Origin of the sequence: Bradyrhizobium sp. 141 (assembly GCF_023074055.1) — a bacterium.
In the GTDB taxonomy this organism is placed as follows: domain Bacteria; phylum Pseudomonadota; class Alphaproteobacteria; order Rhizobiales; family Xanthobacteraceae; genus Bradyrhizobium.
On record NZ_JADPKR010000114.1, the window covers coordinates 1 to 54,131 of the forward strand.

Here is a 54,131-nt window from a genome sequence, read left to right on the forward strand (position 1 = left end):
GGGGGGGGTATGGCCGGGGCCGCTCCGCCAGCTCGGCAGCGAGCCAGCACCAAACCAAATCCGTCGCGCCAGCCGCAGTTCCCGAGTTGATGAGATTCTTGCGAGGGCAAAAAGCGCACAGGGCATGAGAAAGGGGCTATCTCGCGATAGCCCCTTGCCGGTTGAAATAGTTGTTGGGATCAAATGCCAGCCCCGGCCTGCGCAGTTCTACCTAGATGGCGTAGAATGTGGAGTCCGGGAAACTGCGGTTTCCGCTAGAGGAACGCTCAGCGTCCTGCTCTGCCTGAGGAAGCGGCATCAGCGCCCCAGCTTGCGCTCCACCTTCTTGCGGCTGCTGCCGACCTTCTTGACCGCCTTCTTCACGGCGGAGGCCGAGCGCCTCGTCTTCTTTGCCTCGTAGCTAACCTCGTATTTCTGTCCGCCCGCCACGCGTGCGCGGTCTTGCTTCCGACCGCGAGCGGTCTGCTTCTTTGCCTTAGCCATACTGCACCTCCATGCGCTGCAAAAACGCATGGCGATTCAGTTGGTTCCTTTTCCACTCCACCTACGCGGCAGGGCCGGAACGAATCCGCGCAGAAAGATTCGAATCAAAGAGTTTGTTGCGTGGAGTTGTTTGGTGGCGTTTCAGCGTCAGCGGAAGTCCCCGGCGATCGGCGTCAAGGCGCCTTTGCCGGGCTTCATCGACCCGGCCTTGGCATCCTCCGTCGAGCGGGTGCCGTCCGGGGAGAGGTGGATTCACGAGATCAAGTTCGACGGCTATCGCGTTCAAGTGCACTTCGCCAATGACGCCGTCACCATCTACACCCGGCGCGGCCACGACTGGACCAAGCGCTTCAAGAAAGTCGCCGAGGACGCATGGCACATCAAGGCGGGCTCGGCGATCATCGATGGCGAGGTTGTCGTCCCGGCCGCCGACGGCACGACTGACTTCTCGGTGCTGCAGAACGAGCTGAAGGGCAAGTCGTCCAAGATCGTGCTGGTGGCGTTCGACCTGCTGTATCTCAACGGCCGGGACATTCGCGGCCTGCCGCTGCTTCAGCGCAAGGCCGAGCTGAAGAAGGTCATTTCCGGCACCGACGTGCAGTTCAGCGAAAGCTTCGAGATGGATGGCCGCGAGATGTTCGCGCATGCCTGCAAGGTCGGGCTTGAGGGTGTCGTCTCCAAGGTTCGCGACAGCGCCTATAACAGCGGCCGGGGCAATAGCTGGGTCAAGACAACCTGCGCGCAACGAGAGACCCTCACCATCGCCGGCTTCGCTCTCGACCAGGGCAAGTGGGACGGCGTGTATCTCGGCCGCCGCAAAGGCGATGATCTGATCTATGCCGGCAAGGTAGACCATGGGTTCGACAAGACATCAGCGGCCGAACTGCGGAAGCGCCTGGAGCCGCTGCGGCGAAGGACGCAGCCCTATGCCAAGCGCATTGCGCATAAGGGCCTCTGGGTCGAGCCCAAGTTGCTCGCGGAGATCGAGTACCGCGCCAAGTCTGCGGAGGGAAAGGTGCGGCATCCATTCTTCAAAGGCTTGAGAGAGGACCTTTAGATGCACTTTTGCGCGCGCTGCGGCAGATGGGTGTGTGAAAACTATCCGGACAGGCCGGCTTTCGGACCGCGCGCTTGAGCATCTGATGCCGTCCGTTTTCCACACCCACGACAAGCAGTAGCTGACCGCACGACCGGCCTACTAGGAATCGACAATTTGCCAACTCTGTTGGCTCATGCCCTTGATGATCCGATGTCCACGAAGTCGCGCCAATACCTGTATGGCACTCAGATCAAGATGTCAGCCGAGCGTGCCAGGGAGGCTCGCAAGGAGGCCGACAAGTTGGCTTGCGAGGCGTGGAATTATCGTATGCTTGGTTACAAAGGCCCCGCCCAGCCATCGCCGACGATTGGTGATGCCATCAACGCCGGCTTCTTGTACCTTGAGGTACGATGCCTTGGATGCGACACCAATCAGACCGTGGCACTCGACATCATTCGACGGGCCAAGACAACGCCCGTACATGAACTAGAACGCTACATGCGCTGCAAGGATTGTTCGCAAGTGCGTGGTTACGCGTACAAACGCAGCGAATTGGTGGCGCTGAGACCGACGAAGATTTCCGCTGAACATCCGGCTTCATATTGGTGGCCCGGCGAGCGCTAGGATATTTCTTCCGATGTGCAATCTCTATTCGATCACGACCAATCAGGCCGCCATCGCCGAACTCTTCCGCGTCGTGCGCCGCTACGAAGGCAACTTGCCGCCGATGCCCGGCGTGTTTCCGGATTTCCCCGCACCTGTCATCCGCGATGCGGACGGCGGCGAGCGCGAGCTGGTGATGATGCGCTGGGGCATGCCGCCACCACTCCGCACTGGCGGCCCGCCTGTGACAAATATTCGCAACACCTCGTCGCCGCACTGGCGTGGCTGGCTCAAGCCGGAGCACCGCTGCCTCGTGCCCGTCAACAGCTTTGCCGAATACGCACCGGAGCCGAACCCGGAGACGAAAAAGAAGGACATCGTTTGGTTCGCGCTGACCGAAGAGCGGCCGCTGTTCGCATTCGCCGGCATCTGGACGACGTTCAAGGGCGATCGTGGGACGAAGTCGAAGCCCATTCCGGGGCCGCACCAGGTTTACGGTTTTCTCACCACCGCGCCGAATGCGATTGTCGAACCGATTCATCCCAAGGCTATGCCTGTGCTTCTAACTACGGCCGAAGAATGGGACGTGTGGATGCGCGCGCCTTGGGACGAAGCGAAGGCGCTGCAGCGACCATTGTCAGATAACGAGCTTCAAATTGTCGCGCGTGGCGCCAACAAAGAAGACGTGGCTTCTTAGCTGCTCGCGCTGCGCTGCAGTGCGAAGCTCCTTCGGGCTGATCGTCAGCCCACGTCGACGCCCGGCTCCTCCTCCATCGGAGGCGGCTCCATCGTCTTGCGTCCCAGGAATGTATCGGGTGGCGGCTGCTTCAAAAGCTCGCGGGCTTCGCGAACGAGTTGGCGCATGTATTCTGTCTGATCATGGTCGACAGGCGTCGGCCGATACACCGGCATCGGTGTGCTCCCCTGGCTTGGCAGGCGGGAGCACAATGGTCTCTCAGCCACCGACGCCTACGGACAGAGCCTCGGCCGGTGATAATGGTAAACTACCACAGGTCGCCTCGGTTCCACAGGGAAATGTTCATCAACCTGCGCGCGCCATGAGTAAGCGGCTCAAACCGCTCAACTTGTGCCGCACACCAACGAAGATTCTTCCGGCAAACGTATCAAAAGATACAGACTCGCCGCCACGGCAGGCCTAGCTTTCATGCATCATCGCAAGGCTCTTGGTATCGATCGGTGATGAGAACGCCAGTTGCGCTCCCGCCTCCTCCAACGAGGGAGCACGCCATGCTGAAGCGGCGTCGTTTCAAACAGACCACGACACTCAACGAGAGACTCGCCGACGAAGCCATACGCTGTCGCGAGGAAGCGCGCCGGCTTTCGCCGGGGCGCCGCCGCGAGATGCTGCTGCGCCGGGCGCGGCAGGACGAGGCGGCCATGCAGATCGATGCCTGGCTGCGCTCGCCCGGACTGAGGGCGCCGACATGAGCCAGCAATATCGCGCCTATCTCGTCGGCGAGAACGGCGTCTTCCGCTCCGCCGAGGCATTCGAGGCCCCGTCCGACGAGTCCGCCCTCACCTTTGCGCAGCAGTTCACGCGGCACGGCAAGGTGGAGGTGTGGCAGCTCGGCCGCAAGATCGCCGTGCTGGATTCGGAGCAATCTCGGCCGCCGCCGCCCGCGCGATCCCGGCCGACACTGACTCGTCAATGATCGCGCGCGTCAATGATCGCGTGCGTGCGATCGCGATGTGAGACTTTCGATCTCGAAGTAGAACTTCACCTGCATGATTGGTCCGTTGGCGTCGCGAACGTCGATCGCCATCTCTTGCCTGCCGCCGGCGGGCGACGCGGAAAGGACGGCGTCGCGCGCCATGTCGGCAATCGATTTCGCGGCCTCGGCCTGAACCGCGCGCGGGCTGGACAATTCCAGCCCCTCCTCGTCCAGCGCAATCCCCGTGTCGTCGCGAAGGTCGAAGTAATATCGTGGCATGTCCGTATCCTTTGCCCTATTAGGCGCGGGGCGGATAAAGGTTTCCAGCGGGGCTGAAAAAATCTCCCGGAATCCAACGGGTTCCGGGAACGCAACTCCGGCCCGCTTCGGCCCCGGATTGCGCAGCCTACTCCTCAGCAAGCTTGCGCTCGATATAGGCGTCCACCGTCTCGGCGAACGAGCGCTGCACGCCGACCGCCACATCATGCTGGTCCAGTGCGTCGCGCTGGAGCACGCGCAGGCCGCGGCCGCGGGCGCTGAGTGGCGCCGTGTTCAGGAACTGGTCGATCGCGCCCTTGGCGAGCGGGATGGCCTTGGGATCGCCCCGGGCGATCAGGAGCCGCAACAGGCTCTGGCATTCGGCCAAACCGGGCATGGCTTTAAGCCTCTCACCGTTGCTGCGATGTCGGCTTCGGCCGCTTCACCGGCTGGGTATGGGTGCCGAACAGCGCCAGCAGAAACGCGACTTCTTCCTTCGAACCGATCTGGATCATGATGATCTCCTTTTCGCTTGGTTGGTCGAGGCCCGGGCTCGCGGAGTTCAGGGCAATCGGGTTTCAGCACTGTTTCGGGCGTGTTTCGTCGGGCTGCAATGCCCGCTCGCCGGTTGGGGAACGCGGCAAGCCCGTGTTCACGTCCCGGGAAACCTGAACGGCCAGGCGCAAAGACCTTCACGTCGCATTCATCACCTCGCTCCTAAACCCTAGGCCGACGAAACGGCATGTAGGCAGGACCAATGTCCTTTGACCCGATGGCCGCTGCGGCCGATTGGTTTGATGCCTACCGCGCCGGTGATATCGATTCAGTTCTCGCAATGTATGCGGACGAGGCCGTGATCCATTGCGGCTGCGGCGGCATGAAGACGAGCTCGGGCAAGGACGGCCGACGCGCCTATTGGCTCGACCGCCTCGCCAGATATCCCGCGTCCGGCCTCGACGATCTGCAGCCGTCAGGAGAGACGGCGGTGGTCTCGTATGTCGCGCGCGGCGGCATCGTCACCGCGAGCCTGACCTTCAATGCCTTCGGAAAGATCGCCTCGCACGTCTGCGGTCCGCAAAACTAGGGCGTGTGCTCAGCTTTGTCTTCGCGACAGGCCGTGGCCGCTTCGCCTGAGCGTTCAGCTAAGGGCCGTTGCAGAAGTCTCGATCTTCCCTCTTCGTCTAGTACCGGGAAGAACTGGAAACTTTCCGGAAAGCCTTGAGTTGGCAGGGACTGGTTTTCGGTCCCGGAGAGTGAGCATGGTCGACGAAGCCGTCTTGAAGAACGCCACGGAGATCGCATGGACGGTGTACCGCGCGCGGCATGCTGACGTCGATGCACAGGACAGCCGGCGCTGCCTGCTCGAACGCCACCTGCACAGGAGATGGGAAGAGCGCACGAGCGATACCGAAGAACTCGCCAGCTTCGGGATGGCGTACCTGCATCGGCTTCCCCGAGACGAATGTTGACGACCATGAAAATGCTCGTCGAGCGCGTAGCCCGCGCAAGCACGAGGCCGAGTTGGACGCTGCTCGCGATTTCGTTTCTCCTCTCCGCGATCATCGTGATCGGCTTGCGCATCGCGTTGGGGAACTAGTGCGATGCGGATCGCCCAGCTTGCCCCGTTGGCCGAGAGCGTTCCTCCGAAGCTTTACGGCGGCACGGAGCGGGTGATTGCCTGGCTTGTGGACGAAATGGTCGCGCTCGGACATGAGGTCACCCTGTTCGCGACCGGGGACTCGAAAACCAAAGGAAACCTCCAGGCGGTGTGGCCCCGCGCCCTCCGGCTGGGGCGGAGGGGCGTCGATCCGAACGCCGCCTGCGCGTTGCTGATCGAGGCCATCGCCGAGCGCGCACGCGACTTCGACGTGATCCACTGCCATGTCGACTGGTTGGCCCTGCCGGTCCTGAGTCGGACCGGAGTGCCGTTTCTAACGACAATGCACGGCCGGCTCGACCTTCCGGGGCTTTCCAGCGTGATCGGAGCTTTCCCGGACGCTCCCTTCGTCTCAATATCCGACAACCAGCGCCGTGCGCTTCCGGACGCAAACTGGATCGCGACGATTCCGCACGGATTGCCCAAGGACCTGTTTCGACCATCCGTCGCGGGTGGTTCGTATTTGGCTTTTCTCGGGCGGCTCACGGCGGAGAAGGGGCCGGAAGATGCCATACGCATCGCACGCGCCGTCGGGATGCCGCTGCAAATCGCGGCCAAGATACCCCGCGCGGAGACCGCCTACTTCAAGAAGAAGCTCGAACCCGAGATCGACGGCGAAGAGATCAAACTCGTCGGCGAGGTGGACGAAGCCCGCAAGCAGCCGTTCCTCGCCGGTGCCGCCGCCCTGCTGTTTCCGATCGACTGGCCGGAGCCTTTCGGCCTCGTCATGATCGAGGCGATGGCGTGCGGCACGCCCGTGATCGCCTACCGCTCTGGATCGGTACCGGAAGTCGTGGAAGACGGCGTCACCGGCTTCATCGTGGACGGCCGGGAGCAGGCGATCGAAGCGGTCAAGGAAGTAGGTCGACTGGACCGAAGCAGGATCCGCGCCCGTTTCGAGGAGCGTTTCGCCGCGAGCCGGATGGCGAGGCAGTACGAGGACCGGTACCGCAAACTGGTCGATCGAGGATGGCGCCATGCGTAAGCATATTCAGTACGCGTAGGATGGGTTGCGCCCTCGCGAAACCCGGCATGCCTTGTCGTCGGCGGACGGATCGATGGGTTTCTACGTTCGCTCGACCCATCCTACGAGCTAGGGCGCGTGCGGCGCCTCTTCAGGCGCCGGTAGCCCACCAACGCGCGCCACTCGAATACGCTGATTAAGATGCCGACCAGTGCAGTCCCGACCCCGCACATTATCAAAATCATTTGGAGCATCGAATCACCACGTGTCGATGCTCCCGAGCGTACCAAAGTGAAGAGTCGTTCCGAAGGCTTATTTGGGCGGCTGCAGTCCGGGCGAGGTCAGCCAGTCGCTGAGATGTGAGCCGGTCTCGACGATCCTGGCTCGCTTGAGTAAGACCTCACGTTCCGCACCAGCCGGTAAATGGCTCGCCCGTTCTTTGAGTATATTGGCCTGCTCGGCCATTCGTTCTTCAAGCGAGCGGGTCTGCACGATTCTGCGGCGCTCTCCCATGGCGCGCTCCTCAACTGCTGACTACGATTCCAAACCGCAAAAGTAAGTTCACTTCCGGTCGCAAAACCAGGACGCTCCCGGATTCACAACTCAGCTCCGGGCCGCTGTTAGAAAAATGGCCCCAGCTCGTGGGATATTGGCGGGCATTAGAGCTGGGGCCTATCGGGGTTTGCCCTTGGGGAAGGGCACCGGGAAAACTCGGCAATTGCAGGAATGTTCCTGTCCTAATTTTCAGATTGCGGCGCTGCCTCGTCGCCGGACGGATTGATGGGTTCGCTTTCGTTACGAGCTACGAGCTGGGACGTGTGCTCCGGTCTGTCTTCGGGACCGGACATGGCCGGTGCGCTCTAGCGCGGGTCAGCTAAGGGGCCAAGAGGAGCCGTCCTGAAAAGCAAGAGGCCGCCACTGAGGCGGCCTTAATTCATCTTGCGCCGTAGCTGCTTGATGATCTCCCGAAGATCGGCCGCGTACTCCTCGATGACCCGGCGAGCCTCCTCCAAGCGCGACGACTTGGTTTCGCTAGCCTCAGTCCGTTTGTCAGGAGCCGGCATAGCCTAACGATCTTCCCGGGCAGACCGAGAGGTTTGATCCAGCTCAACCAGGCTGAGGCGGACTTTACTCCGCTGCGTCCTGCACGGTGCGGATGTGTTCGGCGCGACGGGCCAGCTCATCATAGGTCTTGGCGACCTTGCGCAAGCTTTCCTTCGTCTGGTGATGCTCGCAATTGTCGGCCTTGGTGCGAAACTCCTCCGCTCGCAGGCGCCAGTACTTTGGCGGGTGCATACGCTCGATACCCATGACGCCAATCCCCTGAATTGGTCCGTTCATGCCGATCAATGGACCTTCAGTCCAAGTGTTCCAGCAAACTACTAAAGTAGCAGATTGGACTCAGCGCGTAGGATGGATTGAGCATTTGCGAAACCCATTTGCTTCGTCAGCCGGGCTTTGATGGATTTCGCTTTCGACCCATGCCGCACTCAGCCTGTAGACGCAAACGGCAGGCCGAGCTCGATGCAAGGTGAAGGCGAAGCGGGCAAACGGGATATCGTGGCAATCGTTCCTCGCGCCCTCACTTGCGCGAGCCCGATCGAAGCTTGGCCGTGCTGCGGCACTCGGCAGCTTCGAACCCGAGCAACCAATTCGAATCTCGCTTGTTGTCGCCGGCACAATCACTTGCAGGAGACAACAACATGACACGTCTAACTCTACTCGCCGCAACCTTGTTGCTGCTCGCCTCGGTGCCGGCGGGCGCCCAGTCGCAGCCTGCGCAAAGCGGACCGGGCAACAACGCCGTCAACAGCTCGGACCAGAACAACTCGAACAAGCCGGTCGAGGGCCGCAACAGCTTCACCGAGGGACAGGCGAAGTCGCGGATCGAGGGCGCCGGATATTCCAACGTCTCCGGCCTGCAGAAGGATGACCAGGGCGTCTGGCGCGGCAAGGCCGACAAGGCCGGCACCAAGACCGACGTCAGCCTGGACTTCCAGGGCAACGTGAACCCCACCAAGTAAGGACTCCCAGACATGACCATCACCATCTCCCGCCTCTACGACAATTATTCCGACGCCGAGCGCGCGGTGACGCGGCTCGAGGGGGCCGGCGTACCGCACGCCGACATCAGCATCGTCGCCAATAATTCGGACAATTGGTACGGCTCCTCGCGCGGCAAGGTCGATCGTGACCGCGACGGCACCGACGATCGTGCCGAAGGCGCCGGCACGGGTGCCGGCATCGGCGCCGGCCTCGGCGGCGCGGCAGGCCTTCTCGCCGGTCTCGGCCTGCTCGCCATCCCCGGCCTCGGGCCGGTCGTGGCCGCAGGATGGCTGGCCTCGACCGCAGCCGGCGCAGCCGCCGGTGCGGCCACGGGCGGCATCGTCGGCGCCCTGACGCAGGCCGGCGTCTCCAAGGAAGATGCATCGCGCTATGCCGAGGGCGTTCGCCGCGGCGGCACGCTGGTGTCCGCGAGGGTGCCCGACCAGGACCGCGCGCGGCTCGATGCCCTGCTCCACGAGAGATCCGTGAACCTTGGGGATCGCAGCGCGGCCTGGCAGAAGGCCGGCTGGACCGACTTCGATGCCGCAAGCCCGCCGCTGTCTCCGGAGGACATCGGCCGCGAGCGCGAGCTCTACGGCGCGGGCACGCGGCGATAGCTCCGGTCAGACATGACAAGAAAAGGCCCCGCGGGTGCGGGGCCTTTTTTGACGTGAGCGCGATACGCCTGGCCGCACCGGGAAAAACAGGCATTTAGCTCCGAATTTAGCCAAATCCGCCGCATCGGATTCGGCGGAATGAAAGCTCTTCGCGCCATGCTGAAGCATGTCGCCTGCTCTCCTTGCGCGGACGCAATCGGGAGAGCTTCGGAGAGATCGCCCATGTATTACGTCGCCGCTGCATTGCTGGTGCTGTCGGGACTGTTCTATTCCGCGAGCCATCACGAGATCGGCTCGCTCGGCGTCACCATGTGCACCTATGGCAGCCGGTTCTGCGACAACCCGCTGATCGTCTTTTCCGGCGCGGCGCTGGCCGCCGCCTGGGGCATGTTCGTCAGCGTCAAGTAGCGCGGCGGCACCAGACTTCCATCGCTCGCTCAAGACCGCGCCTGGACGCGAGGCCCGCGCCGGGCGACCGGAGGTGTTCGAGAATTCTTGCGATGATGGCACTCTACAGGTGTTTTGCCCGACAGGTCAAGCCGAATTAGACTTATCCGAAACTACGATCTCCGGCATGGTAGGAACATTCGTTCTCTCATTAGCATTTGCTAGTGAGAACACCGCCCCCGATCGAGGTCTTCCCTTCCATGAGCGACAGCGCCGTCACCCCGACGAAATCCTCGCCGACGCTGCTGCAACGGCTGGGGCCGGGCCTGATCACGGGAGCTGCCGACGACGATCCGTCGGGCATCGCCACCTATTCGCAGGCCGGCGCGCAATTCGGCTATGGGCTGCTCTGGACGGTGTTTCTGACCACGCCGTTCATGATCGCCATCCAGCTCGTCAGCGCGCAGATCGGCCGCGTCACCGGCAAGGGGCTCGCCGCCAACGTCATGCAGGTCGCGCCGCGCTGGGCGGTGCTCAGCCTCGTCGCCATGCTCGTTGCCGCGAACACATTCAACATCGCCGCCGACATCGCCGCGATGGCCGAGGCGCTCTCGCTCGTCATCGGCGGGCTCAACCACGAGCACGCCTTGATCTTCGCGGCGGGCTCGACCTTGCTGCAGGTGTTCCTGCCCTATCGCCGCTATTCGCCGGTGCTGAAATTCCTCACCTTGGCGCTGTTCGCCTATGTCGCGACCGCCTTCACGGTCAAGATCCCGTGGAGCACGGCGCTGCTCGCCGCGGTCTGGCCCAAGGCCAATGTCAGCGCTGACTATCTCTTGATGGTGGTGGCCGTGCTCGGCACCACGATCAGCCCGTATTTGTTCTTCTGGCAGGCCTCGCAGGAGATCGAGGAGATGAACCAGGGCGAACGCGACAAGCCGCTGCGCGAGCTCAAGCGCGGCGGCACCCACGAACTCGACCGCATCAAGACCGACACCATCTCGGGCATGCTGCTCTCCAACGGCATCGCCTTCTTCATCATTCTCACCACCGCGTCGGTGCTGCACGCCAACGGCGTCACCAGGATCAACTCGGCGACAGAGGCGGCCGAAGCGCTGCGGCCGCTCGCCGGGGACTTCACCTTCGCGCTGTTCGCGATCGGCATCATCGGCACGGGGCTGCTCGCGATCCCGGTGCTGGCGGGCTCGGCCGCTTATGGCGTCGCGGAGATCTTCGGCTGGCGCGCCACGCTGGAGGCCAAGCCCGACGAGGCGGTCGGCTTCTACACCATCATCGCAGCGGCCACCATCATCGGCTTCGGCCTCGGCTTCACCGGAATAGACTCGATCCACATGCTGGTCTGGAGCGCGGTGCTCAACGGCATCGTCGCCGTCCCCATCATGGCAATGATGATGCTGATCGTCTCGAGTCGCGCGATCATGGGCCGCTTCAGGGCCCGGTCATGGCTGATCGCGCTCGGCTGGCTCGGCACCGCGCTGATGGCGCTGGCCGTCCTCGCCTTGCTCGGCTCGTCGGTGATGGGCTGAACAAGCTACGGCGTTACGGGATTGACGGTCGGCGACGTCTTGGGCCCAGGCCGCGCCGGCTCGATCGGCGACTTCGGTCTGGTCGGGAGCACCGCGGCGCCAGCGGCCCGTGCCGCTTCTCCAGTGGTCGCATACATCGCAACATGCGCCGGCTGGGTCTTGGCGCGATTCCAAGGGCCGTGGTCGACGATCAGCATTGCTGCAATCGTCACACCAGCCACGATGAGCGCGATCACGCCGGGATGGCGGAGGGCTGTGGAAATAGAGCTCGCGAAACGACCACTTGTCATCGAAGCATCCGTTATTGTCCTATCGGAGGTTAATTCAGAGGCGCCCCTCCCGGTTCCCCGCATCCCTCCAGCAGTTCCAGGCCAGCGTGGCGCTTCTGCGGCAGCAGAAGCGCCCGCGCCAAGGAACAGCCTTTCCGGCCGTCGCCCTTGCAGCGCACAAGCGCCGTCGGCCGATTCACTCGCCCGGAGCGATCGCGTTGCTCGGCGTCGGCCGGTCGGTGATCTGCTGGCCGAACAGGCTGCCGATCAACTCAACAGCAGTCCGCGCCGTCCGACCGCGTTCGTCCAGGAAGGGATTGAGTTCGACGATGTCGACCGATCCGACTGCGCCGGAATCGTGCAACAGCTCCATGATCAGGTGCGCCTCACGGTAGGTCGCGCCACCCGGCACCGTGGTGCCGACGCCCGGCGCCACGCAGGGGTCGAGGAAATCGACGTCGAAGCTGACATGCAGCACGCCGTTGCTCGCCTTGACCCGCTCGATGACCCGCCGGATCAACACGGCGACGCCGAACTCGTCGATCTGGCGCATGTCGACGACCCTGATCCGACGTGCGCGCATCAGCTCCTTTTCGAGCTTGTCGATCGAACGCGCGCCGAACAGATCGAGCCTGTCAGGGCCGATCGAAGCGCGCGGCTCGTCGCCGAGCAGGCCGTCGAGGCCGGGCTCGCCGCACAAGAACGCGGCCGACATGCCGTGCATGTTCGCGGTGATCGTCGTCTCCGGCGTGTTGTAGTCGGCATGGGCATCGAGCCACAGCACGAACAGTTCCCGTCCACGCTCCTGCCAATGGCGCGCCATGGCATTGACCGATCCCATGGACAGCGTGTGATCGCCGCCGAGGAAGATCGGCAGCGCGCCGGTTTTCGCGATCTCATGGCCTCGTTGGCTCAGAACGCGCGTCCAGCGCTGGATCTCGCGGTAGTGATTGGCTCTTTCCGGCGGCCTGTCGGGGAGGTCCCGGATCTCGCTTGCGGAAAGATCGCCGTAGTCGACGACCTCGAAATCCAGGCTTTCCAGCAGTGTCGCAAGGCCCGCAGTGCGCAGCGCCGCAGGACCCATCAAGGTGCCGCGCTGCGAGGCCCCCATGTCGATGGGAGCACCGAGCAAGGCGATGCGCCGGGTTCGATCCGTCATGGCCTGATCGGTCACGGCTGCCTCCTGCGTCAACAAGGTTGAGCAAGCCTAACAGAGATTCGCACCCGTCGTTTCCCGGGTACCTCCGCTGTCGGCGGATCACCTCGGAACAAAATCCCGTGCGCTGAATTGCCCATCCAAGGCCGGCACCCGCCGTCAATCACGGCGCCTGTCGCGGATAGCCAAAGGTCGTCAGACCCGCTGTTCTAAACGAGCGCTCGCGCGGATAGCCAAAGGTGCCGGCCTCCGCCATCAGGCTTGGAGGTCGCGCACTTGAGCACGGACTTACCGCAATCCCCCTCCCAACCCGGCGTGGCCGAGCGTGCCCTCGATGCGGCAGCCGATGTCTCCCGCACGATCGGTGAAGTCGCCGGTGGCCTGCACGCAGCAGTCGACCGTCTGACCTCTACAATCGAGGAATCGCGCAAGCCCGGCGGAGCCCTCGCGACGGTTGCCGCGATCACGCGCGAAGCGCCGCTTTCCAGCCTGTTCGTCGCCTTCCTCTTTGGCGTCGCGGTCGCGCGGCGACGATAGAAACGCGGCGACCCTGCTCAGGCAGCGCTGACCGCGACGAGCTCAGCCGCCAGGAATTGCTTTTCGAATGCCTCGGCGGGCATCGGACGGCCGAAGAAATATCCCTGCCCTTCCTCGCATCCCATGCTGACCAGGAAGTCGGCGGTTGCGCGGTTCTCAATGCCTTCAGCCACGACCGTGAGGCCAAGCTGCTTGCTGAGGCCGATGGTCGAGCCGACGATCGCGGCATCGTCGGAATTCGCGAGTAGGCCGAACACGAACGACCGGTCGATCTTGAGACCGTCGAGCGGAAACTTCTTGAGGTAGCTCAGGCTTGCATAGCCCGTGCCGAAATCATCGAACAGGACGCGGACACCCAGCTGCTGGATCCGCTTGAACATGTCGAGCACGCGAATTTCGTCATGGAGCAGGATGTCTTCGGTGACCTCGATCTCAAGCAGCGAGGGCGAGAGCTCCGTCGCATCGAGAAGCGCCGCAACCGCATGCGCGAGATCGCCGGACTGAAGCTGCGAGGGCGAGAGGTTGATCGCGACGCGCACGCCGTTGCCCGACACCTCCCAGGTACGCGCCTGACGGCAGGCGGTCTCCATCACCCAGTTCGCGATCCGCTCGGACAGGGCCGAAGTGTTGACCACCGGCATGAACTCCGCAGGCGAGACGTAGCCGCGCACGGGATGTCGCCAACGGATGAGCGCTTCGGCCCCGACAAGGCTGCCGTCGATCAGACGAACCTGGGGCTGGTAAAACAGCTCGAACTCGCCGCGATCTGCGGCAAGCGCCAACTCGCTCTCCAGCGTCAGCCGGTTCTCCAGCTCCTGCCTGATCGCAGCCTCGAAGAGCACGTGGCCGCCCCGCCGTGTCGCCTTGGCACGGCTCAGCGCGAGATGGCCGTTGCTCAGGAGATCGTCAGCGTTATGTCCGCCTTCTGGATAGACGGCAACTCCGATGCTGATCCTGACGCGGTGCTGCCGCGTGCCCGTTGCAAGCGGCGCTTCGAACGCCTGCGCGATCCGCTCGGCGAACGCCACGATCGGTTCGCCGGCCTCTGCACAATCAAGCGCGATGGCGAATTCGTCGCCGCTGAGGCGGGCCACAACCGCCTTGCCATCGGCCTCGATCCGGAGACGCTCAGCGACGGCGCGCAGCACGCGGTCACCGGCTGAATGCCCAAGCATGTTGTTGATTTGCTGGAAGCCGTCGAGCCCGATTACGAGCAACCCGACCTCGCGAGGCCGCCGCCTCACATCCGCAATCATGCCGGCGAGCCCGGCATGCAGCGTGTTGCGATTGGCAAGACCGGTCAGCGCGTCGTGTTCGGCAAGATATTTGACGCGTTCGACCTCGCGTTTGCGCACCGAGATGTCGCGAAGGATCGCGCCGTACTGAAAGCCATCCGTTCCCTGCCAGCCCGAGAAGCTTGCCTCGACGGGGAAGGTTTCGCCATTCTTGCGCCGGCCCTCGAACTCGACGACGACCGCCCCGCCCGGAACCAGGAGTGCCTGGCGCGCGGCATCGTGCATGGACGGCCTCGCCCCGACGTCCACCGGAACAGCGCACAGCGTTTCGAACGGGCGGCCGATCATCTCGGCCGGCGCGAAGCCGAAGATCGCACTCGCCCCCGGATTCCAAACCGTGATCCGGTGATCCTCGTCGGTGCAGACGAGACCGTCGCCAAGCGACATCGCAATGCGATGGAAGCGGCTCTCGGCGATGCGTCCCAAAAGACTACGGAAATCGATCTCGTCCAGCGCAATCGCAGTCAGATAGGCGATGATCGCGATGTGGAATAGCGATGTGTCGATGACGAGGGGCCATCTTGCCTGCACGAGGGCTGCGACCAGTTCGACGGCCGCCCCGGAGGCGATGAGGACAGTGACGCGAATTCCTGGCGCAATGCGGCGCCACGAATACATCATCAGCAGGCAGATCAAACCCAGGCCCAGGATCATGCCGATATCGGACGTCCAGCGCAGCATCCGGCCCTGAAGGACCGATTCGGCAGCCAGCGCCTGGAGGACCGGCCCCGAGACGATCCTGCCGTTGGGAACGCTGAACCGGTCACCAAGCTCGAGCGCCGTGGCGCCGACGATGATCTTCTTGTCTCTCAACTTGTCGAGAGTCGCGGTATCGCCGCGCAGCACGTCGATATAGGAGACGCTCGGAATGGAGGTTGCGCGAATACTGAAATCGATCAGAAAGGGCGGCCGCCGATTGACGTCCTGCCCAGCCAGCACGACGGCCATCGACGGCATCAACGCATCGCCAAGCCGTTCTCCGAACGGATAGCGGCGAACGAGTCCGTCGGATTCGACTGCGACATTCACGACGGCCGGCCAGGACTGGTTGCCGAACGGCTTCAGGGGGCGATTGACGTGCGCCGCGCCGCCATTCGGCGTCGGCTGCTTGAAGGACGGCAGGATCGTCGAGCCCCCGACCTCGCGAAGGGCCTTGACGAAGGCCTCGTCGGACGCCGGATCCGACGGCGTGCTGAAATCGACATCGAAGGCGATGTCCCTCGCTCCCGCGGCCTCGAGCCTGTGCAACAGCTCCGCGTGCAGCCGGCGCGGCCAGGGCCACACCCCGATCTGATCGATGGACGGTGCGTCGATCGCCACCACGACGACATTGCCGCTGGCGTCGCGCGATTGCCAGGCGAACCGCAGATCGGTGAGCGCGTTGCGAAGCGCACCATGCCATCCCGTGGACAGCACGATCGCAAGCGCGATCACGACGAGAATATGCGGCCGATAGCGTTTCACTCCGATCCTCCCCCGCACCCGCTCCTGCAGGTGCGCCCCACTCATCCCCTAGGAAACCGCTTCAGTGTCGGTTGTGGCCGTAGCCATGGCCATTGCTGCCATTGCCGCCGCCATTCCCGTTACCGTCGCCGTTGTTGCCCCTGCCGTTGCCAGTAGCACCATGGTTGCCGTGGTTTCCGTTATTGCCGTTGTTACCGTTTCCGTTGTTGCCGTTGCCACCGGAGTTTCCGTTGCTGGCTCCAGGGCTGTCGCTGGAAGCGCCCGCAGCCGCGGCGGCTATTGCCGCGCCTGCGCTCGACAAGTTGCCGGCCGACGACGCACTGCTTGTCGTCACGGCAGTCTGGACGGAGCTGTTGGGCGCTGTCGTGCTGGACTTGCCATCGCTCCAGACCGTCTCAGTACCGGCGTTGACGTTCGCGTTGCGCACCTGGCCGGGAGCAACGGCGCCGTGGGCGAGCCCGCGTGTCACCTGGTGGAAGTTCAGCTTGACTTCGCCGAGCGAGCTCGAGATGTGCACCACACCGGCCCTGGATGCATGACCTCCTGCCGCCTGATGAGACGGCTTCGGCGCGCCCGCCGCCTTGGTCCCCTTGTCGATCGGACCGAGCGCGTGGATCGCATGTCCGTTCGCGGCGTTGCGCGGCACCGACAGGCCTGATTTCGGTACTGGCACACGCTCGATCGCGGGAGCGCGCGGCTTGCCATGCTCGATCGGATTGAACGTCCCTGCACCGCTCAGGCTGAGACCGGGCTTGCCGTGCTCAAAGACGGTGGCCGCCTGTCCCGGCATAACCTGGGCAATCTGTCCCGTCCTGAAGTCGGAGACCTCGACTTGGCCGCGGAGCACGCCGACCTTGGTGCTGCCCGCCCCCACCGTGACGCTGAACTGCGTTCCCTTGACCACGGCGGCGAGATAGGGCGTCTCGACCTCGAAATGCTTGACGTTGCGCTTCTCGACTTCGAGCAGGATCGAACCCGCCTGCCGGATAATGGTGGTCGAGAGCCCGTCCTTCTTCTCGGCCGGCAAGCCGACCACGGAGTTGGGACGGATCAGAATCGTTTCCTCGCCGCGGACGAGCAGCACCCGGCCATTGCGTCCGGTGCGGATGGTATTGCCAGGCTTGAGCGTCTCTTCCTGATTCAGTGAGACCTGTTGCGCCCCGTCGGTCGCGATCCATACCTCACCGGTGGCCTTGCTGACCGACCAGACACCATCCTCCGCGGCGGATGCACCGGAAGCCATTCCCAGGATCAGTGCCGCCACGAAGGCGCACCGAATTCCAATTCTGCCGAGCATGACGTTCCTCAGTCCGCGTTACAGCCAGGCCTGGGGGGTATCCGAAATCACTCAAGAGAGAATTAGCGGGTAACGGTCAGCCAAGTGGCCGCCTTAACCAATCATTGACCATAAAAAACTATGAAAAATCATGCGGCTAACGAACTCTTACCGCCCCGCGGCAGTTTCTCCGTCAAACTACGGGGGAAGACTCGCTGCGTGCGTTGAGAGGCAGCATCTCCTTACCGCGCTGGTGCTACTGGTACCGATTTTTGCGGGAGTTTCCCAGGCGTTCGCACAACAGGCGAGCCAGCCGGGTTTCGATCCGCGCCAGCCCGAGAAATACTTTGAAAACCAAACCGAACGGGAAACACTGAACCGCCCGCCGGTCAGGCTGCCGACGGTCGGCCAGCCCAACACCGGCGGCGATACCAAGCCGCAATTTGTGCTGCGCGGCGTCAACGTCAGCGGCGCCCACGCCGTCCCCCCCGATCGCATTGCCGCGGTCTATCAGCCGTATCTCGGCAAGAAGGTCTCGCAGGCGGATCTCGCCGGCATCGCAGGTGCGATCAGCGATCTCTACCGCGCCGACGGCTTCCATCTGAGTCGGGCCATCGTGCCGCCGCAAGACATTGCGGACGGCCGGGTCCGGATCCAGGTGATCGAAGGCGCCATCGTGCAGGTCGAGCTGAAAGGCGGCGGTGCCGAGCAATTCGGCGTCAAGCCGATGCTCGGGCCGGTTCTGGCCGAACAGCCGTCGCGCCTGCCGACGCTCGAACGCCAGCTCTTCCTCATCAATGGCAGGCCGGGCGTTCGGATCGCGGATAGCGCGCTCGAGGAGATCGGCGGCGCATCCGGCCGCTTCCGTCTCACAATCTATTTGAAGACCTGGCACGTCTTCTCCTCGTTCGGCCTGGACAATCTCGGATCATCCTCGGTCGGCCCCTGGCAGACCTATGCCACCGGCGCGTTTAACTCCTACCTCACGGCCGGCGATACGCTGGCAGTCAACCTGTCGACCATTGCGAACGATCCGCGCCAGCTCGGCTTTGCGCGGCTGTCCTATGACGCGCCCGTCGGCGTCGACGGCATCCGCCTCGGTGCCTCCGTCCTCTACAGCGCGGTCCGGCCGGGCGATGCCCGCCGCCTCGACGGCGACATCACGACGACCGAGGCCTTCGAGCTGCGCGCCAGCGTCGTTCCGCTGCAATCGCAATTCTCCACGCTCACCCTGACTGCGGCAACGAGCTTCAGCAATGTGTCTGAGCACGACCTGTACGGCCCCTGGTACAACGACCACATCAGGACAGCGAGCCTGACCGCCGACTACAGGCTGCAGGATCACTTCGGCGGCACCAATTTCGCGACGCTGACCTACCGCCAGGGCCTCGACGTCTTCGGCGCTTCGCATTTCGACGACGCTCTGTTGTCGCGCGACGGCGCCTCGTCGAACTTCTCGGTGCTGAACCTCTGGTTCACACGCTACCAGACACTCAACGATGCCTGGTCGCTCAAGCTCTCCGCGGCGAGCCAGACAGCGTCGCGGCCGCTGTTCACCTCGCAGCAGTTCTATCTCGGCGGGGCAGCCTTCGGCCGGGGCTACGGCGCAGCCGAGATCAGCGGCGACAACGGCCTTGCCGGCTCGCTCGAACTGCGCTTCGACCAGAAGCTCAATTTCCGTTACTGGACCGGCTATGAGCTCTACGCCTTTGGCGACGCCGGCGCCGTCTGGAACGACGGTTACCGCCTGAGCGAGGGCCTGTCGCTCACATCGGCCGGAGCCGGTGTGCGATTCTTCCTGCCAGACGATCTCCAGGCTGATCTCGGCGTGGCGGTGCCCTTGAGCTACCGGGCACCGGAGAACGAGCGCCGCAAACCCCGTTTCCTGTTCACGCTGTCGAGCGCCTTCCGGCTCTGCCCTGAACGCGGCAAAACCGGCTGTCTCTAGCCGCCCGCCGTGTCCCCCGGATGCGGCCCTTTTGCGGCCTTGCCCACAGACTTGCCTAAATTTAATCCCGTAACCTGCTCACGATCGCTCGATCCGGGAGTTCCCAATGGCCATGTTCAGCCGAACGTGATTTGAGACGAAACCATGAAGAGGGTGTTTGCAATCCTGGCGTTTCTCTGCGTCCTCGGCGTCGGGGAGTATTTCCTCGTCAGCCGGTTCGCGATCCGCCATGAGGCTGTGGCGCTGTTCGACGCCTCGCGTCAGCGGCCGATCGCCGTCGAGGTGGCCGTGCGGCGTGACTACGAGACCAAGGCCAATCTCGGCCTCTGGAAGCTTCCCGTTGCCATCATCAGCAACGGCAACACCGTCAAGGCCACCGAATATTCGTTCCTCGCCAACGTGCTCGCCGCGCGCGGCTATCTGGTTGTCAGCATCCAGCAGGACCTGCCGAGCGATCCGCCGTTGATGACCCGTGTCGGTCAGCAATATGTCGGCCGGCGTGACGTCTATATCCGCTGTGAGGCCAACATTCTTTTCGTGTTGGGCGAACTGAAGAGGCGGCAGGAGAACGTCGACTACGACCACATCACCCTTGTTGGCCATTCCAACGGCGGCGATGTCTCGATGTACGTCGCCCACCAGCACCCGGAGTTGGTGTCGAAGGTGATTACCCTCGACAATCTGCGGGTGCCTTTCGTGCTCAGCGACGGCATGAAGATCCTGTCGTTCAGATCGAAAGATCCGCATTTCGTGACCGATCCCGGCGTGCTGCCGACGCCGGAAGAGGCCAAGGCGCGTGGTATCGACATCGTCCACACCGGCGCCCAGCACACGGAGATGAGCGATCGCGGCCCCAACTCGGTCAAGGAGAAGATCCAGGAAACGCTCGACCGCTTCCTGCGTGACAGCGCCAGCAGCGCGCTCGCGCCGGCTGACACGAAGAGCCCGATGATCATGAATCCGGGCGACTATTAGCCAGGAATGCTTTGCGGCAGATCAAGGCGGCTCCGGGGCGGCGGGATAGAAGAGCCGTATGGCCCCGGAGAGACACGTGTCGCAGTATATCGAAAGTCTTGATGCGAAAGGTCTGCCCGCCGCGAGGATGCCGGCACCCGTACGGCATTTCTATCGTTCGGTCCGCAAGCTGCTGCGATCGATCATCGCGCGCATTGATCTCTCGCAATTTCCGGGATCGTGCTGCGGATAAGCATGGCGGCGCGAACGAATGCATGAAGGTTACCCTATGCACCAGCATTTGAGACGAATCTGCCTGCTGCTTGCCGTAACCTCGAGCGTCGGCACGTCGTCCGCGCTCGCCGCCGATGCCAATCACGGTGCCGACCTTGCCAAGCGCTGGTGCGCCAGCTGCCATGTCGTCGCGGACGGCCAGACCCAGGCGAGTGCCGACGTCCCCTCCTTTGCCTCCGTTGCGGGCAGGCAGGACTTCAATCCGGAGAGGCTCGCCTTCTTCCTGCTCGATCCGCACCCGAAGATGCCGAATTTCCCCTTGAGCCGGACCGAAGCCGGCGACATCGCGGCCTACATCGCATCGCTGCGTTAGCGCATGATCCGCCCCGAAGGGCGTGTCAGCGCAAAGCGCGATGACGATCTATCCCACTCTCATCGCGCTTTGGCGGCGCGCCGAGCACCACATCTGCCACAAAATGCAAATCCCTGCCGGCGGACCGACAGGGATCAGCAGAAGGGATGCCAGACGGCGAATGAGGTCATTCGGTGGCCCGGCATGGATCCGCGCCAGCATCGAAGTGCGGATCGCCACACCATGCAAGTTCAATTTGTGGGCACGCTGTCCAGACGCCGAGAATCAGGACTTGCCTTTGCCCGGCTGCATGAGACTGCCGGTCATCTGGCGCATGTGATCTCCGGCGCTGGTGAACTGGCTGCGCAGGAAATCGGACTGGATTCGCATCGCTTCCTGGAGGTCGGTGGCATGAACCAGCTTGCGTGCGTGCTCGAAGGCCGACTTCATGTTCTGCTCGGTGAAAACCAGTGCCTGCTTCGACACCTCCGTCCCCGCGCCTGGAACGGATGACATCGATTTGGTGGCGGCTTCGAAAAACATGCCGAATGCTTTTTCCGCCTGGTCAATCGTCTGCTCGGCCAAGTCGCGCAGTTCGGCCGGAACTTCGAGCTTCGGTTCGATCATGGTCGCACTCCTCCCGTTTTCCCAACTGAATACCACACTTGGCGGATCGCCTTCCAGCGCCAGCCTCGGGGGAAACGTCGCCGGCAGTCCGGCTCCGGCAGGAAAACGTAGCGGGAAAACGAAGGAGACGGCGTAAGGCCGGCGCGCGGCCGGGCTCAGGACAAGGGGTGCTCGGGAAGAGCTTCTTCGGTGGCGAGGTCTTCGACCAGCTTGATGACCTCGAAACGCTGTCGAGGCGCGAGCTTCAGGAACGCACGGAGCAGGCGCAGACTTTCGACCGTACCGCTTGCGGGCACGCCGAGCTTGAGGTGCAGTTCAGCGGCGAAATTGAGGTTTTTCATCTCGCACCTATGACAAGCATCGGCCTTCGTGATCCACTCAAGAACCGAACGCCATGACAAGACGCCACAACAGGACCCTATCGCGACGAACTCTCGACCGGATAGCCCCGACCGGTTGGCACGCTGAACGACATGTCCCCAAACCACAGGCTCAACCAGAGGGTTGCAATTATGTCAAACAACAACCCGTCCGGCAAGTCCAACAATGGCTGCAGCGATGCTTCGTCTGCATCGCACCGTGGCAATTCCGGATAACAGGAATATCGACCGCCGTCACCCACCTGCGTCAAGAAGCGGCATCAATCACGCACACAGCCTCGGTCGCTGTCAATCGGCGCAACGTTTCGGCATGTTTCCGATATGAATGGACGCTGGCTGCGAATGAGCGGCTTTCCAGCGCTTACACGCAATTGTTGCGTCCGCCCACGGCGGTTGTAATCGCGGCAAAATGAAGGTTGATCTGGCAGCCGATCTCCAGCGTCCCCTGATCTCGGCGCGGCTGTCGCCTCGGGATTCATTGATCCGGAAATGTTTCCGCCCATGAACCGTTGTCCATGAGCGAACGACCAAGCCGTTGCGACACGGCCACGCAGACGACGGCGCCATGGCTGAAGACTCTTCGATTCGGGCGCGCGTCAGCACCAAAGGACGACGGCATGCTTTCTCGCTGCGATCTCATCAAGGGCGCCGCGGCTGCGCTTTTCACCCTCTCGATACAAGGCGCCTGGGCGCAGGAGACCAAGATGAACCTGTTCAAGATCATCACCGTCAAGGACGAGATCGTCGTCGGGTTATCGACAGAGGAACTCCAGGCGCTTGGCGGCAATGATGCCAGCGCGGTTGCGCACGCGCTGGCGCAGAAGGGCGATCTCACCGTCTGGCAATACAATGTGCACCGCGGCCCGAGCGGGGAATTGCAGCAGGCGCCGACCGCCAAGATCGGGCTTCTGGCAAATGCCTCGCTCCGCGTCGAGCCCTACACCACGCCTTACCAGATCGTACCGCATCCCTAGGCAACAGACTGACACGCCGGCAGCCGAGGCCGCCGGCGTGCCGTATTCATCTGCGCCGCTCTGCCCGTTGCGTCCCCGTTTCTGTCGCAAAGCCATAGAGCAGCGCCAGCCGGTCCAGACATTCGCGAAAACGCCGCGCAAAATAATCGTTCCAGCGCTGCGTCCGGACGGCGCGACGCTCCCCGATCTGATCCATGGTCAGGCCCAGTATCAGCACGTCGTGCACCAGCGCGGCGCCGTCGGTGCCGAGTTCGCGCTCGACCCGGTTCAGCCGCAACACCGCCTGGCGCTGGCTCTCGGTGACGGGCTCACGCGTGCGCGCGCCATCGACATATTCCCGGGTCGGGTCCATCGCCTGAGGACCCCGCTCCGCCCTCTCCCAATCGTTCTGGAAGGCACGCCCGCCGCGGTATTGCGCCTCGTCGATCTGGTGGTGTGCCTGCAGCCGGCCGAGGGGATCGCTACGGATCGACCGGATGGCCACGATCTTCTCACCGGAATCGAGCGCCAGCGGATTGTCGACCTCGACCTCCGCCACTTCGGCATTGAACGGCAGCTCGCGGGACCGCCGGTCGTAGATCTGCGTCAATTTGTAGGATTTATTGCGTCGGACACGAGCCACTCGGATACTCCTTGCGAAATCATCGATGGAACGACGGGCCACAAGCTCAGGCAGCCGAGACCAGCCTCAGCACAATCGGACCGGGCGCGCGGGCGGACGCAGCACCAGAGCGGCGCGTCAGGCGCGCATGCGGCGCGCAATAGCTGGAGCCCGGCTGGCGCGGATGGCCACAGAAGGTGATTTCCTCCCCGTCCTTGTCGCCGCCATAGGGATAGCGGCAGTCGCGGCGCGCGAGTTCGACCAGCGGAATCAGGCGAGGCTGAACGCCGACGCAGCGCAACTTGAGCCGCGCAGGCTCCATTGCGGATTTCGGCGGCAAATTCAGGCTCGGTAATGCCGGCTGGCGCGGCGAAATCAGACAGGCCTCGCCCGGCAAGGACGGCACGATCGACGGGCTCGTCATTCGCGCAGGCGCGGCGAGTCCCAGCCGCTTGGCGCGGCCCGCCACCGCGTTGCGCGTGTAAGCCGTTCCAAACCTTGCGTTAATCTGTCTTCCGATCTCCGCGTGAGACATGCCTTTGAGAAAATAGTCGCGAAGCGCGTCGGAGTGCTCCGACGGCCAATGGCCCGGTTCCATGTTGCTGTCCTGTGATGCGCCTCCTCCCATCGAACGACCGGAGGCGAAACACACATTCCGGTATTCCGAAGATCGAGTCAAGTGATAATTCTGATATTCATAATTGCAATAATTCCGAATTTCGGATTACAAGAGCCAAGTCGGTGCGCAATCGAGGGAATCACCATGTTGGACGTTGCAATGATCGAGCGGGGCCTGGAGAAGACGGGCAAGAGCAAGGGCGGCCTGGCGGCGGCCATGGGCGTGCGGCCCGGCGCGGTCTCGGAAATCCTCGGCGGCGAACGCCTGGTGAAGGCCTCGGAAATCATTCCGATCATGGAATATCTCGAGCTCAATCTCGCGCCGATCATGGGCCGCGTCGGCGCCGGTGCCGTGATCGAGCCGGATTATGAGCAGGTTCCGCCGGAGGGGCTCGGCGATATCGCGCTGCCCTTCCCGATCATGGAAGAGACCGTCGCATTCGAGATCGTGGGCGATTCGATGCTGCCCAAATACGAAAGCGGCGACGTGATCGTGGTCTACAAGGACCAGCGCCATCCGCTGTCGAGCTTCTACGGCGAAGAGGCCGCGGTCCGGCTCAAGACCGGCGAACGCTATTTGAAGACCATCGAGCGGGGGAAAAGCCCGTCCGTCGTCAATCTCACCAGCTTCAATGCCAAGCCGATCGTCGGCGTGAAGCTGGAGTGGGTCGGGGAGATCTGCCTGTCGATGCCCAAAGGGCAGCTTGAGCGGCTGCGCGCGAAATCGGCGCGCCCTCGCAAGAAGGGGAAGTGAGCGCCCCAGTCAACCGATTTCGATTTTTTGGAAATCGAGCTTGACTTGATTCCGTTTTTCGGAAATACTCTGCCGCGCTCCCGCAACGGCGCGGTAGAGTTGTTGTCATGCAGTATTTCGTCGTGATGATCGACTATGGACGACGAGGCCGCGAGGCCGTCGTCGATCCTGAGATCACGAGGCGTGAGGTCATCTCCCGCATCGCCTCGGGTGAATACCAGAATGTGTCGTTCATCCACGAAATTGCAGAGAATTCGGTCGAGGACGTCACCGAGGCCATCCTGACCGAGGCCGCCCTGCCCCAGATCCCGCCAGAGGATGTCGACCTCCAGGCATCCAGCCTCGATCACGTCCGCGATCTGCGCAAGCACGAACGGACGTGACGCAGACCGGATAGCCTGCGCCACCGTCCGGCCGGACATTACACCAGAAGGACGGTCGATCCCGTGGTCTTGCGCGCGGCGAGATCGGCATGCGCCTTTGCGGCGTCCTTCAACGGATAGGTCTGGCGCACCTCGATCTTGACCGCACCGGACTTGACGACGTCGAACAGCTCATTCGCCATCGCGACCAGATTTTCGCGCTTGGCGGCGTAGGTGAACAGCGTCGGCCGGGTGACGTAGAGCGAGCCTTTCTGGGCCAGCAGGCCGAGATTGAGCGGCTCGACCGCGCCGGAGGACGCACCGAACAGCGCAGCGACGCCGAGCGGCGCGAGGCAATCCAGCGATTTCAGGAACGTGTCCTTACCGACGGAGTCATAGACCACGGGGACCTTCTTGCCGCCCGTGATCTCGTCGACCCGCTTCACGAAATCCTCGCGCGTGTAGATGATGACATGGTCGCAGCCATGCGCCTTGGCAAGCTTGGCCTTTTCGTCATTGCTGACGGTGCCGATCACGGTCGCGCCGAGGTGCTTGGCCCACTGGCCCAGGATCAGACCGACGCCGCCGGCAGCGGCATGCAGCAGGATGGTATCGCCGGCCTTCACCCGATAGGTCTGCCGGATCAGATATTGCGTGGTGAGCCCCTTGAGCATCATCGCCGCCGCAGTCTTGTCGTCGACGCCGTCGGGCAACTTCAGCAGGCGGTCCGCAGGGATCAGCCGCGCCTCGGAATAGGCACCGAGCGGCGAGGCGCCATAAGCGACACGATCGCCCGGCTTCAGATCGGCGACACCTGGGCCGACCTCCTCGACGATTCCGGCCGCCTCGCTGCCGAGCCCGCTCGGCAGTTGCGCCGGGTAAAGGCCCGAGCGGTTGTAGATGTCGACGAAGTTGAGACCGACGGCGGTGTGGCGGATGCGCGCCTCGCCCGGTCCGGGCTTGCCGACGCTGACCTCCTCCCAGACCAGGACTTCCGGACCGCCGGTCTTGTGAAAGCGAATGGCATGCGTCATCGGCGTTGCTCCCTTATCGTTGGGTGAGATCCGAAGAGCCGGATTGGCCGCAGAAATAGGCATTCAGTCCGCCCGTTACAGTACGGACCCGTAACAAGAATGTCACAGCGAGCGACAAACCTCCGCCGTTCCATCTCCGTTCGAAAGAGTTGATGACGCGCCCGGAGCAACCGGCAGTAGCTTTCCGCGCGGGTTTGGTGGTCGTCTGCGAAGGAGAGCCGAGATGCCAGCATATGTACAGCATCATCAGGATGTCGAAATCGCGCCCGTGAATTGCCCCTCCTGCATGGGGTTCCTGCCGATGTATGTGCGCGAGGTCGAACCGCATTGGAGCCTTGCCAAGATCGACTTCGTCTATGAATGCGCCGATTGCGGTGCCGAGGTCAGACAGACCATCCGCAAGCCGGAGCTGCTGCGGCACTGATTGCGCGAACGGCGAACCGCTCGACTATTTGCGCTAAGCGGAAAAAGCGCGGTCCGCGCGGGTCTGGTGCCTCCCAAACGAGGCTTGTTCTTTGCCGGGAACGCAGGCAGAACAAGCCTCAAGCAAGACCTTTGGGAGCGCCCTTTCGTGGCTGAACAGAAGGCCTCGACCTCGATCGAGGCAGTGGAGAGCGGCCTCGCCGCGCAGGGCTATATCGCGAGCCGGCAGATCGCGACCGCCGTCTATTTGTCGCAGCAGATCGAGAAGCCGATCCTGGTCGAGGGCCCCGCGGGCGTCGGCAAGACCGAGCTTGCCAAGGCGATCGCGGCCTGGCGCGGCATGAAGATGATCCGCCTGCAATGCTACGAGGGCCTCGACGAGGCCAAGGCGCTCTACGAGTGGAAATACGCCAAGCAGCTTCTCTACACCCAAATCCTCAAGGACAAGCTCGGCGAGGTCTTGGGCGGCGCGCAGACCCTGCATGCCGCGCTCGACCAGCTCCACGATTTCGGCGACGTGTTCTTCTCCAAGGAATTCGTCGAGCCGCGCCCCCTGCTCCAGGCGCTGGAGCAGCCGGGTGGCTGCGTTCTGCTGATCGACGAGATCGACAAGTCGGACGCGGAATTTGAATCGCTGCTGCTGGAGATCCTGTCCGACTTCCAGGTCACGATCCCCGAGCTCGGCACTGTCTCGGCGATCACGCCGCCGACCGTGATCCTCACCTCCAACAGCGAGCGCGACCTCGGCGACGCCTTGAAGCGCCGCTGCCTGCATCTGCATATCGGCTTCCCCGAGCAGCGGCTCGAGGAGCGCATCGTCGAAAGCCGCGTGCCCGGCATCTCGCAGACGCTGCGCCGGCAGATGGTCGGCTTCATCCACGAGATCCGCTCGCTCGATCTGAAGAAGCTTCCCTCGGTCAGCGAGACCATCGACTGGGCGCGCGTCCTGGTGCTGCTCCAGGCGTCGGAGCTCGACACCGATATCGTCAAGGACACGCTCAACGTGCTCCTGAAATACGAAGCCGACATCGAGGCAGCAAGGCCGCAGGTGACGACCTTCATTGCCAAGGCGGCACGGTCCAACGTCTTCGGTTGACGCCGATGCGCGAGAACCTCCATCGTTTCTTTCGGGCAGCACGGGGCGTCGGCGTTCACGTCTCGCCTGCGGAGAGCATCGATGCAATGCGCGCGGTCAAGCAGGTCGGCTTTTCCGACCGGGCCATCCTGCGCGATTCACTGCTGCTGACGCTCGCCAAATCCCAGGACGAGAAGCTCGCACTCGGCGACTGTTTTGACCTGTTCTTCAGCCAGCCGGAGCCGCGACAGGATCAGCCCGAAGCCGACAGCGACGACACTTCGCAGGATTCGGATCAGTCGCCCTCCTCCGAGGCGGCCGGCGAGCCGGGCGAAAGCCAGCCTCCCCAGGAATTGGGCCAGCTTGCGCAGATGCTGCTGTCGCAGGACCGCAATGCGATCGCAGCCGCCATCGCCAGCGCCTCCGGGGCTGCCTCCCTCTCCGACATCCGTTACTCCACCCAGCGCGGAATCTTCTCCAGCCGCATCCTCGACGCCATGGGCCTCCAGCGGTTGCGCGACGATCTCGACGAGCTGACCGCGACCAACCCGGCACTGGCCGAGCGTCTGCGCGCTGCGCTCGATGCGCTGCGCGAAGCGGTGCGCGACACGGTCTCCCAGGGGCTTGCCCTCTATGCCCGCGAGGAGGCCGAAAATCTCCGCAACGAGATCCTGCGCAACGCGCCGCTCGCGCGCATCGAGCGTCGCCAGGTTGCTGAGATGCGCGCCCTCATCCGCCAGATCGCGCGCCGCCTGCGCGAGCGCTATTCGAAGCCGCGCAAGCGCCAGCGCCGCGGCCATCTCGACGTCCGCCGCACGCTCCGCCGCAATGCGGCCTGGGGCGGCGTACCCTTCCTGACCGCATGGAAGCGCAAGCATCGCGACCGGCCGAAGATCGTGGCGCTCTGCGACGTCTCCGGCTCGGTCGCGCAGGTCTCCGACTTCTTCCTGCTCCTGATCCACTCGCTGCACGAGGTGGTCGACGACGTCCGCTCCTTCGCCTTCTCCTCGCACATGATCGAGGTCAGCGAGATCCTGGAGAAGAACTCGCCGGAAGAGGCGATGGCCGAGATCATGTCCAAGGTCGGCTTCGGCTCGTCCGATTACGGTTCTTCGCTGGTCGATTTCGAGAAGGACTTCATGAGCGCGCTGACGCCGCAAACCACGGTGATCGTGCTCGGCGATGCCCGCAGCAACAATCTCGACCCGCGTGCCGACATCCTGCGCCGCATCTCCGAGCGCTCGAAGCGGCTGGTCTGGCTCAATCCCGAAGGACGGCTCGCCTGGGGCTTTGGCGATTCCGAGATGCCGCGCTACGCGACCTTTTGCAGCGTCGTACGTCAATGCGCCACCGCGCAACAGCTCGAGCGCGCCGTGTCCGATATCGTGGCGACTTATCAGTAGGTCTCGCTCGCGGCCAACCTCAGTTGCGAAACGTCAGTTTCGCGCAAGCTCCGCCTGGCCGACATTACACTCCCGGAAGTGATAGGCAATTTCGTCGAGCGCACGCTGCTCCCATTCCTGGGCTTGCGCGAGCCAGAAAATCCGGCGCTCAAAATCGCGCGCCGCACGCTCCCGGCATAGGGATTCCTGACTGCGAATTTCAACCAGCCTGTTCATGCACTCCACTCCTGGCGCGTGAAGTCATTCCCCGCGAATCAACGTAACAGAACCCGGATTGCTCGCCTCATGATTTCCAGGCATCTCGCGTCGCAGAATGGGACAGCGATACTTCCCGTGCACTGCAGCCGCTTGCAGCGCAGCATCAACTGCGGATCATCAATTAGTGATCGCGGTGCGGGACAATGTTCGCGATTGAGCGATCGAGCTCTCGTGTCGCAACGAACTGCGGCAATTTGTGAAGAGAAGTTCTAAACAGCTCACCGAATTCCCGACTCATTGTCGTCGCACGGTCTTCATGCAGCGTCGCTAACAGAGGCGCCAACGCGCACTATCACTTGAGGCAACATGAGCAACGATTCCGACTTCGAACTTGCGCCGGACCAATGGGAAGCTCTGCGCACACTTCGCAACCCGCCGTCGAACGGACGCCTCTCGAAGCCCTATCTCGTCGCAAGCCTCGTCGAACTCGGCCTCGTTGTCATCAATGACGGCGTGCCTGCGATGACGCCGGCCGGCCGCAAGGTGCTCGTGCGCGGATCGTGCCGGCTGCTGGATCTCGTGGCGTGACAGCTTCGCGCTGATCATCTGCGCGCCATTCCCCCGCTGGCACATCACCGAGCAAGTCAGTCATTCCACTGGAGGAGCGGCGATCCATACGCTCTTCTCCAGACGGACAGGAAACGCGGAAACCAGGAGTGAGCCACCGCGCCCTTATAGGCCCAGGTGCGATATTTCAGACCCTGCTCGGAGATCAACTCCTGATATCCGCCGTGGAGCTCGGTTGCGGTACGAATGTCCTTCAATATTCCCTGGGCGCAGGAACGGTAGGTCTCGCTCCCCGAGGATTCGTCATAGTCCAGCATGCGATCCGCGAATTCGACGTTGAACGTCGGCCAGGAGGAACGTCCCTGATAGGCGGGAGCCGCAATCTTGTGGATCATCTTGTTCCGCGGATTATCCGCGGACACCAGGAAGTGGAACGTGCTGGGGATGCGAAAGCGCGGCTCCGCAATGATGAGATCCGCCGTGGCGGCGAACAGTGCCCGCTCGCTCGCATCGTTCATATCCCAGAAGCCGCGATGCACGCTGACGAAATCCAGCGCCACTGAGGACACCGGTGAGCTCGCCGGACCATCCAGGGAATGCCTGACGTATCCGTCCCTGCCGAACAGGCGGAGCAGATGCTTCTTGTACTGCGCAAGGTCGCACCCGAGCAGCCGCTTCAACTCGTTCTCGTCGACGATACCGAGCTGTACGCTCCACACGAAGGTCGTATGGACGCAAGCATTGGTCACGAAACGCCGGCGCTCGGCACGGGTATCCGTTGCAGCGGAGCGAGGTGCATTTACGTCACAGAGTAAACACCTGCTGCCGCCATCGTCGAGCGGCTCGAGCTCGCTTGCGAGCTGCAGGATCGCACGCTTCAGGTCACCGCCATATTCTCCCAGCAGCAGGCGGCCGGCATGGGCGCATTGGGACGTCGCCAGATAGGACGGCGCCCTCTGATCGGCGGAGATCATCTGCTGCAGGCCGGCCAGAATGCCGAGCAGCGTATCCGACGGACGCGAGAAGTAATTCACGCCGAGATATCGACCACGCCCAGCCGGGACGATGGTCGTCGTGACGACGTCGGCGCGAACCGCCTCCAGCAACAAACGGATGCTCTTGTCGAGCAGCCGAGCCCGCCGCACCGCGTCTTGTGCGTCCATGATGGTTTCGGGGTCGAGGACATCAGGATAGAACCAGGCGAAGTCACGGGGATAGTAGGCGGATGCGTGTGGTGCGCCCGTGACGAGGAAGGCCTCGGTTACCGAAAAGGCGCTGTCCATCGAGTGCCGGTAAAGGTCCTCGATGGCCGACAACGAATGACGCGATTTTCTCAGGAATCGATCCCCGAGAAAATTGACCGCCTGGAGGGCGTTGGCGAAAAACGTCGCGGCCACACCTTGGTAGAATCGGTTTCCGCGATTTGAGGGCAACGAGATATCGCTATTCATATGTGGGCTAGGGTAACTCCGATGGTGCGGCCATCATCCAGAGTTTTGCCTGATTCGTATTTCTCCCAGATGACTTTCCGGGCTCCGGCGGGGCATTTTCGACCTGCCCAGGGCGACAATCCCCGATCGGCCGGTGGTGATGTTCACCCGAATTCGTGTATGAAGCACGGACCAGCGACGCCGATCTCGCCGCGGTCGGCCGGCACATGGCGGAACACTGACGCGGAGGATTGATGGCCGGCGCATCCGAACGCGACGAACACTTTCTGCGCCTGTCCTTTGCGGTCGCCCGCCGCTCCCTCACCCATGGCAATCATCCGTTCGGCTGCATCGTCGTCGCGGACGACAAGGTGCTGATCGAGGCCGAGAACGGCTACATGCCGGATCGCGACGGCACCGCGCATGCCGAACGTCTCGCGGCCACCCAGGCCTGCCGCACACTCGGCCGCGAGGTGCTGGCGACGGCGACGCTCTATTCCTCGGCAGAGCCCTGCGCGATGTGCGCCGGCGCCATCTACTGGGCCGGCATCGGTCGCGTCGTCTACGGCCTCAGCGAGCATCGCCTGCGCGGCGTCACCGGCAACCATCCGGAGAACCCGACGCTCGACCTGCCGTGCCGCGAGGTCTTTGCCAGCGGCCAGCGACCGACCGAGGTCGTTGGTCCGCTGCTCGAAGAGGAAGCCGAAGCGCTGCACGACGGCGCGTGGACGAAGTAGATGTTTGAACCGCTACCGTAGGGTGGGCAAAGGCGCATTTGCGCCGTGCCCACCATCTATCCCAACACCGCAGCAGATATGGTGGGCACGCTTCGCTTTGCCCACCCTACGAGAGCACTCTTGGCAAGCGCAAATGGTGCCGCGCATTTCCACGCGGCGCCATCGAACCCTGAGACCCCAACCGGTCAGAACTTCACGGAGATACCGGAGTAGAGCGAGGATTCGGTGCAGGACCCGGTGCTCACCGTCCGGCCACCGACGGCCGTGGTACAGCCGACGGCGAGGTTGTGATCGAGCCCGAACTTGTTCTGCCAGTAGCGGTAAGCCACCCAGACGTCTACGAAGTGGGAGTACTTGTCACCCCAGGCCGCCTTCGAGGCGTCGAAGGTCAGGCGGATCGGCTCCGAGTTCAACTCCACCGCCGTGTTGTAGACGCCGTTCGCCGGGCTGTAGGGAAGCGGTTCGGTGTCGGTGCCCTTCTTGCCGTACCAGCCGGCGCGGCCGCTGATCGAGAAATATTGCATGCTCGGCGGCAGGAAGCCGAGATCCATGTAGTAATTGATCTCGACGGCCCAGGTCGGCTTGAACGAGGTGTTGCCGTCCGCAAGACACGTGACGCCGGGAACGCCCGGACCGAACAGGCCGCACTGGCTGAAGGAATTGTGGTTGGCGAACTCCCAATAGACCAGCGGCGCGACGTTGATGTAGCCCTTGTAGGGCAGATCGAACGCAAACTGCAGACCGCCGACGACGTCGCGCTTGGCGGCGCCGAAATACCTGTTCTCGGTATTGGCATCCATGCCGACCTCGAACGAGATGTTGTGAAGCGGCCCCGCACTGAAGGCCTTGGTGTTGAAGAGCTCATTCCAGCCGAAGGTCGAGCGGAACAGCCCATAGATCTCCGTTGCCCCGGCGCACGAGGCCGGCGCCCCGAAGATCGTGCCCGCGTTGGTGCAGGGCCCGGCCGGGTCGTTGTGATCGGACTTGAACATCGAGATGGTGAAGAAGTTCGTGCCATACGCCCATAGATCGAAATGCGTGAACGAATAGACCTGCTTGGTGGTCTTGCTGTCGATCGACCCATCCGGCCGGAACGACCACGCACCGGGCTGAGAGGCGTTGAAGATGTACGAGAAGGTGACGCGGTTATCGATCACCAGGAAGAACGGAAGGTCCGGCGCCTTCTTGGCCGCCTTGACCGGCAGATCCGCCGCCTGAGCCAGGCCACCGGTGGCCAGCGTAGCAAGTGACAGCGCCGCTGCTGCCATTGCCTTGAAACGAAACGACATCCTGAATACCCCCAAGTTTGGACACGTCAACGAACGCCCTTGGGTGCGACACTTGCGCCGATCTCCCGGAGTGAGAAGCCTCAACTTTTCACATGACGTGCCGCTTGCTTCGGCAGCACGCGGCGATTGATCGCCGGACACTGCCGAGCTCCTACACGCGGCGAGCGCGCACGGCATGATCGTCATTGCCAAACATTCCCGATTGTTTTTGTTCGGATTTTCGGACCTCTGCCCGATGAACCGCCGGGTCGGAGCGCTTGGCGCGGCCGCGGCTCTTCAGAGCATGGAGAGACCGACGCAGGATTGCTCAACTTGGCGTCAAGCCTGCACAGCGGGTTCCGAATTGGTTTGAACCGTCACAAATTTGCAACAGACGCCATTGGAAGCCGCGATTGCGCCAGCCCGTCCGACGCTGCTTGCGGCGATCGTCGCTCGAAAACGACGCGTCTTCCCGGCACTGCCATGCTTGCCGAAGCGTTGAGCAAGGGATGACGCTTTTTCGCATCTTACGCGGCGGCACAAACTAGCCCAGTATTGAGGCACTCCATCCCATGCAAGCGCATCAGCGAATGTTAGATCCGACGTCCAAAGGCCTGCATTCCGGCGAGTCCCCGCTGCTGCGGGCGATCGGGCTCACCAAACGCTAAGGCGATTTCCTCGCCAACGATTCCATCGACATCGATATCTGGCCGAAGGAAATCCACGCGCTGCTGGGCGAGAACGGCGCCGGCAAGTCCACCCTGGTCAAGGCGATCTACGGGCTGATCCAGCCCAGCGCCGGCGAGATTCGCTGGCAGGGCGAACGCATCGTGCTGTCCGGCCCGTCGGAAGCACGCCGCCGCGGCATCGGCCTGGTGTTCCAGCATTTCTCGCTGTTCGACAATCTCACCGTCGCCGAGAACGTCGCGCTCGGCCTCGACGGAAGAGAATCCTTCAAGGACATGTCGGCGCGTCTGGAGCAGGTGTCGAAGATCTATGGCCTGCCGCTCGATCCCCGGCGCGAGGTCTGGCAATTGTCGGTCGGCGAGCGTCAGCGCATCGAGATCGTCCGCGCATTGATGCAGGATCCGAAATTCCTCATCCTCGACGAGCCCACCGCCGTCTTGACACCGCAGGAAGCCGATCAGCTCTTCATCGTGCTGGAGCGACTCAAGGCCGAAGGCCGCGCCATCCTCTACATCAGCCACAAGCTCGAGGAGGTGAAGCGGCTCTGCGACACCGCAACGATCCTGCGCGGCGGCAGGAAGGTCGCGACCTGCAATCCAAGGCTCGAGACCGCCGCATCGCTCGCGCGCATGATGGTCGGCGGCGAGATTAGGGAAGTGAAGGCCGCATCCAGCCGGAAGACCACCGTGCCGCGGCTCGTCGTCAACGATCTTTCACTCGCACCGAGCGAGGCACATGGCGTTCGGCTCGAGCACATTTCGTTTGAGCTGAAGGGCGGCGAGATCCTCGGCATCGCCGGCGTCGCCGGCAACGGCCAGGATGAGCTGTTCGCCGCGCTCTCCGGCGAACGACTCGCGAAGGATCCCGGCACCGTCGTGATCGAAGGCATTGCCGCCGGCCATCTCTCGATCACGCAGCGGCGCAGGCTGGGTGCCGCCTTCGTTCCCGAGGAGCGGCTCGGCCACGGCACCGCACCACGCATGAAGCTATCGGAAAACGCGCTGCTCACCGGGCATGCCGCGAGCGGCATGGTCCATCGCGGCTTTATCGACACCGCCGCCACGCTGAAGACCGTCGACCGTGCGACCGAGACGTTCGATGTGCGCAAGGCCAAGCGCGATCCTGAAGCAGCATCCCTCTCCGGCGGCAATTTGCAGAAGTTCATCGTGGGACGCGAGATCCTGCGCAACCCTGCGGTGCTGGTGGTGAGCCAGCCGACTTGGGGCGTCGATGCCGGCGCCGCCGCCGTGATCCGCCAGGCGCTGCTTGATCTCGCAACCGCAGGCGCCGCCGTGCTCGTGACCAGCCAGGATCTGGACGAACTCGCCGAGATCGCCGACCGCATCGCCGTCATGTTCCACGGCAAGCTGTCAGCGCCGCTCGCCACGAGCGAGGCGAGCCGCGAAAAGCTCGGCCTGCTGATGGGCGGCAGCAGCCTGGAGCCGAAGGAGGCCGCGCATGCAGTTGGTGCTTGAGAAGCGCGCCGAACGCTCTGGCACGATCGCCCTCGTCTCGCCACTGCTCGCGATCGGCCTCACGATCGTGACCATGGTCATCCTCTTCGCGATTCTCGGCAAGAATCCGCTGCTCGCCTTGCACGCCTATTTCATCGCGCCCTTGACCGACGGCTATTCGCTCCAGGAGATCGCGGTGAAGGCAACGCCGCTGGTGATGATCGCGATCGGGCTATCGCTGTGCTATCTCGCCAATGCCTGGAACATCGGCGCCGAGGGGCAATTCCTGATCGGCGCGGTGGCCGGAAGCTGGATTGCGGTGAGGACGCAAGGCACCGACGCCGGCGCCTGGGTGCTGCCGGCCATGCTCGTGCTCGCCGCGGCCGCAGGCGCGCTCTATGCGCTGATCCCAGCGATCTGCAAGGTGAAGTTCGGCGCCAGCGAGATCCTGACCAGTCTGATGCTGGTCTATGTCGCCGACCTCTTCCTCGACTATCTCGTGCGCGGCCCCTGGCGCGATCCGCACGGCTTCAACTTCCCGACCACGGCCGAGTTCGACCCGGTCGCGACGGTCCCGCTGCTGATCGAGGGCGGCCGGCTGCATCTCGGCTCGATCATCGCCCTGCTCGTCGTCGCGGCAGCGGCGATCCTGCTCGCTCGCACCATCAAGGGGTTCGAGATTCGCGTGGTCGGTGCCGCGCCCCGTGCAGCACGGTTCGGCGGCTTCAACGCCAACCAGCTGATCATCCTGACCTTCGCGGTCTCGGGCGCGCTCGCAGGTCTCGCCGGCATCATCGAGGTCGCGGGGCCCGTCGGGCATCTCCAGCCCGGCATCTCGCCCGGCTACGGCTTTACCGCGATCATTGTTGCATTCCTTGGTCGGCTGAACCCGGTTGGAATATTAATTGCAGGCCTCTTCCTTGCCTTGACCTTTATCGGCGGCGAGCAGGCCCAGATCGCGATGAAGATCCCGTTGGACGTCACCAAGGTGTTTCAGGGTATTTTGCTGTTCTACGTGCTCGCCTGCGATTCCCTCATCCTCTATCGCTTCAAGCTCGTGTCCTCGAACCGACAGGTGCCCCGTGGAGCTGGTTGAGGCCATCATCCTCGCAGTGCTCGCGGCGTCCACGCCGCTCCTGATCGCCGCGACCGGCGAGCTGGTGACCGAGCGCTCCGGCGTGCTCAACCTCGGCGTCGAGGGCATGATGATCGTTGGCGCGGCCTGCGGCTTCGCCGGCGCCTGGCTTACCGGATCGATCTTCATTGGCGCGCTGTTCGGCATCGTCGCGGGCACGATGATGTCGCTGATCTTCGCGTTGATGGCCCTCGGGCTCGCCGTCAACCAGGTCGCGACGGGTCTCGCGCTGACCATCCTCGGCGTCGGGCTGTCCGGACTGATCGGCGCCCGGTTCGTCGGCGAGCGCATCACCCCTGCAGTTCACCTCTCCATTCCAGGCCTCACCGACATCCCGCTGGTCGGCCGCGTGCTGTTCGGCGAGGACGCCTTCGTCTACGTCTCCATTGCACTCGTCGTCGGCGTCTGGTGGTTCCTGTACCGCACGCGGGCGGGATTGATCCTGCGCGCCTGCGGCGACAATCACGTTTCCGCGCATGCGCTCGGCTATCCCGTGCTGCGTATCCGCACCTTCGCCGTGATGTTCGGCGGCGCCTGCGCCGGTCTTGCCGGCGCTTATCTGCCGCTCGCCTATACGCCGTTCTTCATTCCCGGCATGACCGCGGGCCGCGGCTGGATCGCGCTGGCGCTGGTGGTGTTCTCGTCCTGGCGGCCGGGCCGGCTCGTGGTCGGCGCCTACCTCTTCGGCGCGGTGACGATCCTGCAATTGCACGCCCAGGGCTGGGGCGTCGGCATCCCCTCGCAGTTCATGTCGGCGCTGCCTTATCTCGCGACCATCATCGTTCTGGTGATGCTCTCCCGCGCGCGCAGCGGCGGCTCGACCGCACCGGCCGCGCTCGGCACCGTGTTCGTACCTGACCGCTGAGTTTCATTTCCGCGACGCGCGCGATGGGGCGCGCGCGTTGCCGATCGTGGCTTTCCCCTGATGTATGGAGATCGATGATGAGGAAATTATTTCTCGCGCTGGCTACCGGGCTCTTGCTTGCCGGGAGCGTCAGTGCGGCCTCCGCCGCCGACAAGCTGAAGGTCGGCTTCATCTATCTGGGTCCGATCGGAGATCTCGGCTGGACCTATCAGCACGATCTCGCGCGGCAGGCGCTGGTGAAGGAGTTGGGCGACAAGATCGAGACCACCTATCTCGAGAACGTGCCAGAAGGCCCCGATGCCGAGCGCTCCATCGAGCAGCTCGTCCGCGCCGGCAACAAGCTGATCTTCACGACCTCGTTCGGCTACATGGACCCGACGCTGAAGGTCGCCAAGAAGTATCCGAACGTGCATTTCGAGCATGCCACCGGCTACAAGCGCAATCCGAACATGTCGACCTATTCGGCCAAATGGTGGCAGGGCCGCTACATTCAAGGCCTGATCGCGGCCAAGATGTCGAAGTCGGGCGTGCTCGGCTATATCGGCTCATTCCCGATTCCGGAGGTCGTCTCCGGCATCAACGCGACGATGCTGGCGGCGCAGACCATCAACCCTGGCATCAAGGTCAAGATCATCTGGGCCAACACCTGGTTCGACCCGGGCAAGGAGGCCGACGCCGCCAAGGCGCTGATCGACCAGGGCGCCGACGTCATCATGCAGCACACGGATTCGCCCGCCGCGATGCAGATTGCCAGCGAACGCGGCAAGCTCGCCTTCGGCCAGGATTCCGAGATGATCAAGTTCGGGCCCAAGACCCAGCTCACCTCGATCCTGGACACCTGGGGCCCCTATTACATCGAACGCGTCAAGGCCGAGCTCGCCGGCACCTGGAAGTCCGAGGACAGCTGGGGCGGCCTCGACAGCCACATGTTTGCGATGGCGCCCTATACCAACATGCCCGACGAGGTGAAGAAGATGGCGGAGGATGCCCAGGCCGCGATCACCGCGGGCAAGTTGCATCCGTTCAAGTGCCCGATCGTTGGGCAGGACGGCAAGCCGGTGGAGTGCAAAGGCGGCGATCATCTCGACGACGGCCAGATCCTCGGCATGAATTTCTACGTCAAGGGCATCGACGACAAGCTGCCGGGCAAGTAGCACGCTTCTTGCTTTACCCAAATCACCTGCTCCTCCCGGAGGAGGTTCGGAGGGGGTGGCCAGAAGCACCCGGCACTTGTGGTCGCCCCCTCCTTCAATTTTTGCCCCTATCCGGCCTGCATGGCCCGCGCTGCCGAGCTGTGGCGGCGGATGAGGCCAGCGATATCAAGGCCCGGGATCGCGCCATCGATTACAGCCCATCGTCCGGCCACCATCACCCGGTCGGCCCGATCTGCCCCGCACAGGACCAATGCGGCCAAGGGATCGCCGTGGCCGGAGAAGCGTAGCTCGTCGAGCCTGAACAGCGCGAGATCGGCGGCCTTGCCGACCGCGATCTCGCCAAGTTCGGGACGGCCGACGCAGGCTGCCGACCCCTTGGTGGCCCAGCGTAGCGCGTCCTTGTGGCTGACCTTGGCCACGCCATAGCGCGCCCGTTGCAGCAGGAAGGCGGCGCGGACTTCCTGCATCAGATTTGAACCATCGTTCGAGGCTGAGCCGTCGACACCGATCCCGATCCCGACCCCGGCCTCCTCCATCTCGCAGACCGGACAGTAGCCGGACGCCAGCACCTGATTGCTGCACGCGCAATGGCTGATGGTCGTCCTGGCTTTGCCCAGCCGTTTCATCTCCTCCGCGTTGAAGAAGATGCCATGGGCCAGCCACGTGCGCGCATTGAGCCAGCCGCATTGCTCGAGATAGTCGAGCGGGCGGCAGCCATACATCTGCTCGCAGAATTTGTTCTCGTCCTCGGTCTCGGCGAGATGGGTGTGCAGGCGCACGTCGAGTTTGTCAGCGAGATCGGCGGTGGCGCGCATCAACGACGTCGTCACGGAGAACGGCGAGCAAGGCGCCAGCGCGATCTGCACCATCGCATCCGCGCCGCGCTGGTGATGCTTCGCCACCACGCGCGCGCTGTCGGCGAGGATCGTGTCCTCGTCCTGCACGACGCTGTCAGGCGGCAGGCCGCCGTCGCGCTGCGACAGGTTCATCGAGCCACGCGTCAGCAGCACGCGCACGCCGAGCCGCCTTGCGACGCCGACCTCGATATCGACGGCTTCTTCGAGTCCCGCGGGGAAGACGTAGTGATGATCCGTCGTGGTGGTGCAGCCCGAGAGCAGCAGCTCGGACATCGCCACGGTGACGCCGAGCTCGAGCGCTTCAGGCGTCAGCCGCGCCCACACCGGATAGAGCGCCTGGAGCCAGGGGAACAGTTCCCGGTCCATCGCCGCCGGCAGCGCTCGCGTCAGCGTCTGGTAGAAGTGATGATGGGTGTTGATCAGGCCCGGCAGCACGACGTGTTCGCCCGCATCGAACACCGCGACTTCAGCGCTCGCAGGCGTGCCGCCGGCCGGCACGAGCTCGACGATCCGGCCGTCCTTCACCACGATCCCGCGCTCGGCCCCGTCGGCGAGGATGGCCAGGGGATCCCTGATCCAGATCGGCATTGAATCGCTCATGATCCTGCTTCTCCCCACATCCGCTGACGGCAGGCCTGCAAGGCGGAGGACGACTGCGTCCTTGCTCCGACTTGTTGTTGCCACTTGGCTCCCGACTTGCAACACTTTCTCTTGGACGATTCACCCGACGGAAGCGCTGGCGCAGCCATGGATTTGAATACCATCACAGCGGTCGCCCATCCGCAAACGCGCACGCAGCTGCCGGTTTGGAGGGCAGGCGATGCTTGGCTCGCGGGCGGCACATGGCTGTTCTCGGAGCCGCAGACGCACCTCGCACGGCTGATCGATCTCACCGATTTGAAATGGCCGGCGCTGACGGTCACCGAGAGCCATGTCTCGATCGCCGCCACCTGCACCATCGCAGAGCTCGATGGTCTGGCCTGCCCGCCTGACTGGCTCGCAGCGCCGCTGATCAACCAGTGCTGCCGCGCCTTGCTGGCGTCGTTCAAGATCTGGAAGACCGCGACCGTCGGCGGCAATCTCTGCATGTCGCTGCCGGCAGGACCGATGATCTCGCTCACCTCCGCGCTCGACGGCGTCTGTACCATCTGGAAGGCCGGCGGCGGCGAGCAGAAGGTTCCTGTCCTCGACTTCGTCACCGGCAACCAGCGCAATCGCCTGACGCCGGGCGATCTGCTTCGCCAGATCGATATTCCAATTGCCGCGTTGAGGCGCCGCACCGCATTTCGCCAGATCTCGCTGGCGCCGGTCGGCCGCTCGGCAGCGCTGCTCATCGGCAGCCTTGATATCGATGGCTCGCTGACGCTCACGGTCACCGCATCGACGGTGCGGCCGATCCAGCTATCCTTTCGCAAAGTCCCGGACGCGAGCGCGCTTCGTGCCGCGCTGATGCAGCAGATCACCGATGATCTGTACCACACCGACATCCACGGCCAGCCGCTCTGGCGCAAGCACATGACGCTGCGGCTTGCCGAAGGAATTCGTAGCGAGCTGCTGGGAGCGATGCCACCATGAGCTTCGAGGTCAACGGCCAAACGTTTGCGCAGGCGCCGCGCGCCGGGCAATGCCTGCGCACGTTCTTGCGCGAGCTCGGCCATTTCGGCGTGAAAAAGGGCTGCGATGCCGGCGACTGCGGCGCCTGCACCGTGCTGCTCGACGGGGAGCCGGTGCACAGCTGCCTGATCCCGGCGTTCCGCGCCGAGGGACGCAACCTGACCACGATCGAAGGTCTCGGCGGGGACCACGGCGGCCATCCGATGCAGCAGGCCTTCCTCGATGCGCAGGGCTTTCAATGCGGCTTCTGCACCGCCGGCATGATCCTGACCTGCGCCTCGCTGAACCAGGCACAGCGCACCGATCTCGGCGCGGCGTTGAAGGGCAACATCTGCCGCTGCACCGGCTATGGCGCGATCGAGGACGCACTGCTCGGCAGGACCAATGTCGAGACGAGCGTCGAGGCCGGCGCCGCCTTCGGTCGCAGCCTGCCGGCGCCGGCGGGACCCGACATCGTCCGCGGCACGGCCCGCTACACCTTCGACACCGCCATCGACGGCCTGCTCCATGTCAAGCTGGTGCGGTCGCCTCATGCTCACGCCAGGATCGTCGCGATCGACAAGTCGGATGCCCTTCGCGTTCCCGGCGTTCACGCAGTGCTGACGCATGAGGACGCACCTTCGGTCCTGATCTCGACCGCGCGGCACGAGAAGGACTGGATGGACCCCGAGGACACCCGCATCCTCGACGACGTCGTCCGCTTCATCGGACAGCGGGTTGCCGCAATCGTCGCCGAGACCGAAGCCGCCGCCGAGGAGGCGTGCCGGCGGATCAAGGTCGAATATGAGGTCCTCCCCGCGCTGATCGATCCGGAGCAGGCGATGGTGCCGGGCGCGCCCGTCATTCATCCTGACCGCACCACGGCGAACCGCATCGCCGATGCCCAGCGCAACCTCGCCGCGGAGACGCATGGTGAGTTCGGCGACGTCGCGGCGGCGCTCGCGACGTCCGCCGTCACCTTCGAGGGCACTTTTCACAGCCATCGCGTGCAGCATGCGGCGCTGGAGACCCATGGTGGGCTGGCCTGGCTCGATGCTTCGGGCGTGCTCAACGTTCGCACCTCGACCCAGGTCCCGTTCCTGACCCGGCGCGCACTGGCGGACATCTTTGAACTCCCCATGGACAAGGTCCGCGTGGTCTGCGAGCGCGTCGGCGGTGGCTTTGGCGGCAAGCAGGAGATGTTCGTCGAGGACATCCTGGCGCTTGCTGCGCTGAAGACCGGCGGGCCCGTGAAGCTGGAGTTCACCCGCGAGGAGCAGTTCATCGCGACCTCGACGCGGCACCCGATGCGGGTCCATATCAAGGCCGGTGCCGACGCCGACGGCAAGCTCACTGCGCTTCAGCTCGACGTGCTCTCCAATACCGGCGCGTACGGCAATCATGCCGGCCCCGTGATGTTTCACTCGCTGTCCGAGTCGATCGCCGTCTACAATTGTCCGAACAAGCGGGTCGATGGCTTTGCGGTTTATACCAACACGGTGCCCGCGGGCGCGTTTCGCGGCTACGGCCTGCCCCAAACCCAGATCGCGGTGGAAGCCGCCATCGACGAGCTGGCAAGGCAGCTCGGCATCAGCCCCTACGAGATGCGCCGGCGCAACATCGTGAGGGACGGCGACCCCATGCTGTCGCCGCCGCCCTCTGAATTTCACGACGTCGTCTATGGCTCCTACGGCCTCGACCAGTGCCTCGACCTCGTCGAGCGCGCCATGCAGGCCGATGGCCCGCAGCCGGAGCTTTCGCCGGAATGGCTGATCGGCGACGGCATCGCCCTCACGATGATCGATTCCGCGCCGCCGGCCGGCCATCTCGCGGACGCCATGATCGCGCTCAACGAGGATGGCGGCTTCGACCTCACCGTCGGCACCGCGGAGTTCGGCAACGGCACCAGCACGGTGCATCGGCAGATCGCGGCGACCACGCTGGCGACCACCGTCGATAGGATCCGCCTGCATCAGTCCGACACGGCCCATGGCGGCCACGACACCGGCGCCTATGGCAGCGCCGGCACCTTCGTTGCCGGCAAGGCGACCCATGCGGCTTCCATGCAGCTTGCGACCGAACTGAAGGCGGCGGCCGCCGGTGCGTGGCTGTGCGACGTTCAGGCCTGTGTGCTCGAGGACAATGCGGTCGTCAGCGGCGTCCGGCGCATGCCTTTTACGGAGCTGGTGAAACTCGCGCGCGAACGCGGACAGCCATTCGCGAGCAGCGGCAATTCCGAGGGCACGCCGCGTTCGGTCGGCTTCAACGTCCAGGGGTTTCGCGTCGCCGTGAACAAGGGCACCGGCGAGCTCAGGATTCTCAGGAGCGTGCAGGCGGCGGACGCGGGAATCGTCGCCAATCCCATGCAGTGCCGTGGTCAGGTCGAAGGCGGCGTCGCACAGGCGCTCGGCGCCGCGCTCTATGAGGAAATGGTGATCGACGCCAACGGCAGCGTCACCAACCCGAAATTCCGCGACTACCACCTGCCCTCTTTCGCCGACGTGCCGCGCACGGAGGTGTACTTCGCCGACACGTCCGACACGATCGGGCCGCTGGGCGCAAAGTCGATGAGCGAGAGCCCGTACAATCCGGTTGCCGCCGCGCTCGGCAACGCAATCGCCGACGCAACCGGCATTCGCTTCACCGCGCCACCCTTCAAACCGGATCGGCTGTTTCCGGCGCTGCACGACAGGTTCGGTAGCTAGCTGCCGCGATAGGTCGAATAGCTCCACGGCGTGACCAGCAACGGAACGTGATAGTGGCTTTCCGGCTCGCTGATCGCAAAGCGCAGCGGGATCTCGTCGAGGAACGGTGGGTCGGACAGCGGCACGTTGCGTTCGGCGTAATATTTGGCAACGCTGAATCTGAGCTCGTAGCGGCCGATCGGCAGCGGGCGGTCGCTGATCAACGGCTGGTCGGTGCGACCGTCGGCATTGGTCACCGCGCGCGCGATGACGCGGTTCTCGCCGAGGCTCGCGAGCTCCACGAGCTCAATCGGGACGCCCGCCGCCGGCTTGCCAATGTGATTGTCCAGCACATGCGTCGACAACCGGCCATGCACCTTCAACTTGTCGTCGGCAATGACGAGTTGATCCAGCCGCAGCGCGGAGATACGGCCGATTTCCTCGATCGCACGCCGCGTCTCGGTCTTGGCGATATTGCGCAACCGGATCTCGAAATCGCGCAGTACAGAATCTTTGGTGTGACGGCGCACGCAGACGATATAGGGGAAGCCGAACTTGTCGCGGTAGGCGTTGTTGACGCGCTCGAAGGCCGCGTACTCGGCTTCCGAGAGCCGGTCGAGCCCGGCGCTGTTCTGCTCGTCGGTCGATTCCGCCGTGAGTCCGGCGGCGCGCTGCGTTTTGCTGGCGAGATCGGGGTGCGCCCGGATCAGCGCCAGCTGTGCGTCAGGCTCAGCACTCTGGATCGCCGCCATCAGCGCTGTGTGCAACTGGTTGATCCCGGCGAACGGCCGCTTGCCGGCAAGCTGTTCGGCGATCCACGGCGAATATTCGACGACGTTGGCGAGCGCCGCGACGAAATCGGCGTTGCTTGCTGCGTTGAGATCGGCCAGCGAGATCTGCGACATCGTCCTCAACCGATCTCGAACGCTTTGGTCGCGAGATGCGCATGCTTGTCGTGCCAGTGCTGCGCGATCTGCAATCGCGTCGGCACCCAGACGCGCTCGTGCTTGCCGATGTAATCCAGGAAGCGGATCAATCCGGCAGCACGACCGGGCCGGCCGGCGAGGCGGCAGTGCAGGCCCACCGACATCATCTTCGGCGCGCTCTCGCCTTCAGCATAGAGCACGTCGAAGGCATCCTTCAGATAGGTGAAGAACTGCTCGCCTTCGGCAAAGCCCTGCGGATTGATGAAGCGCATGTCGTTGGCGTCGAGCGTATAGGGAATGATGAGCTGCTTGCCGCTCGCACTCTTGATCCAATAGGGCAGATCGTCGGCATAGGAGTCGCAGAGATAGAGGAAGCCGCCTTCCTCCATCAGCAGACGGTTGGTATTGATCGAGGAGCGCCCGGTGTACCAGCCGAGGGGGCGCGAACCGGTGGCTTCGGTATGGACGCGGATCGCTTCCGCGATCTCGGCGCGCTCCTGCGCCTCGGTCATGTCCTTGTGCTCGATCCATTTCAGGCTGTGGCTGGCGATATCCCAGCCCGCCTCCTTCATGGCAGCTACGATCTCCGGGTTGCGCTTCAGCGCAGTGGCGACGCCGAACACGGTGGTCGGCCAGTTGCGCGCGGTGAACATCCGCCACAGCCGCCAGAAGCCGGCGCGCGAGCCATATTCGAACATCGATTCGATATTGGCATGACGCTGGCCCGCCCAGGGCTGCGCGCCGAGCACGTCGGACAGAAACGCTTCCGAGGCGCGGTCGCCGTGCAGGATGTTGTTCTCGCCGCCTTCCTCGAAATTGACGACGAACTGCACCGCGACCCGCGCGTTGCCGGGCCACTCTGGATGCGGCGGGTTGCGGCCGTAACCGCGGAGATCGCGCGGGTAGCGGGGCTCGGTCACTTAGACTTCCTCAAAGCGGATCGGCAGGGCGCCCTTCCACAGCACGCTCTTGCCCAGCGTCGCAAGATTTTCCAGGCCCGAGGTCAGCGTGATGAAGTGGTTGCCGGCGAGCTGGCCCATCTTGCTCGCGAAGTGCACGCTGCCATAGGCCAGCAGGATCTCGGTCTCGCTGATGCCGCCGGGATAGAGGATGATCTGACCGGGCGCGGGGTAGCTCGTGTGGTTCTCGTAGCCGACGCCGAAGTCGCGATCGCCGAGCGGCATCCACACGCCCTCGCCGCTCCAACGCACATGGATGATATGGCTTTCGAACGGCAGCGCCTTGCGGAAGGCGGCGACGGTCTTTGGTGCCAGTTGCTCCTCGAAGCGGGCATCGAAGCTGAAATCGCCCGCACGGATAGCGAGTTTGCCCATCTCATCTCTCTGAATCGGGGCCGGTGGCCCACGGAACACTTTCAAGCAAAGAGCACTCCCGACAGCTTCGCGCAAGTGCCGCGGCCGCATCACCTGCGGTCGTAGGACCAGCCGAAAATGCCGCTCCGCCGCATCTCCGGTTCCGGCTCGACGGCAGGCAGCGGCGCCTCCTTCAGTTCCGCTTGCGGGGGCGGCGCCGGCAGGGTCTCGCATGTCATGGCGTAGACCAGCTTGCCATCCGCGGTACGCCCGATCGGGGCACAGGGATCGGAATGCGCCGCATTGGTCTTCGGCGTTTTGGCTTGCGCGGCCGCCGGGAAAGTCAGCAGCAGCAGGATCAACAGATATCTCGACATCGTTGTCGCCTTACGGAGCATTGGCCCCATTGAACCGGATTGCGGCGGGCAAGTCCATCGGCGCCAGCGGGGCGCGATTGCCGAATAATTAGCCGGCATGCGGCAACCTGGAAAGCGACAAGGCACAATGCGGCGAGATGGGCCCCGACTCAGCAGCGCACCGCTGCACCGGACGATGCTTCGCATCGCCGGGGGGAACGCTGCGCTGCGTCCGGAGCACGAGAGCGGAGTGATGCGCACTCTCTCCACATCGTCATTGCGAGCGCAGCGACTTGTCCGCCGAAGCCTTTGGCGAAGGCGGAAGAAATCCAGAATTCCTCCGCACAATGACGGAATAGGAGGCGGCAGCTTGCTTCTCCAAGTGACACTGTCATTCCCCGCGCAGGCGGGGAATCAAGTACGCCGCGGCCTCTCGGTTCAATCACTGCCGTCTCGGCGTACTGGATCGCCCGGTTCAACCGGGCGATGACACCGCGTGTGTGGCTGCGGGCATACCTTCGCGTTCTCGCGGCTTGTTCGCCCGAGCTTTGCTTGATCTCGCTACCCTCAAATCCAAGAGGGCGCAGGGAAGGCCGGGTGCCAGCTCGCACCCGCGGTCTGCTGCGCGAAATGTAGCGCAAGAAGACCGCACAGCAGCATACAGGTGGTGCCGAACACTGGGCCTTCCCTGCGCGATGGCCGGACGGCTTATGCCGTGATCTCCCGGGAGCCGAACTTTCCTTCTGGCCTCCCTCGCCCCGCGAATTGGATGATGCAGTCTGCCCGGTTGGGCTCGCTCGCATCTCCGCGAAAGGCTTGACCGTAGCAACGACGGCCAGGACCACACGGTTTTGCCGTACGCATGGCCCGCCATTTCGCCGCAGTCTTTCCAGCCCTGTCGACGGAGCCGGAAACTTACAGGCGAGACGAACCTAGCAGCGCCGCTCGTCTGCGCGAAGCCTCGGGCTCACAGGGACTACCCGCCCTGCCCGCACCTCTCATGCCGACGCTGCCGCGTCCACCGCAGACCCGGCTCGCGACAGTGACGACACAAGATCGCCCCTCTTGGATGAGCCGGGATGGGCAACACATACGACAAAACCGAATTTCGGTAAAGTGGAATATTTTTGCGCGGGCGGATTGACAGCGGGGCGACACAGCAAGGTGCCGTAGCCCGGATGGAGCGCAGCGCAATCCGGGACAGTGCGAGATACCGGACGAGCGGCCCCGGATTACGCTTTCGCTACAAGAGTACCGACGCAGCAAAAAGGGCGGCACAAAGCACCGCCCTCTTTCGTGCAACCCAATCCGGGCAGCGTCGAAAACGATCGTTCAATACGGCCCGTAACGGTAGCCCGGATCGTAATAGAACGAACTGCCGCCGTAGCCCTGACCGCCGTAATAGCCCTGACCGCCGTAGTAAGGACGCGAGCCGTAATAATAACGGTTCTCGTAATAGTCGCGGCGCCGGCTCTCGGCGATCGCGCCGCCGATCACACCCGCCGCAAGGCCCATGAAGGCGAGACCGGCAGCGTTCGGCCCGCGCCGATAGTAGCGACGGCGGGCTGCGCTGAAATCGGTGACGTCGGAGGAGCCCTGCCCGGCCGTGACAGGCTTTGCGGATACCGGCTCAACCGGTCCCGGGGACGCCGCCGCCGAGGGCGATATGGAGGTTGCGACCAATGCCAGGCTGGTGAACGCGGCCAGCACCATGTTGCGGCCGGCTGCAGAAATCATGGGTCCAACAGTCATTTTGACCTTCCTATGCTCTTGCCTAAGTTCTTGCCTAATTCTTGCCCAACGAAGAGAGATGCAAACCCTGTTTAATGCGCAAACCATTGAGATGGTTTCACGTTCGCGGCAATCCGCCACGCTTTGAACGATTGTAAACGAACGACCAAATCGCAGCTTGAACCACCGAACCTGAGCGGATAATGAACAGGCGCGCCGTTTTTCGGGCGCCGTAAGCGTTTTACGTGAACCAACGCATCAACCGACGCCGTCGGGATCGATGCCATTTGCAGGGTTCACCGTGACTGACGCGTCCTTTTCCCCAAGAGAAATCCGATGATTGCGGTTCGTAAACTGCCGGCGCGCTATGCGCCGATCGTGATGCCATTCGTGCTGTCCATCCTCATGACGGCCGTGGTGTCGGTCATTTCGACGCTTCGGAGCCTCGGCGCAACGCCGGCGTTCCTCGCGACATGGCCGGGCGCCTGGGCGCTGTCCTGGCTGGTCGCCTTTCCAACGCTGCTCGTGGTGCTGCCGATGGTCCGGCGCATCGTGACGCTGCTCGTCGCGTCCCCATCTCAGCCAGGCCGATAACCGGCGCGGACGGCGGCGGATTGAACCCGCCGTCCCGCCTCCAATTGACCTTACGACAGCGCGCCGAGCACGCCGCGCGTCGCCTTGTCGATCTCCTCGACATAGCGGCGGCGGACGAAGGTCTCGGTGAGGAATCCGACCACCTTGCGGCTGTCGGTGGAATCGACCACCGCCAGCATCTCCGCCTCGGCCTCGTCGAACACCGCCATCGCCGACTTCACGTTCATTTCCGGAATCAGCACGATGTCGATCAGGCGGGCGAGCTCGATCACCTGGATGTCGTCGGCGATGGTGTCGAGGTCACCGGAGAACAAATCGGGCAGCAGGACAAGGCCGACATATTCGTCGGCATTGTTGACGATGACGATTCCCGGCCGCGACCCCAGCGCGAACTCGCGGCGCACCGCGGCGATCGTCGTGGTCGACGGCACCTTGCCGACGTCGGAGCGCATCAGCCGCTCGACCGTGAGATTGCGCAGCCAGCCGACGTCGTTGGCGCTGCGGATGGTCTCGCCGCGCAGATGCAGGCGCCAGGTCGAGAAAGAGTGGCCGAACATGAAGCGGACGCAGATCGAGGTGACGATGCAGCCAGCGAGCACCACGGCGGTGACGTCGACATTGCGGGTCATCTCGAGCACCAGGAACGACATGGTCAGGGGGCCGCCGACGATGGCGACACCGAGCGTCGCCATGCCCGTCAGCATTGCGACCAGCGGATCGATCGCGAAGTTCGGACTGATCAAGAGCAGCACCGCGGCAAAGAACTTTCCGATCAGGCTGCCGACGAACAGCGAGGCGAAGAACAGGCCGCCGCGGAAGCCCGAGGCGAGCGAGATCAGGCAGGCCGTCACCTTCAAGGCGATGATCAGCGCGATCATGCCGATCGCCATCTCGTGAAACAGATCGAGCACCATGGCGCCGTGACCGGCCGCCAGCACCTGCGGCGTGACGATCGCAAAACCGCCGACGATGAGGCCGCCAAACACCGGCCGCAGCCAGACCGGCAGCCATTTGAACAGCCGCTCGAACATCGGCGAGGAGCGCATCACGGCGATGCCGACGCCGCTGGTGATGAGCGCGAGCCCGATCAGCGCCAAATATTGCTCGACGCCGACGGCGCTGACCTTGGGTATCTCCAACGAATAGGGCGCGCCGCCGAGCCATTGCGCGGTCAACGCGCCGGCGAGCGAGGCTGCCAGGATCGGCGCCGCGCTGCCGACCGAATAGACGCCGACGATCAGCTCACAGGCATAGAAGGCACCGGTGATGGGCGCACCGAACGCCGCCGCGATCGCCGCGGCAGCGCCGCAACCGACCATCAGGCGCAGATCGTTGCGGCGCAGATTGAAGAACTTGCCGAACAGCGAGGCGATCCCCGAGCCGATCTGGGTATAGCCCGCCTCGAGGCCGACCGAGGCGCCGCAGCCGTTGGAGATCAGCGTCTGGCTCGACACGATGACGCTGTCCCGCATCGACAGATTGCCGCCGCGCAGCGCGTTCGCCTCGATCGGGTCGACCGCGCTCGAAATCTTCATGCGCCGCCGCGACCATTCCATGATGCCGAGCGCGAGCCCGCCGAGCGCAGGGGCGAGCAGCGCGGCCCAGGGACTCACATAGGCGTTGGACGAGAGGCGCACGTCGATGGGGATGCCGTAGATCACCACATGCGCGATCTGCGCGATCTCGGCCATCAACGTCACGACCGCCCCGGCCAGCGTGCCGATCACCAGCGAGAGCGGGATCAGGTAGAACTCATTGCTGCGCAACAGAGCGCGCAGCCGAACCATGGTCCGGTTCGTCCCCTTGCGATCGACGAGATGCCTGATCCGCACGAACACCTTCTGCCCTACTCTTCCGACAGGCCGTAGCCGGCCATGCGCTGGCGGACCCGCTCGATCTCGTCGCTTGGAAGCAACGGCGGTTGTCCGATCTGGAGGCAGCCGTGATATTGCCGCGCCAGCGTCTCGACCTCGACCGCCAGCCACATCGCCTTGTCCAGCGTCTTGCCGATCGCGATCATGCCGTGATGGTCGAGCAGGCAGGCAAGCCGCCCCTCCAGCGCCCGCACCGCATGATCGGACAGCTCCACGGTTCCGAACGTCGCATAGGGCGCACAGCGGATGCTGTCGCCGCCGGCCGCCGCGATCATGTAGTGCACCGGCGGAATCTCCATGCCCATGATCGCCAGGATGGTGCAATAGGTCGGATGCGCATGCACGACGGCGTTGACGTCGGGCCGCGACTTCAGGATGTCGCGATGAAACCGCCATTCGCTCGACGGCTTCTGATCGGGCGCGTGTGCGCCGTCCATGGCCATGAAGACGATCTGCTCCGGCGTCATGGCCTCATAGGGCACGCTGGTCGGCGTTACCAAAAGCCCGTCCACATGTCGGACGCTGATATTGCCCGAGGTGCCCTGGTTGATGCCGAGCGCGTTCATGCGCCGGCAAGCGTCGATGATGGCCTGTCTCTTGGCGAGCTCGTCCGCAGTCATCGCATCCCGATTTCCTGACGATGGTCTTGTTAGACCCGAAGTACGTCAAAGCAACATGGCAGTGCAAGCGAAAGCGGCCCGGATCCGCTGCCGCCTTGGCGAGGCTCCTGCCAAACCACGAAATGGGCGGCAAAATCGATGGATTCACTGATATCGCAGCCCTATGACAGGCTGGTCCGGACAGCCGCAATCCCGTTGATCACGAACTGCACGGAATAGGCGGCGAGCAGCATGCCGAGGACGCGCGAGAGCACGGCATTTCCGGTGCGGCCGAGGGTGCGCGCGATCAGGTGAGCCGAGACGAAGCACAGCATGCAGAGCAGGCAGACCGAGAGGACGACCGCGATGATGATCGCGAGCCTCGCTCCATGGCCGGCATCGCCGGAAAGGAGCAGCGTGGTCGCGATCGCGCCGGGGCCGGCCATCATGGGGATGGCCAGGGGAAACACCGCGACGTCGGAGGCATGCTCGGACGTCGCCTTGTCGGCCTCGCGGGCCTCGCGATGCGGACGATCGCCGAAGATCATCTGGTAGGACACGCCGAACAGCAGCAGCCCGCCGGCGATCTGGAAGGCGGGGATGCCGATCCCGAGCTGGCGCAGCAGCCAGTTTCCGACCAGCGCAATCACCACCAGGATCGAGGCGGCGATCAGCGGCGCCCGCAACGCGATCGTACGCTTGACCTTGTCGGGCATGCCGCCGGTGGCGGCCAGAAAGGCCGGCGCGAGGCCGACCGGATCGACCACCAGCAGCAGCGTCACGAAGGCGGACAGGGCGAAGTCGAGCATGTGTCGGCGTGGTCCTCGGACGCTGGAACGATGGCTTCCGGGCAGACTTAGCCCAGCGCCACCGCTTTGCAAATCACTGGAGACGACAATGAGCGACAGTGGAATCGGAATGCTTCTTGGCCAGCTCTCGGCCAATCTGCTCTGGCTCTGGTTCATCGGAGCCTTCGTGCTCGGCGGGGTCCTCGTCTATGGCGTGATGAAGGCCGGCCACCTCAGGCGCGGCGAGCGGGCACGGCTCGATCGCGCGACGGAAGAGCGGCAGCGTCAGGAAGATCCCTATAAGCGCCCAACCTGAGCGACCGCCACGCGCGCGTTGCGGTTTGGAACTTTCGTTCATCAAACGGCTTTGATCGCCTGAGGATTGAGGAGGGCGAGGCCTTCCCGTGTCACCTCAAGAGGAGGATGTATGGCCAAACGAACCAAGAAGCGCACAACCAAGAAGACGGCGGCGCGACGGCCGCGTCAGGCGCCGAAGATGCTCAGCGACCTGTTTCTGGAGACGCTGAAGGACATCTATTTCGCCGAGAACAAGATCATCAAGACCTTGCCCAAGATGGCGAAGGCAGCGCAGTCGAAAGAGCTGGCCGCCGCCTTCAACAAGCACCTGCGCGAGACCCAGGGCCAGGTCAAGCGGCTGGACCAGATCTTCAGGATGCTGGGCAAGCCCGCACGCGGCAAACCCTGCGAGGCCATCAACGGCATTACCGACGAGGGCGCCGAGATCATGAAGGAGTTCAAGGGCGCGCCGGCGCTCGATGCGGGTCTGCTCGCGGCCGCCCAGGCGGTCGAGCACTACGAGATCTCCCGCTACGGCACGCTGCGCACCTGGGCCGAGGAGCTCGGCATGCAGGACGCAGCAAGGCTGCTGCAGGCGACGCTGGACGAGGAAGAGGCGACCGATCATACGCTGACCGAGCTCGCCACCTCGGTGATCAACCTCGAAGCAGAGCAAGAGTACCGCGCCGCGGCCTAACCCCGCGCCCCTGCCGATGACAGAACGCCGCGGCCATGCCGCGGCGTTTGCTTTTTGGATCGCACGACGGCGCATGGCACGTCAGCGCTGCCGCACTGGACTTCCCGGGAACCAGCCCCATATGCAGCCTTTCCCACCGCCGAGCCTCCATCATGCAACCGAAAAATCCCCTCGACTGGATGCTGTCCGAAGCCCTGGACTCGCTGACCCGCGCCGAACGGCTGCGCCAGCAGTTCGGCCGCCAGCAAGCCTGCTGGGAGCCGCCGATCGACGTGCTCGAAACCGAGCATGAGCTGCTGATCCTGGTGGCGCTTCCCGGCGTCAATCCGGACAATGTCGAGACTGTCATCCATGACGGCGTGCTCGTCATCTCCGGCCAGCGCACCCTTCCGCCGGAGCTTCGCAACGCCCGCATCCACCGGCTCGAGCTGCCGCAGGGGCGTTTTGAGCGCCGCATTGCATTGCCCCTCGGCCGCTACGCCATCAGCCGCTTCGTGATGGACGGCTGCGTCGCATTGCGCCTTGCCAAATCCTGAGGTCGATCATGGCCACCGAACAGATGAACAACGAACAGACCAATAACGACGTGAAGATCCCCGACGACGCGCTGATCGTCATCCCCGTGCGCGAGATGGTGCTGTTCCCCGGCGCCATCGCGCCGATCACGATTGGCCGTGCCAAGTCCATCGCCGCCGCGCAGCAGGCGCTGCGCGAGCAGCGGCCGGTCGGCATCGTCCTGCAACGCAGCCCCGAGACCGAGGAGCCCGGGCCGGACGACCTCTATCGCGTCGCGACCATCGCCAACATCGTGCGCTACATCACCGCGCCCGACGGCACCCACCACATCGTCTGCCAGGGCGTGCAGCGCGCGCGCATCCTCAACTTCCTGCCGGGGACGCCGTTCCCGGCTGCGCGGATCCAGCAGATCCCCGAGCCGACCACGAATTCGCCCGAGATCGAGGCGCGCGCGCTGAATCTGCAGCGGCAGGCGATCGAGGCGATCGAGCTGCTGCCGCAGGCGCCGCCCGAGCTGGCCGCGATGTTCCAGGGCACCACCGCGCCCGGCGCGCTGGCGGATCTGGCGACCTCGTTCATGGACATCAAGCCGCAGGACAAACAGGAGGTGCTGGAGACCATCGACCTCGCCTTGCGCGTCGAGAAGGTGTCCAAGCATCTGGCCGAGCGGCTGGAGGTGCTGCGCATCAGCAATGAAATCGGCCAGAAGACCAAGGCCTCCTTCGACGAGCGGCAGCGCGAGGCGATCCTGCGCGAGCAGATGGCGACCATCCAGCGCCAGCTCGGCGAAGGCGACGGCAA

The 54,131-nt window shown here is 63.8% G+C and carries 61 protein-coding genes and 1 pseudogene (1 of these 62 running past the window's edge); 35 read left to right on the forward strand and 27 right to left on the reverse strand.

All coding sequences use genetic code 11. The features are described 5' to 3' along the window. Window positions 1-297: 297 nt before the first annotated feature. The gene (locus IVA81_RS37900) at window positions 298-483 is read right to left on the reverse strand and encodes a DUF3606 domain-containing protein (protein ID WP_247327743.1); all 186 of its coding nucleotides are present in this window, start codon (window positions 481-483) and stop codon (window positions 298-300) included. A gap of 133 nt (window positions 484-616) precedes the next feature. Here IVA81_RS37900 and ligD point away from each other — a divergent pair, with 133 nt between their 5' ends. The 3 genes from ligD (at window position 617) to IVA81_RS37915 (ending at window position 2,822) form a co-directional block, all read left to right on the forward strand. Beyond that, complete coding sequence (gene ligD, locus IVA81_RS37905) at window positions 617-1,540, forward strand: non-homologous end-joining DNA ligase (protein WP_247328584.1); 924 nt, start codon at window positions 617-619, stop codon at window positions 1,538-1,540. Window positions 1,541-1,732: 192 nt separating this feature from the next. Beyond that, the gene (locus IVA81_RS37910; protein WP_247327746.1) at window positions 1,733-2,146 is read left to right on the forward strand and encodes a hypothetical protein; all 414 of its coding nucleotides are present in this window, start codon (window positions 1,733-1,735) and stop codon (window positions 2,144-2,146) included. A gap of 13 nt (window positions 2,147-2,159) precedes the next feature. Beyond that, window positions 2,160-2,822 carry an SOS response-associated peptidase gene (locus tag IVA81_RS37915; RefSeq protein ID WP_247327750.1) on the forward strand — a complete coding sequence of 221 codons (663 nt, stop codon included), beginning with the start codon at window positions 2,160-2,162 and terminating at the stop codon, window positions 2,820-2,822. A 44-nt stretch (window positions 2,823-2,866) separates the two neighbouring features. On the opposite strand, the gene IVA81_RS40560 is transcribed toward IVA81_RS37915, so the two are convergent. Beyond that, entirely contained in the window at window positions 2,867-2,989 is a 123-nt protein-coding gene (locus tag IVA81_RS40560; protein WP_256469428.1) for a hypothetical protein, read from the reverse strand. Between the two features lie 384 nt (window positions 2,990-3,373). Here IVA81_RS40560 and IVA81_RS37920 point away from each other — a divergent pair, with 384 nt between their 5' ends. Continuing rightward, complete coding sequence (locus IVA81_RS37920) at window positions 3,374-3,574, forward strand: hypothetical protein (RefSeq protein ID WP_247327753.1); 201 nt, start codon at window positions 3,374-3,376, stop codon at window positions 3,572-3,574. Beyond that, entirely contained in the window at window positions 3,571-3,798 is a 228-nt protein-coding gene (locus IVA81_RS37925; RefSeq protein ID WP_247327756.1) for a hypothetical protein, read from the forward strand. Before IVA81_RS37920 ends, IVA81_RS37925 begins: the two co-directional genes overlap by 4 nt. Before the next feature lie 9 nt (window positions 3,799-3,807). Here IVA81_RS37925 and IVA81_RS37930 read toward each other — a convergent pair whose 3' ends face one another. Further along, window positions 3,808-4,077 carry a hypothetical protein gene (locus IVA81_RS37930; protein ID WP_247327759.1) on the reverse strand — a complete coding sequence of 90 codons (270 nt, stop codon included), beginning with the start codon at window positions 4,075-4,077 and terminating at the stop codon, window positions 3,808-3,810. A 127-nt stretch (window positions 4,078-4,204) separates the two neighbouring features. Beyond that, on the reverse strand, window positions 4,205-4,453 hold the full coding sequence (locus IVA81_RS37935; RefSeq protein ID WP_212090665.1) for a hypothetical protein: 249 nt from the start codon (window positions 4,451-4,453) through the stop codon (window positions 4,205-4,207). A gap of 360 nt (window positions 4,454-4,813) precedes the next feature. On the opposite strand from IVA81_RS37935, the gene IVA81_RS37940 reads away from it, so the two are divergent. The 3 genes from IVA81_RS37940 to IVA81_RS37950 all read left to right on the forward strand — a co-directional run bounded on the left by IVA81_RS37940 (window position 4,814) and on the right by IVA81_RS37950 (window position 6,698). Continuing rightward, window positions 4,814-5,140, forward strand: coding sequence for a nuclear transport factor 2 family protein (locus tag IVA81_RS37940; RefSeq protein WP_247327774.1), 327 nt, complete (start codon window positions 4,814-4,816; stop codon window positions 5,138-5,140). Window positions 5,141-5,315: 175 nt separating this feature from the next. Then, window positions 5,316-5,525, forward strand: a complete 210-nt coding sequence (locus tag IVA81_RS37945; RefSeq protein WP_247327776.1) for a hypothetical protein — start codon at window positions 5,316-5,318, stop codon at window positions 5,523-5,525. 132 nt (window positions 5,526-5,657) lie between these two features. Then, window positions 5,658-6,698, forward strand: a complete 1,041-nt coding sequence (locus IVA81_RS37950; RefSeq protein ID WP_247327779.1) for a glycosyltransferase family 4 protein — start codon at window positions 5,658-5,660, stop codon at window positions 6,696-6,698. 291 nt (window positions 6,699-6,989) lie between these two features. Here the strand turns inward: IVA81_RS37950 and IVA81_RS37955 are convergent, their stop codons facing one another. Both IVA81_RS37955 and IVA81_RS37960 read right to left on the reverse strand, forming a co-directional pair. Then, on the reverse strand, window positions 6,990-7,190 hold the full coding sequence (locus tag IVA81_RS37955) for a hypothetical protein (protein WP_247327781.1): 201 nt from the start codon (window positions 7,188-7,190) through the stop codon (window positions 6,990-6,992). 615 nt (window positions 7,191-7,805) lie between these two features. Further along, window positions 7,806-7,988, reverse strand: coding sequence for a hypothetical protein (locus IVA81_RS37960; protein ID WP_247327795.1), 183 nt, complete (start codon window positions 7,986-7,988; stop codon window positions 7,806-7,808). Between the two features lie 392 nt (window positions 7,989-8,380). Between IVA81_RS37960 and IVA81_RS37965 the strand changes: the two genes are divergently transcribed. The 4 genes from IVA81_RS37965 to IVA81_RS37980 all read left to right on the forward strand — a co-directional run bounded on the left by IVA81_RS37965 (window position 8,381) and on the right by IVA81_RS37980 (window position 11,274). Further along, window positions 8,381-8,701 (forward strand): hypothetical protein, encoded by a 321-nt coding sequence (locus tag IVA81_RS37965; RefSeq protein ID WP_247327797.1) that lies wholly within the window; start codon window positions 8,381-8,383, stop codon window positions 8,699-8,701. 12 nt (window positions 8,702-8,713) lie between these two features. After that, window positions 8,714-9,340, forward strand: coding sequence for a hypothetical protein (locus IVA81_RS37970; RefSeq protein WP_247327798.1), 627 nt, complete (start codon window positions 8,714-8,716; stop codon window positions 9,338-9,340). Window positions 9,341-9,562: 222 nt separating this feature from the next. Further along, window positions 9,563-9,748 carry a hypothetical protein gene (locus IVA81_RS37975; RefSeq protein WP_247327799.1) on the forward strand — a complete coding sequence of 62 codons (186 nt, stop codon included), beginning with the start codon at window positions 9,563-9,565 and terminating at the stop codon, window positions 9,746-9,748. A 239-nt stretch (window positions 9,749-9,987) separates the two neighbouring features. Next, window positions 9,988-11,274, forward strand: coding sequence for a divalent metal cation transporter (locus IVA81_RS37980; protein ID WP_247327801.1), 1,287 nt, complete (start codon window positions 9,988-9,990; stop codon window positions 11,272-11,274). Window positions 11,275-11,279: 5 nt separating this feature from the next. On the opposite strand, the gene IVA81_RS37985 is transcribed toward IVA81_RS37980, so the two are convergent. Next, entirely contained in the window at window positions 11,280-11,564 is a 285-nt protein-coding gene (locus IVA81_RS37985; RefSeq protein WP_247327803.1) for a hypothetical protein, read from the reverse strand. A gap of 175 nt (window positions 11,565-11,739) precedes the next feature. Beyond that, window positions 11,740-12,717 (reverse strand): arginase, encoded by a 978-nt coding sequence (rocF, locus tag IVA81_RS37990; RefSeq protein WP_247327805.1) that lies wholly within the window; start codon window positions 12,715-12,717, stop codon window positions 11,740-11,742. Window positions 12,718-12,975: 258 nt separating this feature from the next. Here rocF and IVA81_RS37995 point away from each other — a divergent pair, with 258 nt between their 5' ends. Further along, a complete protein-coding gene (locus tag IVA81_RS37995) occupies window positions 12,976-13,236 on the forward strand; it encodes a hypothetical protein (protein WP_247327807.1) in 261 nt (86 codons plus the stop codon). 17 nt (window positions 13,237-13,253) lie between these two features. Here the strand turns inward: IVA81_RS37995 and IVA81_RS38000 are convergent, their stop codons facing one another. Together IVA81_RS38000 and IVA81_RS38005 are read right to left on the reverse strand one after the other, a co-directional pair. Next, window positions 13,254-15,995 carry an EAL domain-containing protein gene (locus IVA81_RS38000; protein ID WP_247327809.1) on the reverse strand — a complete coding sequence of 914 codons (2,742 nt, stop codon included), beginning with the start codon at window positions 15,993-15,995 and terminating at the stop codon, window positions 13,254-13,256. A gap of 61 nt (window positions 15,996-16,056) precedes the next feature. Continuing rightward, the gene (locus IVA81_RS38005; protein WP_247327811.1) at window positions 16,057-17,292 is read right to left on the reverse strand and encodes a FecR family protein; all 1,236 of its coding nucleotides are present in this window, start codon (window positions 17,290-17,292) and stop codon (window positions 16,057-16,059) included. Between the two features lie 130 nt (window positions 17,293-17,422). Here IVA81_RS38005 and IVA81_RS38010 point away from each other — a divergent pair, with 130 nt between their 5' ends. From IVA81_RS38010 to IVA81_RS38020, 3 genes are all read left to right on the forward strand, one after another. Next, on the forward strand, window positions 17,423-19,219 hold the full coding sequence (locus tag IVA81_RS38010; RefSeq protein WP_247327813.1) for a POTRA domain-containing protein: 1,797 nt from the start codon (window positions 17,423-17,425) through the stop codon (window positions 19,217-19,219). Between the two features lie 144 nt (window positions 19,220-19,363). After that, complete coding sequence (locus IVA81_RS38015) at window positions 19,364-20,194, forward strand: alpha/beta hydrolase (protein WP_247327814.1); 831 nt, start codon at window positions 19,364-19,366, stop codon at window positions 20,192-20,194. Window positions 20,195-20,462: 268 nt separating this feature from the next. Next, window positions 20,463-20,780: a c-type cytochrome gene (locus IVA81_RS38020; RefSeq protein ID WP_247327816.1), complete on the forward strand. Its 318-nt coding sequence runs from the start codon at window positions 20,463-20,465 to the stop codon at window positions 20,778-20,780. A 264-nt stretch (window positions 20,781-21,044) separates the two neighbouring features. Here IVA81_RS38020 and IVA81_RS38025 read toward each other — a convergent pair whose 3' ends face one another. Continuing rightward, window positions 21,045-21,386, reverse strand: a complete 342-nt coding sequence (locus IVA81_RS38025; RefSeq protein ID WP_247327818.1) for a phasin — start codon at window positions 21,384-21,386, stop codon at window positions 21,045-21,047. 155 nt (window positions 21,387-21,541) lie between these two features. Then, on the reverse strand, window positions 21,542-21,727 hold the full coding sequence (locus tag IVA81_RS38030) for a hypothetical protein (protein WP_100232833.1): 186 nt from the start codon (window positions 21,725-21,727) through the stop codon (window positions 21,542-21,544). 656 nt (window positions 21,728-22,383) lie between these two features. On the opposite strand from IVA81_RS38030, the gene IVA81_RS38035 reads away from it, so the two are divergent. After that, complete coding sequence (locus IVA81_RS38035; RefSeq protein WP_063202837.1) at window positions 22,384-22,740, forward strand: hypothetical protein; 357 nt, start codon at window positions 22,384-22,386, stop codon at window positions 22,738-22,740. Between the two features lie 46 nt (window positions 22,741-22,786). On the opposite strand, the gene IVA81_RS38040 is transcribed toward IVA81_RS38035, so the two are convergent. Further along, window positions 22,787-23,362: a hypothetical protein gene (locus tag IVA81_RS38040; RefSeq protein WP_247327821.1), complete on the reverse strand. Its 576-nt coding sequence runs from the start codon at window positions 23,360-23,362 to the stop codon at window positions 22,787-22,789. 46 nt (window positions 23,363-23,408) lie between these two features. Next, a complete protein-coding gene (locus tag IVA81_RS38045) occupies window positions 23,409-23,939 on the reverse strand; it encodes a GcrA family cell cycle regulator (protein WP_247327822.1) in 531 nt (176 codons plus the stop codon). A 165-nt stretch (window positions 23,940-24,104) separates the two neighbouring features. Here IVA81_RS38045 and IVA81_RS38050 point away from each other — a divergent pair, with 165 nt between their 5' ends. Together IVA81_RS38050 and IVA81_RS38055 are read left to right on the forward strand one after the other, a co-directional pair. Then, the gene (locus IVA81_RS38050; RefSeq protein WP_247327824.1) at window positions 24,105-24,713 is read left to right on the forward strand and encodes a S24 family peptidase; all 609 of its coding nucleotides are present in this window, start codon (window positions 24,105-24,107) and stop codon (window positions 24,711-24,713) included. A gap of 107 nt (window positions 24,714-24,820) precedes the next feature. Beyond that, the gene (locus IVA81_RS38055) at window positions 24,821-25,096 is read left to right on the forward strand and encodes a hypothetical protein (RefSeq protein ID WP_247327826.1); all 276 of its coding nucleotides are present in this window, start codon (window positions 24,821-24,823) and stop codon (window positions 25,094-25,096) included. Between the two features lie 38 nt (window positions 25,097-25,134). Here the strand turns inward: IVA81_RS38055 and IVA81_RS38060 are convergent, their stop codons facing one another. Beyond that, the gene (locus IVA81_RS38060) at window positions 25,135-26,109 is read right to left on the reverse strand and encodes a quinone oxidoreductase (protein ID WP_247327827.1); all 975 of its coding nucleotides are present in this window, start codon (window positions 26,107-26,109) and stop codon (window positions 25,135-25,137) included. 223 nt (window positions 26,110-26,332) lie between these two features. Between IVA81_RS38060 and IVA81_RS38065 the strand changes: the two genes are divergently transcribed. The 3 genes from IVA81_RS38065 (at window position 26,333) to IVA81_RS38075 (ending at window position 29,010) form a co-directional block, all read left to right on the forward strand. After that, window positions 26,333-26,533, forward strand: coding sequence for a hypothetical protein (locus IVA81_RS38065; protein ID WP_246930757.1), 201 nt, complete (start codon window positions 26,333-26,335; stop codon window positions 26,531-26,533). 147 nt (window positions 26,534-26,680) lie between these two features. Further along, the gene (locus IVA81_RS38070; protein ID WP_247327828.1) at window positions 26,681-27,628 is read left to right on the forward strand and encodes a MoxR family ATPase; all 948 of its coding nucleotides are present in this window, start codon (window positions 26,681-26,683) and stop codon (window positions 27,626-27,628) included. Window positions 27,629-27,633: 5 nt separating this feature from the next. Further along, window positions 27,634-29,010: a VWA domain-containing protein gene (locus IVA81_RS38075; protein WP_247327829.1), complete on the forward strand. Its 1,377-nt coding sequence runs from the start codon at window positions 27,634-27,636 to the stop codon at window positions 29,008-29,010. Window positions 29,011-29,043: 33 nt separating this feature from the next. Here the strand turns inward: IVA81_RS38075 and IVA81_RS38080 are convergent, their stop codons facing one another. Then, on the reverse strand, window positions 29,044-29,226 hold the full coding sequence (locus tag IVA81_RS38080; protein ID WP_247327833.1) for a hypothetical protein: 183 nt from the start codon (window positions 29,224-29,226) through the stop codon (window positions 29,044-29,046). A 348-nt stretch (window positions 29,227-29,574) separates the two neighbouring features. Between IVA81_RS38080 and IVA81_RS38085 the strand changes: the two genes are divergently transcribed. Then, the gene (locus tag IVA81_RS38085; protein WP_247327834.1) at window positions 29,575-29,796 is read left to right on the forward strand and encodes a hypothetical protein; all 222 of its coding nucleotides are present in this window, start codon (window positions 29,575-29,577) and stop codon (window positions 29,794-29,796) included. Window positions 29,797-29,852: 56 nt separating this feature from the next. Here the strand turns inward: IVA81_RS38085 and IVA81_RS38090 are convergent, their stop codons facing one another. Then, complete coding sequence (locus IVA81_RS38090) at window positions 29,853-31,226, reverse strand: hypothetical protein (RefSeq protein WP_247327836.1); 1,374 nt, start codon at window positions 31,224-31,226, stop codon at window positions 29,853-29,855. Between the two features lie 233 nt (window positions 31,227-31,459). Between IVA81_RS38090 and IVA81_RS38095 the strand changes: the two genes are divergently transcribed. Next, window positions 31,460-31,942 (forward strand): nucleoside deaminase, encoded by a 483-nt coding sequence (locus IVA81_RS38095; RefSeq protein WP_247327838.1) that lies wholly within the window; start codon window positions 31,460-31,462, stop codon window positions 31,940-31,942. 185 nt (window positions 31,943-32,127) lie between these two features. Here IVA81_RS38095 and IVA81_RS38100 read toward each other — a convergent pair whose 3' ends face one another. Then, window positions 32,128-33,231 carry a hypothetical protein gene (locus tag IVA81_RS38100; protein ID WP_247327840.1) on the reverse strand — a complete coding sequence of 368 codons (1,104 nt, stop codon included), beginning with the start codon at window positions 33,229-33,231 and terminating at the stop codon, window positions 32,128-32,130. 569 nt (window positions 33,232-33,800) lie between these two features. Between IVA81_RS38100 and IVA81_RS38105 the strand changes: the two are divergent. The 4 genes and pseudogenes from IVA81_RS38105 (at window position 33,801) to IVA81_RS38120 (ending at window position 38,505) form a co-directional block, all read left to right on the forward strand. Further along, window positions 33,801-35,372 (forward strand): annotated as a pseudogene (locus tag IVA81_RS38105) (ABC transporter ATP-binding protein). Continuing rightward, window positions 35,356-36,447: an ABC transporter permease gene (locus tag IVA81_RS38110; protein ID WP_247327842.1), complete on the forward strand. Its 1,092-nt coding sequence runs from the start codon at window positions 35,356-35,358 to the stop codon at window positions 36,445-36,447. The pseudogene IVA81_RS38105 and the gene IVA81_RS38110 overlap by 17 nt, the downstream one beginning before the upstream one ends. Continuing rightward, window positions 36,434-37,351: an ABC transporter permease gene (locus IVA81_RS38115; RefSeq protein ID WP_247327852.1), complete on the forward strand. Its 918-nt coding sequence runs from the start codon at window positions 36,434-36,436 to the stop codon at window positions 37,349-37,351. Before IVA81_RS38110 ends, IVA81_RS38115 begins: the two co-directional genes overlap by 14 nt. A gap of 77 nt (window positions 37,352-37,428) precedes the next feature. Next, window positions 37,429-38,505, forward strand: a complete 1,077-nt coding sequence (locus IVA81_RS38120) for a BMP family ABC transporter substrate-binding protein (RefSeq protein ID WP_247327853.1) — start codon at window positions 37,429-37,431, stop codon at window positions 38,503-38,505. A gap of 107 nt (window positions 38,506-38,612) precedes the next feature. Here the strand turns inward: IVA81_RS38120 and IVA81_RS38125 are convergent, their stop codons facing one another. Next, complete coding sequence (locus IVA81_RS38125; RefSeq protein ID WP_247327863.1) at window positions 38,613-39,962, reverse strand: 8-oxoguanine deaminase; 1,350 nt, start codon at window positions 39,960-39,962, stop codon at window positions 38,613-38,615. A 147-nt stretch (window positions 39,963-40,109) separates the two neighbouring features. Here IVA81_RS38125 and IVA81_RS38130 point away from each other — a divergent pair, with 147 nt between their 5' ends. Further along, on the forward strand, window positions 40,110-40,937 hold the full coding sequence (locus IVA81_RS38130; RefSeq protein ID WP_247327865.1) for an FAD binding domain-containing protein: 828 nt from the start codon (window positions 40,110-40,112) through the stop codon (window positions 40,935-40,937). Beyond that, a complete protein-coding gene (locus IVA81_RS38135) occupies window positions 40,934-43,660 on the forward strand; it encodes a molybdopterin-dependent oxidoreductase (protein ID WP_247327868.1) in 2,727 nt (908 codons plus the stop codon). The genes IVA81_RS38130 and IVA81_RS38135 overlap by 4 nt, the downstream gene beginning before the upstream one ends. On the opposite strand, the gene uraD is transcribed toward IVA81_RS38135, so the two are convergent. The 5 genes from uraD to IVA81_RS38160 all read right to left on the reverse strand — a co-directional run bounded on the left by uraD (window position 43,657) and on the right by IVA81_RS38160 (window position 47,986). Continuing rightward, window positions 43,657-44,544: a 2-oxo-4-hydroxy-4-carboxy-5-ureidoimidazoline decarboxylase gene (uraD, locus tag IVA81_RS38140; protein ID WP_247327871.1), complete on the reverse strand. Its 888-nt coding sequence runs from the start codon at window positions 44,542-44,544 to the stop codon at window positions 43,657-43,659. The two genes, IVA81_RS38135 and uraD, sit on opposite strands and share 4 nt — an antisense overlap. A 5-nt stretch (window positions 44,545-44,549) precedes the next feature. Further along, on the reverse strand, window positions 44,550-45,485 hold the full coding sequence (puuE, locus tag IVA81_RS38145) for an allantoinase PuuE (protein WP_247327875.1): 936 nt from the start codon (window positions 45,483-45,485) through the stop codon (window positions 44,550-44,552). Further along, entirely contained in the window at window positions 45,486-45,899 is a 414-nt protein-coding gene (locus IVA81_RS38150) for a DUF3830 family protein (RefSeq protein WP_247327896.1), read from the reverse strand. A gap of 89 nt (window positions 45,900-45,988) precedes the next feature. After that, window positions 45,989-46,255: a hypothetical protein gene (locus IVA81_RS38155; RefSeq protein ID WP_247327900.1), complete on the reverse strand. Its 267-nt coding sequence runs from the start codon at window positions 46,253-46,255 to the stop codon at window positions 45,989-45,991. Window positions 46,256-47,566: 1,311 nt separating this feature from the next. Next, entirely contained in the window at window positions 47,567-47,986 is a 420-nt protein-coding gene (locus IVA81_RS38160; protein ID WP_247327903.1) for a hypothetical protein, read from the reverse strand. Window positions 47,987-48,301: 315 nt separating this feature from the next. On the opposite strand from IVA81_RS38160, the gene IVA81_RS38165 reads away from it, so the two are divergent. Beyond that, window positions 48,302-48,559 (forward strand): DUF2798 domain-containing protein, encoded by a 258-nt coding sequence (locus tag IVA81_RS38165; RefSeq protein ID WP_247327906.1) that lies wholly within the window; start codon window positions 48,302-48,304, stop codon window positions 48,557-48,559. A gap of 50 nt (window positions 48,560-48,609) precedes the next feature. Here IVA81_RS38165 and IVA81_RS38170 read toward each other — a convergent pair whose 3' ends face one another. From IVA81_RS38170 to IVA81_RS38180, 3 genes are all read right to left on the reverse strand, one after another. Then, a complete protein-coding gene (locus IVA81_RS38170) occupies window positions 48,610-50,397 on the reverse strand; it encodes a chloride channel protein (RefSeq protein WP_247327923.1) in 1,788 nt (595 codons plus the stop codon). 8 nt (window positions 50,398-50,405) lie between these two features. Continuing rightward, window positions 50,406-51,053 carry an L-fuculose-phosphate aldolase gene (locus tag IVA81_RS38175; RefSeq protein ID WP_247327926.1) on the reverse strand — a complete coding sequence of 216 codons (648 nt, stop codon included), beginning with the start codon at window positions 51,051-51,053 and terminating at the stop codon, window positions 50,406-50,408. A gap of 161 nt (window positions 51,054-51,214) precedes the next feature. Next, the gene (locus tag IVA81_RS38180; protein ID WP_247327929.1) at window positions 51,215-51,841 is read right to left on the reverse strand and encodes a MarC family protein; all 627 of its coding nucleotides are present in this window, start codon (window positions 51,839-51,841) and stop codon (window positions 51,215-51,217) included. 88 nt (window positions 51,842-51,929) lie between these two features. Here IVA81_RS38180 and IVA81_RS38185 point away from each other — a divergent pair, with 88 nt between their 5' ends. The 4 genes from IVA81_RS38185 to lon all read left to right on the forward strand — a co-directional run. Then, window positions 51,930-52,136: a hypothetical protein gene (locus IVA81_RS38185; RefSeq protein WP_247327932.1), complete on the forward strand. Its 207-nt coding sequence runs from the start codon at window positions 51,930-51,932 to the stop codon at window positions 52,134-52,136. A 111-nt stretch (window positions 52,137-52,247) separates the two neighbouring features. Continuing rightward, window positions 52,248-52,814: a ferritin-like domain-containing protein gene (locus IVA81_RS38190; protein ID WP_247327935.1), complete on the forward strand. Its 567-nt coding sequence runs from the start codon at window positions 52,248-52,250 to the stop codon at window positions 52,812-52,814. A gap of 152 nt (window positions 52,815-52,966) precedes the next feature. Beyond that, window positions 52,967-53,350: an Hsp20/alpha crystallin family protein gene (locus IVA81_RS38195; protein ID WP_247328029.1), complete on the forward strand. Its 384-nt coding sequence runs from the start codon at window positions 52,967-52,969 to the stop codon at window positions 53,348-53,350. 8 nt (window positions 53,351-53,358) lie between these two features. Next, window positions 53,359-54,131: the start of an endopeptidase La gene (lon, locus tag IVA81_RS38200; protein WP_247328031.1), read on the forward strand. Its footprint extends 1,621 nt past the window's final position; only the first 773 of its 2,394 coding nucleotides appear in the window; the start codon lies at window positions 53,359-53,361; its stop codon lies off the right edge, out of view.

Excerpts from the sequence above, each read along its gene's own strand:
- IVA81_RS37970 (WP_247327798.1), top strand. The coding sequence starts at position 8,714 with ATGACCATCACCATCTCCCGCCTCTACGACAATTATTCCGACGCCGAG.
- IVA81_RS37950 (WP_247327779.1), top strand. The coding sequence starts at position 5,658 with ATGCGGATCGCCCAGCTTGCCCCGTTGGCCGAGAGCGTTCCTCCGAAG.
- IVA81_RS38125 (WP_247327863.1), bottom strand. The coding sequence starts at position 39,962 with ATGAGCGATTCAATGCCGATCTGGATCAGGGATCCCCTGGCCATCCTC.
- IVA81_RS38075 (WP_247327829.1), top strand. The coding sequence starts at position 27,634 with ATGCGCGAGAACCTCCATCGTTTCTTTCGGGCAGCACGGGGCGTCGGC.
- IVA81_RS38055 (WP_247327826.1), top strand. The coding sequence starts at position 24,821 with ATGCAGTATTTCGTCGTGATGATCGACTATGGACGACGAGGCCGCGAG.
- IVA81_RS38120 (WP_247327853.1), top strand. The coding sequence starts at position 37,429 with ATGAGGAAATTATTTCTCGCGCTGGCTACCGGGCTCTTGCTTGCCGGG.
- IVA81_RS38090 (WP_247327836.1), bottom strand. The coding sequence starts at position 31,226 with ATGAATAGCGATATCTCGTTGCCCTCAAATCGCGGAAACCGATTCTAC.
- IVA81_RS37900 (WP_247327743.1), bottom strand. The coding sequence starts at position 483 with ATGGCTAAGGCAAAGAAGCAGACCGCTCGCGGTCGGAAGCAAGACCGC.
- IVA81_RS38165 (WP_247327906.1), top strand. The coding sequence starts at position 48,302 with ATGATTGCGGTTCGTAAACTGCCGGCGCGCTATGCGCCGATCGTGATG.
- IVA81_RS38025 (WP_247327818.1), bottom strand. The coding sequence starts at position 21,386 with ATGATCGAACCGAAGCTCGAAGTTCCGGCCGAACTGCGCGACTTGGCC.
- IVA81_RS38180 (WP_247327929.1), bottom strand. The coding sequence starts at position 51,841 with ATGCTCGACTTCGCCCTGTCCGCCTTCGTGACGCTGCTGCTGGTGGTC.
- IVA81_RS38185 (WP_247327932.1), top strand. The coding sequence starts at position 51,930 with ATGAGCGACAGTGGAATCGGAATGCTTCTTGGCCAGCTCTCGGCCAAT.
- IVA81_RS38095 (WP_247327838.1), top strand. The coding sequence starts at position 31,460 with ATGGCCGGCGCATCCGAACGCGACGAACACTTTCTGCGCCTGTCCTTT.
- IVA81_RS38065 (WP_246930757.1), top strand. The coding sequence starts at position 26,333 with ATGCCAGCATATGTACAGCATCATCAGGATGTCGAAATCGCGCCCGTG.
- IVA81_RS40560 (WP_256469428.1), bottom strand. The coding sequence starts at position 2,989 with ATGCGCCAACTCGTTCGCGAAGCCCGCGAGCTTTTGAAGCAGCCGCCA.
- IVA81_RS37915 (WP_247327750.1), top strand. The coding sequence starts at position 2,160 with ATGTGCAATCTCTATTCGATCACGACCAATCAGGCCGCCATCGCCGAA.
- IVA81_RS38160 (WP_247327903.1), bottom strand. The coding sequence starts at position 47,986 with ATGACTGTTGGACCCATGATTTCTGCAGCCGGCCGCAACATGGTGCTG.
- IVA81_RS38085 (WP_247327834.1), top strand. The coding sequence starts at position 29,575 with ATGAGCAACGATTCCGACTTCGAACTTGCGCCGGACCAATGGGAAGCT.
- IVA81_RS37930 (WP_247327759.1), bottom strand. The coding sequence starts at position 4,077 with ATGCCACGATATTACTTCGACCTTCGCGACGACACGGGGATTGCGCTG.
- IVA81_RS38110 (WP_247327842.1), top strand. The coding sequence starts at position 35,356 with ATGCAGTTGGTGCTTGAGAAGCGCGCCGAACGCTCTGGCACGATCGCC.
- IVA81_RS37920 (WP_247327753.1), top strand. The coding sequence starts at position 3,374 with ATGCTGAAGCGGCGTCGTTTCAAACAGACCACGACACTCAACGAGAGA.
- IVA81_RS38005 (WP_247327811.1), bottom strand. The coding sequence starts at position 17,292 with ATGCTCGGCAGAATTGGAATTCGGTGCGCCTTCGTGGCGGCACTGATC.
- IVA81_RS38190 (WP_247327935.1), top strand. The coding sequence starts at position 52,248 with ATGGCCAAACGAACCAAGAAGCGCACAACCAAGAAGACGGCGGCGCGA.
- IVA81_RS37975 (WP_247327799.1), top strand. The coding sequence starts at position 9,563 with ATGTATTACGTCGCCGCTGCATTGCTGGTGCTGTCGGGACTGTTCTAT.
- IVA81_RS38100 (WP_247327840.1), bottom strand. The coding sequence starts at position 33,231 with ATGTCGTTTCGTTTCAAGGCAATGGCAGCAGCGGCGCTGTCACTTGCT.
- IVA81_RS38135 (WP_247327868.1), top strand. The coding sequence starts at position 40,934 with ATGAGCTTCGAGGTCAACGGCCAAACGTTTGCGCAGGCGCCGCGCGCC.
- IVA81_RS38030 (WP_100232833.1), bottom strand. The coding sequence starts at position 21,727 with ATGAAAAACCTCAATTTCGCCGCTGAACTGCACCTCAAGCTCGGCGTG.
- IVA81_RS38010 (WP_247327813.1), top strand. The coding sequence starts at position 17,423 with ATGCGGCTAACGAACTCTTACCGCCCCGCGGCAGTTTCTCCGTCAAAC.
- IVA81_RS38175 (WP_247327926.1), bottom strand. The coding sequence starts at position 51,053 with ATGACTGCGGACGAGCTCGCCAAGAGACAGGCCATCATCGACGCTTGC.
- IVA81_RS38015 (WP_247327814.1), top strand. The coding sequence starts at position 19,364 with ATGAAGAGGGTGTTTGCAATCCTGGCGTTTCTCTGCGTCCTCGGCGTC.
- IVA81_RS38150 (WP_247327896.1), bottom strand. The coding sequence starts at position 45,899 with ATGGGCAAACTCGCTATCCGTGCGGGCGATTTCAGCTTCGATGCCCGC.
- IVA81_RS37925 (WP_247327756.1), top strand. The coding sequence starts at position 3,571 with ATGAGCCAGCAATATCGCGCCTATCTCGTCGGCGAGAACGGCGTCTTC.
- IVA81_RS37945 (WP_247327776.1), top strand. The coding sequence starts at position 5,316 with ATGGTCGACGAAGCCGTCTTGAAGAACGCCACGGAGATCGCATGGACG.
- IVA81_RS37980 (WP_247327801.1), top strand. The coding sequence starts at position 9,988 with ATGAGCGACAGCGCCGTCACCCCGACGAAATCCTCGCCGACGCTGCTG.
- IVA81_RS38035 (WP_063202837.1), top strand. The coding sequence starts at position 22,384 with ATGCTTTCTCGCTGCGATCTCATCAAGGGCGCCGCGGCTGCGCTTTTC.
- IVA81_RS37960 (WP_247327795.1), bottom strand. The coding sequence starts at position 7,988 with ATGGGTATCGAGCGTATGCACCCGCCAAAGTACTGGCGCCTGCGAGCG.
- IVA81_RS37955 (WP_247327781.1), bottom strand. The coding sequence starts at position 7,190 with ATGGGAGAGCGCCGCAGAATCGTGCAGACCCGCTCGCTTGAAGAACGA.
- IVA81_RS38130 (WP_247327865.1), top strand. The coding sequence starts at position 40,110 with ATGGATTTGAATACCATCACAGCGGTCGCCCATCCGCAAACGCGCACG.
- IVA81_RS37910 (WP_247327746.1), top strand. The coding sequence starts at position 1,733 with ATGTCCACGAAGTCGCGCCAATACCTGTATGGCACTCAGATCAAGATG.
- IVA81_RS38050 (WP_247327824.1), top strand. The coding sequence starts at position 24,105 with ATGTTGGACGTTGCAATGATCGAGCGGGGCCTGGAGAAGACGGGCAAG.
- IVA81_RS38060 (WP_247327827.1), bottom strand. The coding sequence starts at position 26,109 with ATGACGCATGCCATTCGCTTTCACAAGACCGGCGGTCCGGAAGTCCTG.
- IVA81_RS37965 (WP_247327797.1), top strand. The coding sequence starts at position 8,381 with ATGACACGTCTAACTCTACTCGCCGCAACCTTGTTGCTGCTCGCCTCG.
- IVA81_RS37985 (WP_247327803.1), bottom strand. The coding sequence starts at position 11,564 with ATGACAAGTGGTCGTTTCGCGAGCTCTATTTCCACAGCCCTCCGCCAT.
- IVA81_RS37935 (WP_212090665.1), bottom strand. The coding sequence starts at position 4,453 with ATGCCCGGTTTGGCCGAATGCCAGAGCCTGTTGCGGCTCCTGATCGCC.
- IVA81_RS38080 (WP_247327833.1), bottom strand. The coding sequence starts at position 29,226 with ATGAACAGGCTGGTTGAAATTCGCAGTCAGGAATCCCTATGCCGGGAG.
- uraD (WP_247327871.1), bottom strand. The coding sequence starts at position 44,544 with ATGTCGCAGATCTCGCTGGCCGATCTCAACGCAGCAAGCAACGCCGAT.
- IVA81_RS38020 (WP_247327816.1), top strand. The coding sequence starts at position 20,463 with ATGCACCAGCATTTGAGACGAATCTGCCTGCTGCTTGCCGTAACCTCG.
- IVA81_RS38045 (WP_247327822.1), bottom strand. The coding sequence starts at position 23,939 with ATGGAACCGGGCCATTGGCCGTCGGAGCACTCCGACGCGCTTCGCGAC.
- IVA81_RS38155 (WP_247327900.1), bottom strand. The coding sequence starts at position 46,255 with ATGTCGAGATATCTGTTGATCCTGCTGCTGCTGACTTTCCCGGCGGCC.
- IVA81_RS37940 (WP_247327774.1), top strand. The coding sequence starts at position 4,814 with ATGTCCTTTGACCCGATGGCCGCTGCGGCCGATTGGTTTGATGCCTAC.
- IVA81_RS38195 (WP_247328029.1), top strand. The coding sequence starts at position 52,967 with ATGCAACCGAAAAATCCCCTCGACTGGATGCTGTCCGAAGCCCTGGAC.